General features: G+C 35.6%; 33 protein-coding genes and 5 pseudogenes (2 of these 38 cut by a window edge). 26 read left to right on the top strand and 12 right to left on the bottom strand.

The window, feature by feature from the left end; genetic code table 11:
• Positions 1 to 696 carry the beginning of a ribonuclease R gene (gene rnr / locus QWZ06_RS26830; RefSeq protein ID WP_290302201.1) on the bottom strand. It extends 1,455 nt beyond the left edge of the window, so only the first 696 of its 2,151 coding nucleotides appear in the window; it begins with the start codon at positions 694 to 696; its stop codon lies beyond the left edge, outside the window.
• A 537-nt stretch (positions 697 to 1,233) separates the two neighbouring features.
• A pseudogene (gene rpiB / locus QWZ06_RS26825) lies at positions 1,234 to 1,667 on the bottom strand (ribose 5-phosphate isomerase B).
• Between the two features lie 648 nt (positions 1,668 to 2,315).
• Between rpiB and QWZ06_RS26820 the strand changes: the two are divergent.
• On the top strand, positions 2,316 to 3,506 hold the full coding sequence (locus QWZ06_RS26820; protein WP_290302200.1) for a phosphoglycerate kinase: 1,191 nt from the start codon (positions 2,316 to 2,318) through the stop codon (positions 3,504 to 3,506).
• A gap of 1,795 nt (positions 3,507 to 5,301) precedes the next feature.
• On the opposite strand, the gene QWZ06_RS26815 is transcribed toward QWZ06_RS26820, so the two are convergent.
• From QWZ06_RS26815 to QWZ06_RS26790, 6 genes are all read right to left on the bottom strand, one after another.
• Positions 5,302 to 6,123 carry a class I SAM-dependent methyltransferase gene (locus QWZ06_RS26815; RefSeq protein ID WP_290302199.1) on the bottom strand — a complete coding sequence of 274 codons (822 nt, stop codon included), beginning with the start codon at positions 6,121 to 6,123 and terminating at the stop codon, positions 5,302 to 5,304.
• Positions 6,124 to 6,241: 118 nt separating this feature from the next.
• A complete protein-coding gene (gene mnmG, locus QWZ06_RS26810; protein ID WP_290302198.1) occupies positions 6,242 to 8,104 on the bottom strand; it encodes a tRNA uridine-5-carboxymethylaminomethyl(34) synthesis enzyme MnmG in 1,863 nt (620 codons plus the stop codon).
• A 145-nt stretch (positions 8,105 to 8,249) separates the two neighbouring features.
• Positions 8,250 to 8,669 carry an rRNA maturation RNase YbeY gene (gene ybeY, locus QWZ06_RS26805; protein ID WP_290302197.1) on the bottom strand — a complete coding sequence of 140 codons (420 nt, stop codon included), beginning with the start codon at positions 8,667 to 8,669 and terminating at the stop codon, positions 8,250 to 8,252.
• A 4-nt stretch (positions 8,670 to 8,673) separates the two neighbouring features.
• Entirely contained in the window at positions 8,674 to 10,830 is a 2,157-nt protein-coding gene (locus QWZ06_RS26800; protein WP_290302196.1) for a patatin-like phospholipase family protein, read from the bottom strand.
• Positions 10,831 to 10,832: 2 nt separating this feature from the next.
• Entirely contained in the window at positions 10,833 to 13,277 is a 2,445-nt protein-coding gene (locus QWZ06_RS26795; protein WP_290302195.1) for a bifunctional UDP-N-acetylmuramoyl-tripeptide:D-alanyl-D-alanine ligase/alanine racemase, read from the bottom strand.
• 175 nt (positions 13,278 to 13,452) lie between these two features.
• Positions 13,453 to 14,040 (bottom strand): thymidine kinase, encoded by a 588-nt coding sequence (locus tag QWZ06_RS26790; RefSeq protein WP_123858407.1) that lies wholly within the window; start codon positions 14,038 to 14,040, stop codon positions 13,453 to 13,455.
• A gap of 61 nt (positions 14,041 to 14,101) precedes the next feature.
• Between QWZ06_RS26790 and QWZ06_RS26785 the strand changes: the two genes are divergently transcribed.
• The 5 genes and pseudogenes from QWZ06_RS26785 to fabG all read left to right on the top strand — a co-directional run bounded on the left by QWZ06_RS26785 (position 14,102) and on the right by fabG (position 18,698).
• A complete protein-coding gene (locus tag QWZ06_RS26785) occupies positions 14,102 to 14,683 on the top strand; it encodes a hypothetical protein (RefSeq protein ID WP_290302194.1) in 582 nt (193 codons plus the stop codon).
• Between the two features lie 59 nt (positions 14,684 to 14,742).
• A complete protein-coding gene (locus tag QWZ06_RS26780; RefSeq protein ID WP_290302193.1) occupies positions 14,743 to 15,591 on the top strand; it encodes a DUF8457 domain-containing protein in 849 nt (282 codons plus the stop codon).
• Between the two features lie 2 nt (positions 15,592 to 15,593).
• The gene (rsmI, locus tag QWZ06_RS26775) at positions 15,594 to 16,268 is read left to right on the top strand and encodes a 16S rRNA (cytidine(1402)-2'-O)-methyltransferase (protein ID WP_290302192.1); all 675 of its coding nucleotides are present in this window, start codon (positions 15,594 to 15,596) and stop codon (positions 16,266 to 16,268) included.
• 7 nt (positions 16,269 to 16,275) lie between these two features.
• On the top strand, positions 16,276 to 17,787 hold the full coding sequence (locus QWZ06_RS26770; protein WP_290302191.1) for a WG repeat-containing protein: 1,512 nt from the start codon (positions 16,276 to 16,278) through the stop codon (positions 17,785 to 17,787).
• Between the two features lie 169 nt (positions 17,788 to 17,956).
• Positions 17,957 to 18,698, top strand: a pseudogene (gene fabG / locus QWZ06_RS26765) (3-oxoacyl-[acyl-carrier-protein] reductase).
• A gap of 77 nt (positions 18,699 to 18,775) precedes the next feature.
• Here fabG and QWZ06_RS26760 read toward each other — a convergent pair.
• Positions 18,776 to 19,813 carry a GMP reductase gene (locus tag QWZ06_RS26760; RefSeq protein WP_290302190.1) on the bottom strand — a complete coding sequence of 346 codons (1,038 nt, stop codon included), beginning with the start codon at positions 19,811 to 19,813 and terminating at the stop codon, positions 18,776 to 18,778.
• 37 nt (positions 19,814 to 19,850) lie between these two features.
• Here QWZ06_RS26760 and QWZ06_RS26755 point away from each other — a divergent pair, with 37 nt between their 5' ends.
• The 3 genes from QWZ06_RS26755 to QWZ06_RS26745 are packed head-to-tail and all read left to right on the top strand — an operon-like array spanning position 19,851 to position 22,273.
• Positions 19,851 to 20,627 carry a prolipoprotein diacylglyceryl transferase gene (locus QWZ06_RS26755; RefSeq protein WP_290302189.1) on the top strand — a complete coding sequence of 259 codons (777 nt, stop codon included), beginning with the start codon at positions 19,851 to 19,853 and terminating at the stop codon, positions 20,625 to 20,627.
• Positions 20,624 to 20,851: a hypothetical protein gene (locus tag QWZ06_RS26750; RefSeq protein WP_290302188.1), complete on the top strand. Its 228-nt coding sequence runs from the start codon at positions 20,624 to 20,626 to the stop codon at positions 20,849 to 20,851. The genes QWZ06_RS26755 and QWZ06_RS26750 overlap by 4 nt, the downstream gene beginning before the upstream one ends.
• 18 nt (positions 20,852 to 20,869) lie before the next feature.
• A complete protein-coding gene (locus QWZ06_RS26745; RefSeq protein ID WP_290302187.1) occupies positions 20,870 to 22,273 on the top strand; it encodes a radical SAM protein in 1,404 nt (467 codons plus the stop codon).
• 91 nt (positions 22,274 to 22,364) lie between these two features.
• On the opposite strand, the gene surE is transcribed toward QWZ06_RS26745, so the two are convergent.
• Positions 22,365 to 23,153, bottom strand: a complete 789-nt coding sequence (surE, locus tag QWZ06_RS26740; RefSeq protein ID WP_290302186.1) for a 5'/3'-nucleotidase SurE — start codon at positions 23,151 to 23,153, stop codon at positions 22,365 to 22,367.
• A gap of 314 nt (positions 23,154 to 23,467) precedes the next feature.
• A pseudogene (locus QWZ06_RS26735) lies at positions 23,468 to 23,637 on the bottom strand (lmo0937 family membrane protein).
• A 336-nt stretch (positions 23,638 to 23,973) separates the two neighbouring features.
• Between QWZ06_RS26735 and QWZ06_RS28270 the strand changes: the two are divergent.
• Positions 23,974 to 24,891: a hypothetical protein gene (locus QWZ06_RS28270; protein ID WP_435384145.1), complete on the top strand. Its 918-nt coding sequence runs from the start codon at positions 23,974 to 23,976 to the stop codon at positions 24,889 to 24,891.
• Complete coding sequence (locus tag QWZ06_RS28265; RefSeq protein ID WP_435384148.1) at positions 24,792 to 26,102, top strand: carboxy terminal-processing peptidase; 1,311 nt, start codon at positions 24,792 to 24,794, stop codon at positions 26,100 to 26,102. Before QWZ06_RS28270 ends, QWZ06_RS28265 begins: the two co-directional genes overlap by 100 nt.
• Before the next feature lie 55 nt (positions 26,103 to 26,157).
• Here the strand turns inward: QWZ06_RS28265 and QWZ06_RS26725 are convergent, their stop codons facing one another.
• Positions 26,158 to 26,661: a superoxide dismutase family protein gene (locus QWZ06_RS26725; RefSeq protein ID WP_290302185.1), complete on the bottom strand. Its 504-nt coding sequence runs from the start codon at positions 26,659 to 26,661 to the stop codon at positions 26,158 to 26,160.
• Between the two features lie 258 nt (positions 26,662 to 26,919).
• On the opposite strand from QWZ06_RS26725, the gene QWZ06_RS26720 reads away from it, so the two are divergent.
• From QWZ06_RS26720 to QWZ06_RS26655, 15 genes and pseudogenes are all read left to right on the top strand, one after another.
• Positions 26,920 to 27,558 (top strand): 4'-phosphopantetheinyl transferase family protein, encoded by a 639-nt coding sequence (locus QWZ06_RS26720; RefSeq protein WP_290302184.1) that lies wholly within the window; start codon positions 26,920 to 26,922, stop codon positions 27,556 to 27,558.
• Between the two features lie 184 nt (positions 27,559 to 27,742).
• The gene (locus QWZ06_RS26715) at positions 27,743 to 28,309 is read left to right on the top strand and encodes a phage tail-like protein (RefSeq protein WP_290302183.1); all 567 of its coding nucleotides are present in this window, start codon (positions 27,743 to 27,745) and stop codon (positions 28,307 to 28,309) included.
• Between the two features lie 285 nt (positions 28,310 to 28,594).
• Complete coding sequence (locus QWZ06_RS26710; protein WP_290302182.1) at positions 28,595 to 30,364, top strand: phage tail-like protein; 1,770 nt, start codon at positions 28,595 to 28,597, stop codon at positions 30,362 to 30,364.
• A 442-nt stretch (positions 30,365 to 30,806) separates the two neighbouring features.
• A complete protein-coding gene (locus QWZ06_RS26705) occupies positions 30,807 to 31,772 on the top strand; it encodes a condensation domain-containing protein (RefSeq protein ID WP_290302181.1) in 966 nt (321 codons plus the stop codon).
• A gap of 91 nt (positions 31,773 to 31,863) precedes the next feature.
• Positions 31,864 to 37,128 (top strand): annotated as a pseudogene (locus QWZ06_RS26700) (non-ribosomal peptide synthetase); the annotation flags it as partial.
• 8 nt (positions 37,129 to 37,136) lie between these two features.
• Positions 37,137 to 38,723, top strand: coding sequence for a condensation domain-containing protein (locus QWZ06_RS28090; RefSeq protein WP_353960048.1), 1,587 nt, complete (start codon positions 37,137 to 37,139; stop codon positions 38,721 to 38,723).
• Complete coding sequence (locus tag QWZ06_RS26690) at positions 38,717 to 41,752, top strand: non-ribosomal peptide synthetase (protein WP_290302178.1); 3,036 nt, start codon at positions 38,717 to 38,719, stop codon at positions 41,750 to 41,752. The genes QWZ06_RS28090 and QWZ06_RS26690 overlap by 7 nt, the downstream gene beginning before the upstream one ends.
• Positions 41,647 to 43,995 carry a condensation domain-containing protein gene (locus QWZ06_RS26685; RefSeq protein WP_290302177.1) on the top strand — a complete coding sequence of 783 codons (2,349 nt, stop codon included), beginning with the start codon at positions 41,647 to 41,649 and terminating at the stop codon, positions 43,993 to 43,995. The genes QWZ06_RS26690 and QWZ06_RS26685 overlap by 106 nt, the downstream gene beginning before the upstream one ends.
• A pseudogene (locus tag QWZ06_RS28085) lies at positions 43,962 to 44,051 on the top strand (hypothetical protein); the annotation flags it as partial. The gene QWZ06_RS26685 and the pseudogene QWZ06_RS28085, both read left to right, overlap by 34 nt.
• A 57-nt stretch (positions 44,052 to 44,108) precedes the next feature.
• Positions 44,109 to 44,729, top strand: coding sequence for a non-ribosomal peptide synthetase (locus QWZ06_RS26680; protein WP_353960042.1), 621 nt, complete (start codon positions 44,109 to 44,111; stop codon positions 44,727 to 44,729).
• Complete coding sequence (locus QWZ06_RS26675; protein ID WP_290302176.1) at positions 44,690 to 45,967, top strand: condensation domain-containing protein; 1,278 nt, start codon at positions 44,690 to 44,692, stop codon at positions 45,965 to 45,967. The genes QWZ06_RS26680 and QWZ06_RS26675 overlap by 40 nt, the downstream gene beginning before the upstream one ends.
• 8 nt (positions 45,968 to 45,975) lie before the next feature.
• Entirely contained in the window at positions 45,976 to 51,183 is a 5,208-nt protein-coding gene (locus QWZ06_RS26670) for a non-ribosomal peptide synthetase (RefSeq protein WP_290302175.1), read from the top strand.
• On the top strand, positions 51,159 to 52,571 hold the full coding sequence (locus tag QWZ06_RS26665) for a condensation domain-containing protein (protein WP_353960047.1): 1,413 nt from the start codon (positions 51,159 to 51,161) through the stop codon (positions 52,569 to 52,571). Before QWZ06_RS26670 ends, QWZ06_RS26665 begins: the two co-directional genes overlap by 25 nt.
• Positions 52,571 to 56,365, top strand: a complete 3,795-nt coding sequence (locus QWZ06_RS26660; RefSeq protein WP_290302174.1) for a non-ribosomal peptide synthetase — start codon at positions 52,571 to 52,573, stop codon at positions 56,363 to 56,365. Before QWZ06_RS26665 ends, QWZ06_RS26660 begins: the two co-directional genes overlap by 1 nt.
• Positions 56,317 to 57,671 carry the 5' portion of a non-ribosomal peptide synthetase gene (locus QWZ06_RS26655; protein ID WP_290302173.1) on the top strand. Its footprint extends 331 nt past the window's final position, so the window shows 1,355 of its 1,686 coding nt (coding positions 1-1,355); the start codon lies at positions 56,317 to 56,319; its stop codon lies off the right edge, out of view. The genes QWZ06_RS26660 and QWZ06_RS26655 overlap by 49 nt, the downstream gene beginning before the upstream one ends.

Here is a 57,671-nt window from a genome sequence, read left to right as displayed (position 1 = left end):
TTCAGCAAGAATAGAGTGGATCTCCGTTTCGTGTTCACCAGGAGCACCTAATACCTGGATGATTTCCCCTTCAGGATTTTTGTCACCAGGTCTCCATTCTGTCATCTTTACAATCACCTTATCACCATCCTCTACATTATTGAATTTAGCCTTTGGAATGAAGATGTCTGTATTGATTGATTTTTTATCACAAACTACAAATCCAAAATCCTTGTGTGCCACCTTCTGGAAGGTACCTACGAACTCTGTTCTGTTTCTCTCTAAAACCTCCAAAACGGAGCCTTCCAATTTCTTTCCTTTATAATGATAAGTTATAATAAGAACCTTATCTCCCTGCAAAGCATCCTTTACATTTTTAGCATGTATGAAGACATCATCTTCTATTCCTTCTACATTTACATAGGCATTACCGCTTTGGTTGAAATCGATAATTCCGGTTAGTGTTCCGGCAATTTTCAGGTTTACAATATATTTTCCTTTTTCTACTTCTTTGATCTTTTCAGATCCCTGAAGTTTATGCAGCGCCTGGATAACAAGTTCTCTTTGTCTTGGATTTTTATAATCTATTCCGTCAGCGATCTGCTTATAATTATATATTTTTGACGAATTTGCATTCATGAAACGAAGGATCAATCTTCCGATTTCCATCATTTTCAAATCATTTTTATGACTTATATATTTTCTTTTTTTTGGCATTTTAATTTTCTTTTTAATTACTTAAGTTGCTATCTTCTGAAAACAAAATTTCTTTCATTCAGAAATTCTTCAATTCAAAATAATAGTCTTTAATTATTTATCAAAAATCCTTTTATATTTTCATTCACTTTAATAGACAAAGCTATAAAATCTTTCTTAGGACTTTGAATCTCTTCTATATTATTATATATATTTTTTATAAAATTCTTTTAGTATTTTTTCAGGCATTATGATCTTTTGTTTCTGTTATTTTAAAACAGTTTATCATTAAAAAAATACTGCAGATACTTTTATTTTTATTAAACCTTAATGTTTAATTTAATCTTATTTTTCTAAAATCTACTTTATAACGGAAGCTTTAGTTTTGTATAAATTTAATACAAATTTGGAGAAGAAAAGAGAAAAACCTTTTATAAAATATCTTTTAAATATTATAAAGGTTCAGGAGAAGTATAGAATTTAATTTCTATTGAACACTGCAAATGTACAAATAAAAAATAAATAAGGCCTGCAATCAAATTACAGGCCTTAGTATATTTAGCAAACAGCAATCTTATCAACTCTGTTCTGGTGTCTCCCACCTTCAAAGTCTGTAGAAAGAATTTGTCTACAATTTCAATCGCCAGTTCCTTTGATATAAACCTTGCCGGCATAGAAATCATATTCGCATCATTATGTAGTCTTGCCAGTGTAGCAATCTCCGGCATCCAGCAAAGTGCACATCTGATTTTCTGATGCTTGTTCGCAGTAATCTGAACCCCATTTCCGCTTCCACAGATCAAAATTCCTAGCTCATTTTCTCCGTTTTCCACAGAGGTTGCAGCAGGGTGGACAAAGTCTGGATAATCCACACTGTTTGTGGAAAACGTTCCAAAATCCTGAACCTCAAACTTTTCTGAAAGGTAGTTCTTAACAATCTCCTTATATTCATAGCCTGCATGGTCCGCTGCGATAGCAATTTTTCTTTTCATAATACTCTTATTAAGCTTTTTTAGATTTTATTTCCTTACAAAGGTAAGAATAATAACAATTCGTGTTAGTAAACCGTGAGTTAATTGTGAAAAGGTATGTTAATAAGTGTGGAAAACTTTTTTCAACTTTCTATTTTCAAACATGAATTTATTTCGTAATAGAAAATCTTTCCTAAAGTTTTTCCCACAACTTTCCAGATCTTTTCTCAAGCTATCCCCAGGTTTCTCCATAATAAAATAACTAATAATGGAGTATTGACAAAGTTATCAACAATTGTGAATAAGTGTGTGAATATGCAGGTTTACAGAGATTTATATTGTGAATTATTTATGAATTGCCTACCAGTTGAGTATTATGAACTTTATGCCTAAAACTTATCCCCGTTACTAACAATACATAACAACAACAGCTTTATATTTTTTTAAAAGAGAGAAAGAAATGTTGATTATTGAGTGATTGGGTTCGGGGAAAGTTTTTGAAAACTTTTATTTCGATCAATCTGTTGAAAAAGTTTAAAACCTTACATTTGTGAAACGAAAAATCAAAGAAGTTGACGGAATTGTCCCTGCCGAAATTTGCTGCGATGTAACCTGGCCTGAAGAGGACAATTACCTGAAGCCCGAGAAAAAATAAATCTAAATATAAAAATGAAAACAATTAACGACTTCAATTTTAAAGATAAGAAAGCTCTTGTAAGAGTTGACTTCAATGTTCCACAAGATGATCAGTTGAATGTGACTGACAATACCAGAATTGTTGCGGTGAAACCAACCGTTGAAAAAATCCTTCAGGATGGTGGTTCTGTTATTTTGATGACACACCTTGGAAGACCAAAAGGAGAAGTGAAGGATGAATTTTCTCTAAAACATATTCTTGGTGAAGTTTCCAATGTTCTTGGACAGGAAGTGAAATTCGTTGATGAGTGTATTGGGGAGAAAGCTGAACAGGCTGCTGCTGATTTGAAGCCGGGAGAAATTCTATTATTGGAGAATGTTCGTTTTCACAATGAAGAAGAAAAGGGAGATGAAGCTTTCGCTGAAAAACTTTCTAAACTAGGAGATACTTATGTAAATGATGCTTTCGGAACAGCACACAGAGCTCATGCTTCTACAGCTGTTATTGCAAAATTCTTTTCAGAAACTAAATTTTTCGGTTTACTAATGGCTAAGGAGCTTCAGGCTATCGATAAAGTTTTGAAAAGTGGGGAAAAACCAATTACTGCAATTTTGGGTGGATCTAAAGTTTCAACTAAAATTACTATTATAGAAAATATTCTTCCTGCAATTGATAATTTGATTATCGGGGGTGGAATGGCTTTCACATTTATTAAAGCGTTAGGAGGGAAAATCGGAACTTCATTAGTTGAAGATGATAAGCTTCCTCTTGCTTTAGAAATTTTAGGAAAAGCTAAAGAGCATAAAGTAAAAGTATACCTTCCATCTGATGCAATCATCGCTGAAAGTTTTAGTAATGATGTGGAAAGAAAAGAGGTAGATATCTATGCTATTCCTGAAGGATGGATGGGATTAGATGCAGGTCATAAATCAAGGGATCAATTTAATGATGTATTATTAAACTCAAGAACAATTCTTTGGAATGGTCCTATTGGGGTTTTTGAAATGTCACATTTTGCTGGAGGAACTATTGCGCTTGGAGATAGTATTGCTGAAGCTACAAGATTGGGAGCTTTCTCTCTAGTAGGAGGTGGAGATAGTGTAGCATTCGTTAAGCAATTCGGATATGCTGATAAAGTAAGTTATGTTTCTACAGGAGGTGGTGCAATGCTTGAAAGCCTTGAAGGACTTGAGCTTCCCGGAGTAGCTGCTATCAATAATTAATAGAGAATAAATTTCAATATTTCAAAGCCTGCTAATATTATTAGCAGGCTTTTTTATGTCTGAATTTTCATTGAGAAATCCTGAATTGATGAAGGGTTTTATAACTTTTAGATATAACCTAAGGTTATATTTAAATAAGGTGTTTTGATTTAGTGAGAGTTACGTTTTTTTGCCGATAAATAAAGGAAAATATGATACAATAAATCTTAAAACAAAAGAGAATTATTAAGATTTAATCATGTGTTTTTATCCATCGATAATGAAGTATTTTGTTTGAATTTTATAATTTTGATATATCAATAAAGGATAGGTTTCAGTAGGTGAAAACTACTTTTTATCTTATTTTTTAGAACAGCTAAGGAAAGATTTTTGGTACAGATATATGGTTTATATTTCATTTTACGGACTGAAAATATAAGGAACAGGAGTTCTTCTTTTCTTACAATTTAAAAGAAACACTTGGTTACTTACAGAAGAAATATAAGTTTTGAAATTTCGGGTTAGAATACAATCGATATCATGTGGATAGAAGATCTATACTAATTTTTCTTTGATCATTGGTTTAGTGATTTTCTCAGATCATTATCTCGGAATTTATTTTAAGGAAAAATCTATAGAGTTTATTATTTCTATTAAATTTTTTGAATGAGCATAGAAAGAACAGTTGTTTAATATAGCCTAATTTTTTTAAAACTCATTTTGAGACTCAATTAATGATGAGTCTCTTATGTTACAAATAATTTTGCTTAGTCAATTTCTTTGAAGCAAATTGGAGTTAATAATCTGATTTATAATTGCTCATATTAACAACTATACGTTATGATCCATTATTTCTAGATTCCTGTTTTATGGATTTTCATGATTGATTATTGTCATTGTATTTATTTGTAAATGAGATGTTAAACGTAATTATATGTATCTATTTTATTCTTATTCTTTTATGATTTAGGCTAATTTTTGTTTTACAAGGATTCTATTTTATCATACTTATTATTATTGATTATAATATGTTGTAAATCAATATTTAAACATGTTTTATGTTGTTTTAATAGCGTAAAATAAGAATGTATCAGTCTAACAATGTAAAGGAATTGAAAGTTTTTACATTATATTTTTTTAGAAATTTGTAATTTTTATATTTCACGTGTTTTTACCCTGCTAGGAAATAAAAATTTGTTACCCTAAATTAATTTCTTTTGAAATGATTGAGGTTGCTGATTCAATTAAATTATTTTTTCAAATTTAAATAACCTGCAGCAAAGTCAATTTGAAAGATTTTCCCAACTACTTTTTTCCTTAGTAATAAATTTTTCATTTTACACGAGAGAGTAGGGGAGTCTACTTTGATTTTTTAAAATTTGAAATTATGAGCTCCATTAAAAAATTTAAATTGTATTACTCATGACCTTCAAGATAATTTCTATTATTTTTTTTGTAAAACGAGGAAAATTGACTTCCAGAAACGCTTAAAAAATCGAAAAACTATTATTTCTTGAGGATTTATATGTAAATTAAAAATAAGAGCTAAAACAATATGTTTTTGCGAGAATTAGTTTTCTGAAATTGAATATTTACTCTTCTTGAGGCTAATTTCGCTTCTTTTTCCAAGATGTTCATTTTTTCAGATTTTTTCAGAATTTTGTTAAAGCTCATTCCTTCATTTAAAAAATCTGTTTTGCTAAATGTGGAGTAGGGGAGTAAAAAAATAAAAACTCAGGATTTTTCCTGAGTTTTTATTTTTTTTAGGCTAGAATGCTGAAAATTGAACCTCATAAATGGTTCAAAAATCGATTTTCTATCTTTTTTCTATAATATATATCAAACTTGAAAATTCGTTCGAAAAAATAGCCTTTATGTTCGAAATCGTTCCGTAGATGGTCGCTTTTAGCCAGAATAGTGGTGATTTTTTATATTTTTCGCTCAACATAGAGATATAATACGAATCAAGCACCAAAGGTTTGATCTTTCTCATTTTCCAGTCTGTTTTTTTAGAAATCAAATTTTCCATACCATTTTTAGAAAAATGATAGATATGTCTTGGTACATCATAGGCTGCCCAGTATTCTTTATAATGTTTCGCATCATAAGAAGTAGGGTTGGGTACGGCGATAACAAGAATGCCTTTATCTTTTAATTTATTGTTGAAAATATTCAACATCTCATCCTGGTTTTCGATATGTTCAAATACATGCCATAAGGTAATTGCATCTAAACTTTTATCTTCAATTTTTTGAATATCATCCAAGATCTTCGCTTTGCTAATTTTGCCTTGTGCTGCTTTTCTTGCATCTGCATCCGGTTCAAAACCGAAAGTTTCAAAATCATTTTCTATATGTTTTACAAATTCTCCGGCACCACATCCATAATCTAATACTTTAGATCCTTTTTTAATTCTGTCTACCAGAATATTTTTCTTGTATTGCAGATTAAAAGACTGAAGAAATTTATATAATTTTTCTTTCAGGCTTCCTGAATCCTGGTGATGAGAAATGTAATCTTCACTTTCGTAATATGTAGAAATATTGGATGGAATAGGGGAGGTTTTGTATACTCCCTTTGTTTCTGTTTCTTTAATTTCAAATATTTCCTGTGAAAGAAAATGATCTTTTATTTTCATTGAAGTCGAAATCTGTTATATTTAAAAAATTAAGATACTCATAAGTTTTAAATGCTTATAAATACCTTAATTTTTGTTTTTTTATTGTAAGGAATGTTTCACGTGAAACATTTTATTTTTAACGTCCTAAATACACCAGTAAGACGTTAATATCAGCTGGAGAAACACCACTTATCCTTCCTGCCTGAGCAATCGTCTTAGGACGCACGTTAGACATCTTCTGTTTAGCTTCTGCAGAAAGGCTTGAAAGGTTCATATAATCAAATCCTTCTGGGATTTTAATGTTTTCCAGACGGTTTAGCTTAGCTACGTTCTCCTTTTCTTTTTCAATATATCCTTTGTACTTGATATTGATTTCAGCCTGTTCTCTTACTTCATCGTTGTATTGAGAAGAAGTTTCTTTAATAAAATCAATTGCCTCAAGTTTTTCTAAAGTAATATTGGGTCTTGTTAGAAACTGGGCAGCTCTGTAAGCCTGATCTACAGGATTACTTTCTATAGATTCAAGAATAGGGTTAATGACACCTGGTTTTAAAGAAGTTTCACGTAAAAACTCTTCAAGTTGTTGACTTTCAGCTATTTTCAATTCTACCTTTCTTAATCTTTCTTCTTTTGCTAATCCTAGTTGATAAGCTTTCTCAGTTAATCTGATATCTGCATTATCTTGTCTCAGTAGAAGTCTGTATTCTGCACGTGAAGTAAACATTCGATAAGGTTCTTCAGTTCCTTTTGTAATCAAATCATCAATTAGTACTCCAATATAAGCTTCGTCTCTGTTCAGAATAAAATCTCCTTTTTCGTGAACTTTATTATGTGCGTTGATTCCGGCAATCAGACCTTGTCCTGCTGCTTCTTCATATCCTGTAGTTCCGTTGATCTGTCCTGCGAAATATAAATTATCAATTAATTTTGTTTCCAGGGTATGCTTCAACTGGGTAGGAGGGAAGTAGTCGTATTCAATGGCGTATCCTGGACGGAAAACTTTTACATTTTCAAATCCTGGAATATGTTTCATTGCTTTGATCTGTACATCTTCTGGAAGAGAAGAACTGAATCCGTTTACATAAATCTCCACCGTTTTCCATCCTTCCGGTTCTACGAAAAGTTGGTGTCTGTTTCTTTCTGCAAAACGATTGATCTTATCTTCAATACTTGGACAATATCTTGGACCTAAACTTTGAATCGTTCCATTGAACATTGGACTTCTATCGAAACCTTCACGAAGAATATCGTGTACCGTTTCGTTAGTATATACAATATGACAACTTAATTGTTTCGTTAATTTTGGAGTGTCAAGATAACTGAACTTTTGCGGATTTTCATCTCCCTTCTGTTCTTCCATTTTTGAATAATCCAAACTTCTTCCATCAACTCTTGGTGGAGTACCTGTTTTCATTCTTCCGGCTTCAAAACCTAAAGTGACTAATTGTTCGGTAATACCAAATGCTCTTGGTTCACCCATTCTTCCACCACCTAATTGTTTATCGCCAACATGTATTAATCCATTCAAAAAAGTTCCGTTGGTAAGAACTACTGATTTTGCTTTAATCTCAATTCCTAAAGAAGTAATAACTCCGGTTACTTTATTATTTTCAACAACGAGTTGTTTCACCATATCCTGAAAGAAATCAAGATTAGGAGTATTCTCTAATGCTAATCGCCATTCTTCGGCAAAAAGCATTCTATCATTTTGGGTTCTTGGGGACCACATGGCAGGACCTTTTGAAAGATTCAGCATTTTAAATTGGATGGCAGATTTGTCTGCTATGATTCCGGAGTATCCACCCATCGCGTCAATCTCTCTTACGATTTGTCCTTTTGCGATTCCACCCATTGCCGGGTTGCAACTCATCTGTCCGATGGTCTGCATATTCATTGTAATCAGTAGTGTTTTTGAACCCAGGTTGGCTGCCGCTGCTGCGGCTTCACATCCTGCATGTCCTGCACCTACTACGATTACATCATATATTTCTGAAATCATTTTTATCTTGCTTGTTTAAGCTTAAACCTTAACTTTAATCACTAATGTTTCACGTGAAACATTTTTGAAGAATGCACTCTAGGTAAACTTATATTGTTACTAGAATTGAGTACTTTAGATATGGAACTTTAAGTGATTGTTTAATTTAATTCCTCAAATCCCTATACTTCGTTAAGTACACATCTTCCATTCTTCGCATCTCTTTTTCCTCTTCTTCCGTCTTGTCTTTATAGCCTATAAGGTGTAAAACTCCGTGGGCTAAAACCCTTCTTAATTCATCTTCATAATCTCGGGAAAGGGTAGAAGCATTATCAGAAATGCGTTGCAAAGATACGAAAATCTCAGCGCTTATTGTCTTGCCTTTTACATAATCAAAAGTGATAATATCAGTATAATAATCATGCTGTAAATAATCCTGATTGATCTTCAAGAGATATTCATCATCACAGAAAATGTAGTTGATTTCTCCTAGTTTTTTTCCTTCTGAAAGAATTAAATCTTCCAGCCATTGTTTGTAATCTGTATCTACCGACTCCGGTAAATTTTCGTAAAAGAATTGTATCATTGTATTAAAACCAGTGTCCTAAAATAACACTGAATATGCCTTTTTGATTGTTTTTTAATGAGTGGCTAAAGTTAACTTTAATCTGCCCAAAAGGAGATTTGTATCCAGCCGTAATGCCAAGCGAACTATAATTTACTTTAACTGCATCTTCAAATTTAATATCATTTGAAAGGTTGGCAAAGCTAAAGTTTCCGCTGATAAAATAGTTTTTATTAAACTTAAACTGGAGATCATTAGATGCCAATATTACGTTATTCGTATATAATTGGGCAAAATAAAATCCTCCAAAACGTTTAAAATTGAGAACATTTTGTTCAAAGATTCCGCCTAGTCTGAATTGATAATAGTCTGGAAGATGTTCTCCAAGAGTGATTCCGCCAAATAAATTAAGACGGTAAGTAAATTGTTTTCCTAGCGGAATATTGATCTTTAAATCTGCTTTTATCTGGACAATCCTTTTTTCAACTTCAGACTTTAAAAGGTCTATTACTTTTCCTTCGGCTGCAAAATAGATTCCTTTAGTTGGAAATTCTTTGTCATCCTGCGTATCGGTCTTTAAGAATATATAAGGATTTAAAAAGCGGGCATAACGTCTGTTATCACCGTTAATTTCAGCTTTAAAGTAATCATGGCTTATACCACCACCAATAGCGAATTTATCTTTCCAAACAGATTGTATATAGGCTTCGTTTCTTACCCATTCCCATTTATCAATAATATTATTATCTGTATTTTTCAGATCAAAGCTCATCCCTGAAGAATAAATACCAAACCCAGGAATATACCCATTGTCAATAAAGTAATTCAGATAATATCTCAATTTATCTCCCACAATTACGTCTACCGAAAGGTTGGAATTTTTAAATAAAAGCCTCTTTGCTGAGTAATTCAGAAGCAATCCTGTTTTAAATACTTCATCATAATGCAGCCCAAATCTTAAGAAATGTCTGGCATCATCTTCGGTAACATACAGCTTTAAATAATTAGCATCGTTTTCCTGAACAATGTCGTAATTAATAAATTTGTAGTTGTTGGTGGCAACCAATTTATCCACCATTTTATTGATATTCCCATAGGTTTGCAGAGAGGGAAGGCGCAGTCCCATTTTACCCAGGGTATAGTTTTTTCCGTAAATTTTACTGCCTTCTATGGAAATGCTATCTATTTTATATACATTGGAATATATTGGATTGACACGCTGTCTGAGACGGTCAAAGGGACGTTTGGGTAATTGATCCAGTACTTGAGTATATTTTAAACCTTCTACATAACCGCTATCAAGGATTTTTTTCTTCTCATCATAGCTTGTAGCAGACATTCCTTTAAGGTTAGGTTTAATGTTAATGTCGGTGTATTTATATTGTTTTCTGGTATCTCTTTTGATCCCGAAATCAATAACCTGGTTCAGAATCGATATAATGTTGTTTAAATCTTCTCTTTTAGAGAGATCCTGGTTAAGATCCACACCGATAACGATATCAATTCCACGGTCCTTTAAGGGCTTTGAGGGATAATTGACGGTCATAGCTCCATCAATATAAATACTGTCACCAATTTTAACAGGATCCATTAAAGACGGAAAGGCAGAACTGGCCATAATAGACTGTACTAAATCTCCTTTTTCAAAGATTTGCATATTGCCGCTTTCAAGATTGGTAGCAACACATAAAAAAGGAATAGGCATTTTAGAAAAGTCTTCAATATTGGCAACATTTTTTAAAAGTTCCTTTAAAAGATAGACATTTCTTTGTCCTGTACTGATGGAAGAGGGAAGGGTAATTTTCCCGTTTTTTAAGGGAATGGATAAAAGATATTTATCTACAGACTTATTAAAAAAGCTAGCTTCCTGTCTGGATTTAGGATCCATAATTAAAGAATAGAAATCCGTATCCATCACGATTTTCTCTATTTCTTTACCAGAATATCCTGAAGCGTATAGACCACCAACGATGGCTCCCATACTGGTTCCGGCAATATAATCTACTTTTACTCCTAATGAATCTAATACTTTAAGTACTCCTACATGTGAAAAACCTTTAGCACCACCACCGGCAAGCGATAGTCCAATTTTAGGGTTCTTAGGAATCACCAGGTCTTTTTTTACCTGCGATTGGATCCATAATAATGGGAATATGAAAAGAAGAATCAGGAGCTTTCTCATAGTTAATCTTTTATGTAGATCCGTTTCACCCGAGGGGAAATGGATGTTAATACTTCATAGGTTATCGTTTTGCAGTATCCTGCGAATTCTTTTAAACTTGGTTTGGCATTAAAGACGGTTACCATATCGCCTTCCTTTACGTTGGGAACATTTTCCACGTTAATCATCATCATATCCATACAGATATTTCCAACAATTGGAGCTAATGTTTTGTTTACCCCAAGGCTTCCAACCTGATTTCCGATCAGTCTTGGAATACCATCAGCATATCCAACAGGGATGGTAGCGATCTTTGTAAGGTGGTCAGCTTTAAACCTTCTGCTGTACCCAACAGATTCACCGTTTTCAACCATTGATATTTGTGAAATTACGGTTTTAAAACTTACCACAGACTGTAATTGTTTCTGAATTTCAGAATCAGGAGATTCTCCAAGCATTCCGATACCAATTCTTACCATATCATATTGATGATCCATATAGCTTGTGATTCCTGAAGAATTTAAAATATGTCGTAGAGGGGCATAGCCTAGTTTTTCGATCAGATAGCTGGAGTTTTTATCAAATACCTTGAATTGATTCATTGTAAATTCTCTTTCCTCAGGCATATCTGAAGAAGATAAATGACTGAACATACTCTGAACTTTGAGATTCTTTTCACTTAAAGTTTCACTCAGCTGATCCAATTCAAAATCTTTAAATCCAAGACGGTGCATTCCGGTTTCAAGTTTGATATGAATAGGATACTTTTTATCATATCCGGATTTTTGAACAGCTTCATAGAAAAGTTCCAAAACCCTGAAACTATAGATCTCAGGTTCCAGGTTATATTCTATGATGGTTTGATAACTGTGTTGTTCAGGGTTCATTACTATAATAGGAGTAGTGATTCCTTTTTTACGAAGTTCAACCCCTTCATCAGCAAATGCTACTCCCAGATAATCGATATGATGATGCTGTAAAAATTCAGATATTTCATAACTTCCCAAACCATATGCATTCGCTTTTACCATGGCCATCATTTTTGTGGTTGGCTTCAGAAGAGATTTATGGTAATTAATATTGTGTAGAATCGCATTCAGATTAATTTCTAAAACGGTATCATGTTTTCTGAGTTCCAGAATATCTTTTAGTTTTTCAATTTCAAATTTTCTGGCTCCTTTGAGAAGAATAATCTGATTTTCGATTTCAGAAAGATGCTTACTTTCTATCAGTTCTTTAGTATCAATGAAAGTAAATGTTTTAGATTTAAATAATTCACTAAACTTTGAAATTTCATCACCAATTAAAAAAACTGAATCAAAATTTTGTTCATTAACCAATTCGGAAACTTCTTCATACAATTCCTGAGAATTGGCATTCACTCCTACAATGTCAGTTAAGACCAACGATTTTTTTGGTTTGTTGTATTCCTTTAAAAATTGAAGAGCCGTTTTCAAAGAATCAAGATCCAAATTGAAAGAATCATTGATAACAATATTACCCTTAATTCCTTCAATGGCTTCAAGCCTCATTTCGACGGCCTTTAAAAGGTTGATTTTTTCGACGATCTTTTGATTTTCGATCTGTAATACCTTAAGGACGGAGATCAGTGCTATAGCATTGGTTAATGTTGATTCGTCTCTCTGATGAGCCGGAAAACTGATTTCTTCTCCAAAATAGTCAACAATGATGTTTTCATCTTTATTATTTTTTTTGATGAAAACCTGATTTTCTTTTTTTAATCCGTAAGAGATTAATTTTTTATCTGAATATAATTTTTTTATTTTTTGATCTACCAGAGAATGGTCGCCATTATAAATGATGATTTCAGAATCTTTAAAAAGTTTGATCTTTTCATCAATCAATTCTTCTTCAGAAGAAAAGTTGGCAGCATGAGCATTTCCAATATGAGTTAGCAATCCGATCTGGGGATGGAAAATATGTTCAAGTTTTTCCATTTCCTCCGGATGAGAAATTCCTACTTCAAAAATTCCCAACTGATGAGAATCATTAATTTGAAGAAGAGAAAGGGGGAGTCCAATTTGAGAATTAAAGCTCTTAGGGCTTTTTACAGTAGGGAATTCGTTCCATAAACATTGGTATAACCATTCCTTTACAATGGTTTTTCCATTACTTCCCGTGATACCAATGGATCGTAAATGAGAATTTTCGAAATGATACTTCGCTAATCGTTGTAGAAAATCCACGGAATTCTTAACGATGATCCAAGTTATATTTTCAAACTGTGGATACTGATGTTCAGAAATAATAATATTGATACCTCTGTCTATAGCGGCTTCAATGAACTTTTCACCAGAATTTTTATGGGTGTTAATAGCAATAAATGCCGTATTCCTAATAGAATAGATAATCCTGCTGTCATACGCTATATTTTTAACCACTAAATTTTTGTCTCCAATAACCTGTGCATTGGTGATCTCTGCAATTTGTTGTACTGTATAGTTCATTGGTACCCTTTCTGCTTTATTTTAATGTGAAATTGCAAAAAGGTAAAATTGCAAAGAGGTTAGAAGAGCTCAATGTTGGGTAAGCAGATCTCCTTTTGAAATTTTACAATATTGCTTTTTCGTTTTTCATTTATATTAATTGAATATATTTTATGGTTTCGAGCCTTTATCTTTATTACTTCCTTTTAGAAAGCACTTCATCAATAAAAACACGACGGCTTACGGCTTCATAGCTTTCAGTTTCTCCCAATTCTACCAGATTGTCCCCTTGAGAAGTTCTCATAGAATAGTTGGCAAGATTACCTGTTCTCTTGCAAATAGCATGCACTTTTGTGACATATTCTGCAGTCGCCATCAAATTGGGCATCGGCCCGAATGGACGTCCCAGGAAATCCATGTCTAATCCTGCAATAACGACTCTAATACCGCTGTTGGCCAGTTGATTCGATATCTCAACAATGCTTTCATCAAAAAACTGGGCTTCATCTATTCCTACTACATCACAATTGGATGCCAATAGAAGAATCTCATTCGGATTATCTACTGCGGTACTGCGGATTTTATTCTGATTATGAGAAACAACGTCCTCTTCAGAATACCGGATGTCCAGTTTCGGTTTAAAAATTTCCACATTCTGTCCTGCCATTTCTGCTCTACGTAATCTTCGGATCAACTCCTCGGTTTTACCCGAAAACATAGAGCCACAAATCACTTCCATCCAACCACTTTGTTTGGAATGATTAATTGTATTTTCTAAAAACATTTGTTAAATTAGCCGTATATTTTCAACATCAAAAGTAAGCAATTTTAATAAGAATCTTATCATGCAAAATATCCAAGATTTAAAGGAAAAGATTTTATTTGAGGCTAAGAATATCATCGATAATCTTGACAAAATAAATAACATAGACGAATTACTTTCCAAGCAAGATCTTGTAGATGAGCTTGCTAACAGGATTTCTTTTTTGAAATTACTGGAAAAAAATATCGAATATTTCATTGATGAAGAACCTGTTCTACATTCAGAAGGTCTTCCTATTTCTTTTGTTTCTGGTGAAGCAGATCACCATCATCATGATTCCGGAAATGAGGTAACAGAAGAAGAAGCTATTTTTAATAATGAGCTGAACGAGATTGATGAGCATGAAAATGATCATTTTATCAGTGGAATTGATGAAGAAGAAGAAATTTTTAACAATCAGGTTAATGAGATTGTGGAAAATGAATTTCATGAAAATATCATCAGTTTTGTGGCAGAAAATAATGAAGAAAGACCTTTAGAAAACCTTCAGACTCCTGTTGTTTCTGAAGAGGTGACGGAAGAAGAAGCGATTTTCAATAATCAATTAAATGAAATTGATGAAACGAACATTCTATTGCTCATGAAGCTGCTCTTAGCTTCGTAGATGAAGAGAAGATTCTTGCAGATGCTCATCCTGATTCTGATGAAGATATCAATGAAGATATGTTTGATAATGAAGTGACTGAGGAGGAAGCTATTTTCAATAACCAACTGAATGAAATAGATACTGAAGACGAAATTGAAGATAGAAAAGAAGTAGATTTTGCTGAAGTAATCGATACTCAAGAGAGTAATATCAGGGAAACAATACCAAGTATTTTCGATACAGAAATGCTTGATGATGAGATCCTGATTGAAGAGAATGAAGAGCAGTTTGTAGCTTCTACGGTCTCTCTAGAACAAGGAGAACTGGCTTCTGAAACTTCCAATGTTGAAAATATTGTGAATGACATCAAAAATGATCATTCAGACGAAAAAGAAGAGACGGAGAGGATTCTGGCTGAAGTATATGACAGAAGAAAAATTGTTGAAATAGATAAACCTCTTCCCGAAGAAACAGAAAGACATCCTTCTGATGAAAGTTTTGAAAATTTAGACGAATATCATCAGGAGAAAAAAATAAAATTATCCAATATCAAAGGATTGAAAGCTGTTCAGTCCCTATTTGATGATGATCCTCTGGAAAGAGAATTTCCAAAAGAAAATCATTCTGAGCCTGTAAAAGAAGATGCCGGAAGCATTCTGAAATCTAATATTCCTACGAACTTTATGGAAGCTGAAAAGCCTAAACCAGAGTTGAGATTAGATTTGAATGATAGAATCGCTTTTTCAAAAATGTTATTTGAAGGAAGCCAGGCAGATTTGAATGATACAGTTGCACAGTTAAACCATTTCAGAACACTAGAGCAAGCTAAGGAATACCTAAGCGACCTTTACTACGAAAGAAAATGGAATAAGGTAGATGAATATGCCCAGCGACTTTGGATATTGGTGGAAAATAAATTCTTATAATTTTGAGCGGAATCCTATATTTTGTTCCCACACCCGTTGGGAACCTGGAAGATATGACTTTCAGGGCAGTAAATGTCCTTAAAGATGTAGATTATATTTTATGTGAAGATACCAGAACTTCCGGAATACTTTTAAAACATTTTGAAATCTCTAAGCCTTTAAAATCTTATCATTTACACAATGAACATCAGGCAACAGAGAAAGTAATTGCAGACCTTAAAAACGGTCAGAATATCGCCATCATTACCGATGCGGGAACTCCCGGAATTTCAGATCCCGGATATTTATTGGCAAAAGCAGGAGCGGATAACGATATCGAAATGATATGCCTGCCCGGAGCAACAGCTTTGATTCCGGCTTTGGTGGTTTCTGGGCTTCCGAATAACGAATTTTTATTTGCAGGGTTTTTACCACAAAAGAAGGGAAGACAAACCAAGCTAAAACAACTTGCTGAAGAAAAGAAAACAATAGTATTGTACGAAAGTCCACACAAGATCAATACTACTTTAGAACAGATTAAGGAATTCTTCGGGGAGCATACCAAGGCAAGTTTAAGCCGTGAAATTTCAAAGAAATTTGAAGAAACTAAGCGCGGAACAATCAATGAATTAATTGAATTTTCCAAGAGTAAAACTTTAAAAGGAGAGATTGTTCTTATTGTCAATAATTCTATTTAATTTTTAATTGAAAAAACTAATTTTTGTATTGTGTTCTACAGTTTGTATGGCGCAAACGAACCAATACACTAAGGTTCTCCTTTCCAAAAAAACAGGGAAGGAGGTAAATTCGTATTCTGAAGGTTTCGGGATTGCGTATGATCCTGTTTCCAAAATGCAGGGAATTGTAGATGCTAAAGGAAATATTACTTTTGAATCTCCCTACAGAGGCGGAATTTCCCACATTTTTAAAAATAGGTTTATTCTTTATTCTGAAGAAGGAAACAGAAGAAAATCAGCAATTATTGACGAAAAAGGGAATGAATTGATTCCACTTGAAGATCAGGACTTCAATACACCTTGGTGGAGTAAAGAACGTATTATCGCTTCTAGGCAAGGAAAAGAAGTTGTTTATGATTATAACGGAAAACTTATTATTCCAGATTCAGACAAGATCCGATTTGCAGGAAAAGATAGCTTCTTTGTTTCAAAAGATAAAAAATGGTTTCTGTATGACTTTAAGGGAAACCAACTTAGTGGCAGAGAATTTAAAGACGACTACAATTTTGAAAATGACAGGGCTCTTATTATCAATGAAGAAAATCAATGCGAGATCATTGGAAAAAATGGACAAACCTTGCATAAATTTTCAAAGAATGTAGTAGATATGAATGCCTATCCTTATTTGATTACCCAAAACAAAGCAACCGGAAAGTATGGATTGATTGATGCTGAAGATAATATACTTGTGGATGAAATTTACAATGATATTACTCCGGAATATTTTGGAAAAAAAGAATATATCTATCTTAGAAAAAAGAATAAAACAACCGTTTTTTACAAGAAAGACCAGAAGCTTTATCCGAATAATTTTAATTATTTATATGCATTATCTAATAACCTTTTCAGGGTTTACAAGGATAAGTCTGATCAATCAGGAATTGTAGATCTGCAGGGAAATATTATTGTTCCTCAGGAATATGATTTTATTAAAAACTTTACAGTTTCCGGAAAGGATTTTATTTATCTTAAAAAAGGGAGTGAAGAAAAGCTCTTAGATAAAGATTTGAACAATATTCTAAATGAGGGTGACCAGATTGTAGGTTTTTATCCTGAAAATATGATTATCCGAAGACAAGATCAGTATTATTCTTTCTCGGTACATAATAAATCTATCGCTGAGCTTAAAGGGGTGAAACAAATCAAGGCTCAGAATGTGGAATACTTTAATATTTTAAATGAGTATTCAAAACCACTTGTCTGTATGAACAATGATCATCTATATGGTATTCTGGATGCAAAGGGAAAAGAAGTCGTTCCTTTTACCTATGAGGATATTATTGCTTTTGAAAACTTTGAAAATGAGATTGTTGTAAAGAAAGAAGGTAAATATGGTGTTTTGAATTTTCAAAATGAGCCGCTGACAGAAATTATTTATGATCAATATATCTGGATGAAGGAAGTCTTGAAATTGAATAAAAACAAAAAAACAGACTTAATATATTTCACCAGATTTAGAAATGAGATGGCTGAACTTTAATAAAATGATAGAAATTTTACAAAAAAGTTCAGTATTTTGATGTTTTCAATGTGTTGAATAACAATTTATAATATCTTTGCAAACCGTTTAATTCTGAAAAAGAATTATTGTACTAAGTGAGTCAGCTTTCACTAGCTGAATGAGTTATAAAAAATAATCGTCAAGAAATATGAAATTATTAGAAGGAAAGGTAGCACTAATTACCGGAGCTACAAGAGGAATCGGGAAGGGTATTGCTGAAATGTATGCTCAACAGGGAGCAAAGTAGCATTTACTTATGCCGGTTCTGTAGACAAAGCTAAAGAATTAGAAGCAGCTTTAAGTTCTGTAACCCAAATTAAAGGATATCAGTCTGACGCGTCAGATTATGATGCTGCTCAAAAATTGGTTGAAGAAGTAATGGCTGAGTTTGGGCAAATTGATATTTTGGTAAACAATGCAGGGATTACAAAAGATAACTTATTATTGAGAATGTCTAAAGAAGATTGGGATCAGGTTATCAGAGTAAACTTAGATTCAGTTTTCAACCTTACAAAGCGGTTATTAAACCGATGATGAAGGCAAGATCAGGATCTATCATTAATATGACTTCTGTAGTAGGAATTCAAGGGCATGCAGGCCAAGCAAACTATGCCGCTTCTAAAGCTGGTGTCATTGGATTTACAAAATCTGTTGCCTTAGAATTAGGATCCAGAAATATCAGATGTAACGCTATTGCTCCAGGATTCATTGAGACGGAAATGACGGCTATTTTAGATGAAAAAATAGTTAATGAGTGGAGAGAAGGAATTCCAATGAAAAAAGGAGGCCAGCCTGCTGATGTAGCCAATGCTTGTGTTTTCTTAGGAAGTGAAATGGCATCATACATTACCGGACAAACAATAAACGTTGACGGAGGAATGTTAACTTAAAAATATAAAGAGGCTGTACATTTTGTGCAGCCTCTTTTTTTATTTCTTTTTTGCAAATTAAATTGTGACAGAAAAGATCAGTTAAAAACCTGGTTTTCCTGTTCCTGAACCCTAATAAATGTGGTTCGCTTAGAAAGTTCTTTAAGCTTAGATGCTCCCACATAAGTGCAGGTAGAACGTACTCCTCCTAAAATATCCTTCACAGTGTCTGCAACCGGACCTTTATACGCTACTTTTACCGTTTTTCCTTCTGAGGCACGGTACTCAGCGACTCCTCCGGAATGCTTATCCATCGCTGTTTTCGAACTCATACCATAAAATGAACGGTATTTTTTACCATTCTCTTCAATCATTTCGCCTCCACTTTCATCGTGACCGGCAAACATTCCGCCTAGCATTACGAAATCAGCACCACCACCAAATGCTTTGGCAACATCTCCGGGAACTTTACAGCCTCCATCTGCAATGATATGACCTCCCAAACCATGCGCAGCATCAGAACATTCAATAATGGCAGATAATTGAGGGTAACCCACTCCTGTTTTTACACGGGTGGTACATACTGAACCAGGCCCAATGCCAACTTTAATAATATCTGCTCCTACCAAAAGAAGTTCTTCTACCATTTCTCCGGTTACTACATTTCCGGCAATGATGATCTTATCAGGAAAATTAGCCCTTGCCGTCTTCACAAATTCAACGAAATGCTCTGAATAACCATTGGCAACATCTATACAGAGAAACTCAATTTTTGGATGCTTTTCAAGGATCAGTCTGATTTTTTCTTCATCTGCCTTTCCTGTGCCAGTACTTAAAGCGATATACTGGTGAATACTTTCGGGCTGGCTTTGCAAAAACTCACTCCATTCTTCAGGAGTATAATGTTTATGAATGGCTGTAATGATCTTATCTTTAGCCAGTTCTACAGCCATTTCAAAAGTTCCCACAGTATCCATATTAGCAGCGATAACGGGAACGCCTTTCCATCTTTTTTTAGTATGTTTAAAAATAAACTCCCTTTCCAAATCTACTTCTGATCGGGACTTTAAGGTAGAACGTTTAGGGCGGAACATTACATCCTTAAACCCTAATTTTATGTCATATTCTATACGCATTTTGTAATTATTTGTCAGAATAAAGGTAGTAAATAATATGAAATGGATTATTTTTGGAACCATGGATTTTCCTGTAACTTTTCATATTTTCGGCCAAACGATTCTTGCACATCCTCTTTTTGAGGCGGTTGGAATGTTTCTGGGGATGCGGTATTATTTTTATCTTAAAAGAAAATCTCCGGAAAAGTTATCATTCAATATTTCTGCAGCTGTTTTAATTGGAGCTACAGCCGGAGCATTATTAGGATCCAAGCTCATTGGAAATCTGGAAAATCCCCATACTATGTTTGAGGGCTTCAGCTTTCAAAAATTCTGGTCAAGTAATACCATTGTGGGTGGATTGGCTTTTGGGTTATTGGGAGTAGAACTTGCTAAAAAGGTAGTGGGGCACAAAGAAAGTACGGGAGATCTGATTGTTTTTCCTTTAATGCTAGCTATAATTATCGGAAGAATCGGGTGTTTTCTTACTGGAATTTACGAGGAAACCTATGGAATTCCAACAGATTCTATTTTTGGGATGCATCTGGGTGATCAATACCTTAGACATCCGGTTGCCCTGTATGAAATAGGGTTTTTGATAGGACTTTGGGTTGTTTTGAAATATATTCAGAAACAGAAAGACTATCCTTCAGGGTTTCTCTTTCAGATCTTTATGTTGAGTTATTTTACATTCAGATTCTTTTTAGATTTTATTAAACCAAGGGTTGAAATTGCTGGAAATCTTGGAACTATCCAACTTGTATGTATTTGCGTAATTATTTACTACATTTATACTATCAAAAATACCCGAATCACTTTAAAATATTCAAGATGAAATCATTAACACTTTTGGAAGTTGGCGACCTTACGGGGTTGGTAATCATGATTGTTGGTATGATAATTATAGGCGCTTTATTTATTTCTATTATTGTTACTTTTATTGTGAAACTAATCTATGAAAGTAAGGATAGCAGAAAATTCAGCAGAAAACAATTTATACAGACTTTTGTTATTTGCCTGTTGGTCTGTGGTCTGATCAGCGGATACATCTGTGGATAAGCAATTAAAAATTAAACTATGCCAATAAGAAACTATACCTACTACGATTATACGATCAGTCTTTGCCCGGAATGCCTGAAAAGGGTAGGAGCGAAAATTATTATTGAGAATGAGGCTGTTTTTATGACCAAAAGATGTCCTGATCATGGCTTTTTTAAAACAAAAATAGCTTCAGACGTTCATTATTATAAAAACATAAGAAACTATAACAAAGCTTCAGAAATGCCACTTCACTTTGGAACAGATGTAGAATACGGATGCCCTTACGATTGTGGTCTTTGTGTAGATCATGAGCAGCATAGCTGTCTTTCCATTGTTGAAGTCACAGATCGTTGTAATCTGACCTGTCCTACGTGTTATGCAATGTCTTCACCACATTATGGAAGTCATAGAAGTCTGGAAGAAATTGAGGCTATGTTTGATGTTATTGTTAAAAATGAAGGCGAGCCGGATGTGGTTCAAATCAGTGGAGGCGAGCCTACCATTCATCCGGAGTTTTTTAAAATTATGGACATCGCGAAGTCAAAGCCTATTAAACATTTAATGTTGAATACCAATGGAATTAGGATTGCCAATGATCCTGGTTTTGCAGAAAAACTGGCTACCTATGCCCCAGAGTTTGAAGTTTATCTTCAATTTGATTCCTTTAAACCGGAAGTACTGGAAGACTTTAGAGGCAAAGATCTTACTTCGGTCAGAATGAAAGCCATGGAAAAGCTGAACGAACTTAACCTTTCCACTACTTTAGTGATTGTTCTTCAAAAAGATAAAAACATTGATGAAATTGGAAAGATCATTGAATTTGCTCTTAAACAGAAATGCGTAAGAGGTATTACCTTCCAACCGGTAGAAATTGCCGGTAGAAACAGAGAAGATTCTGCTCAGGAGAAAATCACCTTAACGGAAGTAAGACAGGAGATTCTGAATCAGTTTCCGCTTTTAAACACTGATGATATTATTCCCGTTCCGTGTAATCCGGATGCTTTGGCAATGGGATATATTCTAAAACTTCAGGGAGAAATTATTCCTCTAACCCGATATATTAACCCTGCCGACCTTCTGAATAATGAATCGAGGAATACCATTGTGTATGAACAGGATGCAGGACTTCATATGCAGTTATTGGATATCTTCAGTACAGGGATTTCTGTAGATAAAGTAAAACCTAAAGTTAATCAATTACTCTGCTGCCTTCCAGAGGTATGTGCTCCGAATCTTGATTATGATAATCTCTTTAGGATCATTATTATGAATTTCATGGATGCCCATGATTTTGATGTAAGGGCTGTGAAAAAATCGTGTGTTCATATCGTGAATAAAGATCTTAAGCTCATCCCATTTGAAACCATGAATCTTTTCTACAGAGATGATAAGAAAAGCTATCTGGAAGAACTGAGAAAAGAAGACAAAGTATTATTTTAAAATATCTGCGGTATCTGCTCAATCTGCGAGATTAAAAAAACAAAAAGCGTGAAATTTGATTTCACGCTTTTTCTATATCTCAATAATCGTATTATTTGGCTTCCTTTACAGAGTCAAAAACCATTACTTCTTCTAATGTTTTCATATACTCATACGCAGTAAGGTCAAACTTTACCGGTACGATAGAAATATATCCATTAGCCAAAGCTGTTTCATCAGCATCTTCAGAATCATCCATATTGTTGAAGTACCCTGTTAACCAGTAATACTTTTTCCCGTGTGGATTTACTCTTTCGTCAAAGCTCTCTTCCCATTTGGCATTCGCTTGTTTGCAAACTTTTACTCCTTTTATTTCCGATGCAGGAAGTTTCGGAATGTTCACATTTAAAACAATTCCTTTTGGCATTGGGTTTTCAAGAGTTCTTCTAACAATGTTTTGAATATACTCTTTAGCTTGAGTAAAATCTGCTTCCCAACTGAAATCCAGTAATGAGAATCCAATGGCAGGAATTCCTTCCACTCCAGCTTCTACAGCAGCAGACATTGTCCCAGAATAAATTACATTAATGGATGAATTAGCCCCATGATTAATCCCTGAAACTACAATATCAGGTCTTCTTTTCAGAATTTTATCAAGAGCCATTTTTACACAGTCTACAGGAGTTCCGCTACAAGAATAATCTGTTTGCGGGCCATCAAGGGTAACTTCTTCGTAGCTTAGTGTAGAATTAATGGTGATAGCGTGGCCTTTACCACTTTGAGGAGAGTTAGGGGCTACTACAATTACTTCTCCAATTTCGTTCATAAAACTGATCAAATTTCTGATACCGGGAGCTGTAATTCCATCATCATTAGTAACCAGAATAAGCGGTCTTTCCATATATTATCTTAATTTTTTATACAAATACAGTACAATTTGTTCATTTGAGAATGGAACAAAAAGAATTTTTCAACACATCAAATGTAGTTAAAAATAAGACGCCATAAAACAACAGATGTATCATTCATGGATTAAATTTCAATACTGAACAACCTGTCTTTTAATATGAAAAGTAAGCTGGATGCTTGAAAAGAAAAACTTCCTAAGGTTTTAATAATCATTAAATTTTAGCTCATAATAATTAACATTCAAAAATATCATGTATTGAAATTGGAAGACAGATTGTCGTGTTAATTATTATTTGTGAAATGCTATTATTCCAATGGTTTTCTTCCTGTAATAATGTTATAAAGAACAACAACAATGGCAATAACTAGCAAATATGAATTAAATAACCAGTACTGATTCCGGGTACGATTCCCAGCATTCCTAATAGCCATACAACGATACAAATGACTGCAATTAACCATAATAGACTTCTCATAATGTTACATTTTAAAGTTATACACTTAATTATCAACATATTTTATGCCTTTATGAGTTAAAAACAACTTTTGTGGTACTTATTTATGAATTTTTATGAAAAGTTTTCACTAAATAATATATTTATAAGCAAATAGAAAATTGCTTGTCTACTTTATATGTAATGATGAGAATGAGTCTAAAAAAATAACAGTTGTTATCACTTTTAATAAAAATCCTTAAAACTATACGATATTTGTAAATAAGGTATTAAATTTGATCCTTTGTAACATACCGCAAATTATTGCTACTTATTACAATACTTATTTTTCTAAAAATTAATAAATAAAGACAGTTTATGTGGAAAAATTTCAAACTGAATAAATTTTTACTACTGATTCCATTAACAAGTCTAATGTTTTGCTTCAACTCGCCGAAGAACGATGATGAAAAGATGCAGACGATAATGGTGAGCGTAAAAAACACTCTTTCTTATCTGCATTATAGCCCGAAGCCTATTAATGATGCCTACTCAAAAGATGTTTATAAGCATTATTTTGAGTTGGTGGATCCTGCCAAAAGATACTTCCTGCAGTCTGATATGGATGAATTTAGCAAGCATGAAACAAAGCTTGATGACTATATCAACCAAGGAGATCTTACTTTTTATAAACTTACCATCGACAGACTTTACCAAAGGGTAGATGAAATCGATAAGATTACACAGGATATTTTCAGTAAGCCTATTAACCTTCAGGAAGATGAAACACTTACCCTGGAGCCAAAGCTAAAAAAAGTACCGGCTAATAAGCAGGAACAGTATAACGAATGGAAAAAATTCATCAAATACAACATCCTTCAGGAAGTTGAATCTATGAATAGTAAAGAAGAAGCTCAAAAAGAGAAAAAAGACTCCATTCAGAAGTATAAATTAAAAGATACCATTAAGCTTAAAGCTCTTACTCAGGATGAGAAGATTAAAAAAGCTACTGATGAAGTAAAAGATCTTGTAAAAGATACCTTTACCCGATTCAAAAAGAGAAAGAAAATGGATTGGTTTACGGTGTATATGAATGCATATACCGAAGTTTTCGATCCACATACCAACTACTATTCTCCAAAAGATAAGGAAGATTTTGATACTCAGTTTACAGGAAAAGTAATCGGTATTGGAGCATTGATCCAGGAGAAAAAGGAAACCTTTATCTTGGTGCTCTTACTATTGGTGCTCCGGCATGGAAGTCCAAACAGCTTTCAGAAGGAGATAAGATCCTGAAAGTAAAATCCAAGCCAAAAGATGATGCAGTAAATGTGGTAGGAATGCTTTCCGATGAAGCCGTAAGGTTAATCAGAGGAGAAAAAGGAACTCCTGTTACCTTAACGGTTCAGAAAAAAGACGGTACCATCAAGGATGTAACTATGATTCGTGAGGAGGTTGCTATTGAAGATACCTTTGCAAGAAGTATTGTAGTGAATGCTCCTAATGGTAAGAAATACGGATTTATCAATCTGCCAAGTTTTAATGCTGATTTTGAAAACTCAAAAGGAAGAAATGCTTCTGATGATATCAAAAATGAGATCGTTAAACTTAAAGCTCAGAATATTGAAGGAATTGTTCTTGACCTTAGAAATAATGGTGGTGGTTCATTAACGGAAGTAGGGGACATTATGGGACTTTTCATGGATGCTGGGCCTTATGTACAGGTGAAGGATGGAAATGGAAAAATCCAGACTTTAAAGAATAAATACGAAGCTCCAATTTGGACAGGACCGCTTGTCATCATGCAAAATGAACTTTCCGCTTCTGCTTCAGAAATCCTTGCGGGAGTAATGCAGGATTATGGAAGAGCAATGATTATAGGATCACCACAGTCTTTCGGAAAAGGAACGGTTCAGACTTTTGTTGACCTGAACAGATTCTTGAATACTGAAGATGATTTTGGATCTTTGAAACTGACTATTCAGAAGTTTTATAGAATTACAGGAGAATCTACACAGAGAAAAGGAATTGTTTCTGATATTCAGATGAAAGATTTCTTTACTTATGCAGAAGTAGGAGAGCGTTATGACGATTTTGCTTTAGCTTGGGATAAAATTCCGGCTACAAAATTCGAGAAGCTCAACTACTTTAATATCCAGGTTCTTGAAAAAGCAAGTGCAGACAGAATGGCTAAAAATAAAAATTATCAGCTACTGTTAGAATCCGCTCTATGGAGAGAAAAACTAGATAAAGAAGAGAATATTACTTTGAATATTGATAAATTCAATGAAGTGATGAAGCATAGAAAATCTCAGATTGAAAAATTCAAAGTGCTGACTAAATTTGAGAACGGATTACAGTTTATTATGTATCCTAGTGAGATTGAAAGAGAGAAAAAAGATGAAGCTTTCAAAAAGAAATCTGAAATGTGGATCAAGAATCTGAAAAAAGATCTTTACCTGCAAGAGGCAATGAATATTGTATCAGAAATGGGAATAAAATCATAAACATAAAAAAACCGATAATGAAAATTATCGGTTTTTTTATTGAGTCAATGAATGGTTACTTAATTTCTACACATCCCACTCTTCCTCCTGCATTCCCAGTAGGCTGAGTATGGAAGTCGTCTGCTGCAGCGTGTACAATAAGACCTTTACCGATGATATTTTTAGATTCATCTGTACAACCAAGACACCATTTGTCAGTCTTGAAGGTTAATACTGCCGTTCCGTTCTGATCGGCTACCAAATTTCCTATATCTCCCATGTGGAAGTGTTCTGCACCCCATTTCCCGTGATCGTTCTTGGATGGGTTCCAATGGCCGCCTGTAGAAGTTCCGTCTGCTGCAGAGCAGTCTCCTTTTTCATGAATGTGTACTGCATGGATTCCGGGAGTAAGGTTTGTTACGTCCAGTTTCATGATTACGTCATTACCCTGTTGAGTAAACTTTGCCGTTCCTCCTGTTTGAGTTCCGCTTTTGGCATTTACAGCGTACGTTTTTGTCGTTCCACATGAAGCAGCCAAAAATGCACATCCTGCTAATAATGCTAGTGTTTGTACTTTCATTTTTAAATGATTTATAGTGATATTTATGTTAAAATTAAAAAAGATTTTCCAAAGCGCTTTATGATTTCAGTCTTTTTTTCTGAATAGATGTTTGATAGCTTGTTGTAATTTGATCCGTTTCGCCTCAGAATGTGTAGGTTCAACAACTTAATAATTTAAACTAAATAGACCGCTAAAATTGCTTATTTTTATCTTTTGATAGGGTAAACATCGTATCCTATTTTAATAGTAATACAACACATTTGAAGTACATCAGCAATGATTATTCTATATACATTTATCAATGAAGATAGGCATCCATATATTTTAGATCGGTACTTAAACTCTTTTCCGAAAGATTTTCAACAAGATATTCTGAAATACAGAAGATGGCAGGATGCTCAGCTTTCTCTTTTGGGAAGAGTGCTTTTACAACAGGGACTGAAATCCTATTATGATATTGATGATATTTACATTGAACGTTCACCAGATAATAAACCTTATTTAAAAAATCAGCCTCTTCATTTCAATATTTCTCATTCCAAAGAACTTGTTGTTTGTGTGATTGAAGAATTTCCTATAGGAATTGATGTTGAATTTATAAATGATAAAATCAATTATCTGGACTTTCAATTTCAGATGACAGAACATGAATTTGATAGAATTGATCGATCTGAGGATCAAATTAGGGATTTTTTTTCATACTGGACACAAAAGGAATCGGTGATGAAAGCCCATGGAGGAGGAATGATGATTCCTTTAGATTCTTTTGAAATTGTAAATGATGAATGTGAAATTGGTAGTAAAAAATTCTTTATAAAAGATATTTTTATTGATGAAAATTATCAGAGTTGCATAGCTTCGGAGTATGAAACTCTTAAGAATGTGGTACCACATTTTTTGTATTTTGAAATTTGAGTTAATTGTTTTTTATATTTAGAAATTCCTTTATTTAAGTGAATTTCAGTTGTTTAAATTTTAATATAAAATCATCATTTGGTGATAAATTTTACAATTTTTAATGGTTTTTTTTTTGAAAATTCATTTTTAACATATATATTTACTGGGAGAAAAATTATTTTAAACACTAAGACTTATACAAATGAAGAAAAATGTATTATTACTGATAACCTCCATTTTCGGGGTGCTTTCTTTTGCACAGGTAGGTATCAAAAAAGAAAATCCAAATCTCAGTGCTGATCTTGAGCTGGGCTCTAACAACAAGACCCTCCTTTTAAACAGAGTTGCTAATACTAACGCTGTTGCAAATCCGGTGAACGGTATGATGATCTACGATATGTCTGAAGAATGTGTAAAAGCATATCAGGCAGGTAAATGGTCTAAATGCCTGGGAAAAGGACTGAACGGAAAAAAAGCATTGATGAATCCTGTTTCCTTATCATGTACTTCAGCTACTGTTTCTCCCAGTCCTACTGCAGGACAGGTTTATAAAGGTGTGCTGACAATTCCCTATACTGGAGGAAATGGGGGTGTTTATGATGCAGCATCCATTCAAACGAATGGCTTAACTGCGAGTTTATCTGCCGGACAATTTGCTATTGGGAACGGAAGTTTACAGTATTCTATCACAGGAACACCTGATCGAACAGGAAGTATCACATTTAATGTAAATGTTGCAGGAAATACCTGCTCTGTTGCTTCAAAATAAAACAATAGGTACTTTCCGGTGATCAGCTCTGAACATTACAATGTACTTTAAGTAATTTCTGCGTACTTCTTGAGAAGTAATTATCATTGTTTTTGACCAAAATTGAAAACGATTGTAAAAGTTATGATTATTCCAAGTAGACACCAGAGTTTACCCATTTACCTTGTATCTATATGGCAATTACAGAATCTGTTTACGGGAATTTGCTGTTCTTTATTTTCATTGCAGCCTCATAGAAGGATATTAAAAAGACAAATTTTATTAAACTACAACAAAAAATTCAACATGAAGAAAAAGTTATTATTACCTATTTGCATTAGTATTAGCTCTCTTTCCATTGCACAGGTTGGGATTAATCAACCGAATCCTAATCTTAGTGCAGATTTAGAATTGGGATCTACCAATAAGAGTTTATTACTGAACAGAATTGCCAATACAGGAGTGATTAATGGTCCTGTAAACGGAATGCTCATCTATGACATATCAGAACAATGTGTGAAGGCTTTTCAGGGAGGAGCATGGTCACAATGTTTTTGGAAAGATAACCCTGTCTTTACTTTAAATTGCGGATCTGCTTTATTTGCACCTAGCCCTGCAAGACAGGGGGTATCTTATACCGGAACCTTGACAATTCCTTACACGGGTGGAAATGGAAGTGCCTACGGTGCCCAAACTTTCCAAGCAAACGGGCTTACTGCTACACTTGCTGCGGGTACTTTTGCCGTAGGAAATGGAACGTTACAGCTATCTGTAGCTGGTTTTCCCATAAATTCCGGAAATGCAACATTTAACATTACAATAAATGGAAGTTCATGCCCTGCTCTTACACTTCCGGTAGATCCGGGAAATCCTATAATCCCAACCAATATAACATTAGAAGGAAGGTATTTTATTGCGTCTATCTTTGATCAGGACTATTCTCCATTTACTGCCCCTACAGGCCCGGCAACTACAGCGAGACCTGTTGCCGCTGATGGAGTTCCTGATACATTAGTTGATCTTCAGGGAGTAATTCCTACTACAGGTCTTACTGTTTATATTCCAGCAACAGCTACGGGAAATGGAACTGTTGGGGCGTATAACCAAACCATTAATGTCCCTGCGAACCTTACAGAAGATGGAATTTCCAGAAATATTACTCTTTCATGGACTTCTCAATCCTATGATTCTAATACTAAGTCAATTACTGCAACATTGAAGTCTGAAGGCGGAACATTGAATGCCCGTAAACTGGATGTAAATGCCGGAATCGGAAATGATTATCTTGGTGTACTGTTGGGCAGATTCCTGATGCCTAATCAAGGAGCTCAAAAAGGATACGATGTTCGTATTATAGCTGCTATTCCGGATAGAATGTTTAATGAACCTGATGCTCAGGGGAGTTTCACTCATAACTTCCTTTATCTCCCAGTACAAGCTGAAGATAATAATGTATGGCTGAATCATAATTTAGGTGCAGATTATACTAACATTAATGACCCTAATTTTAATCTTGGAAAAAAACCAACCTCAGCAACTGATTTCCGTGCTTACGGTTCGTTATTCCAATGGGGAAGAAGACCGGATGGGCATGATCTTATTCGATGGACATCTTCTAGTTCAGGGTCAGGAGTGTACGGTACAACAAGCACCAGAGCAGATATTCCTGCCAACCCATTATTCATTACAGCAGGGGGAGATTGGAGAACAGATGCGGGTACAAGTGCAACATTATGGCAAAATAGTACGTCAACCAATAATCCTTGTCCTATTGGATTTAAAGTTCCATCGCAATCGCAAATTCAAAGCTATTTAAGTTCAGCAGGTATAAGTAATGGAATTACCGGTGCAGCAGCCAGTAGATTAGGACTTACGGCAGCTGGAACAAGAACTTCTTCATCAGGAAGCATATCACCTGTTACGACAGGAACTTCTGGACTTTATTGGACCAGTACGGCCGGAGCAATATCCAGTCCGTCAGCATTTGCATTGCAAATTGGGCAATTTGGTTCCCCTACAGCAACATTTGGAGCGAGCAAAGCACAAGGTGTATCTGTTCGTTGTATCAAAGAATAATAAAGATCATTGAAATGCAATTATTTAATAGCGACCAGTAATGCTGGTTGCTATTGGATAATTAATAACCTTTAAAAATAAACCCCGTCTTCTTAAAATATTATTTTCGAATAAGAAAATAGGCTTAATAGATAAAAAAATGCATCCTTTAATTAGTTTAGATTTTGCCTAAAGTGGTGGTGACCTTTGAAATATTGAACTCACTAATAGTAAGTTCTTTTCATTAACCAATGCTTGTGAAAAAGCAATCTATCCTAACATTCATCCTAAATATTATCTCTTATATACGAAGCTTGTTATCAACAGGCTCCAGTTATTCCCTTTTGTAAATCATAAGGGGTGGCTGCTTACTGAAATTTTTAAAAAGAATTCAAAGGTAATTGAGGGAATAAAAAACATACCTAAACCTAACCTAATCTACCGTCCTTCGGGATATATTGCTATGAAGCTAACACCTTATCAATCGACATTTTATAATGAATGGATATTAAACCCATTCAGAAGTGACTATAATATTATTTTTGATCAGTCTATGTCAGGATATGTAGATATCCAAAGACTGAACTCAAGTTTAGTCAGGTTCATAAACAATAATCTACTACTCAATAGTAATGTTGTAAGTGAATCAGAAAATTTGGTTTGGAAGCACAGACCTTTGCTATCTGAAGATTCACAAGTATTAACATTTATTACTGAAGAGCCTAGTTCTGATGAAATTTTACAGTTTGCCTTACAGCCTTTTGATCTTGAAAAAGAGCAGTTAGCAAGATTTTATGCCATTAAACTGAATAATGGAGGCTATAGAATTATACATATATTCTCCCATATTCTTGTTGATGGATTAAGTGCAAATAGTATTTATGCAGAGCTGAGTATTTTTTATAATGATCTTAATTATGTAAATCCTATTAGCCTTTCAGAGCAGGAAAAACAATATGAAAAACTGAGAAATCAGCTTGAAGATATCCTGGTAAAAGGAAAAACAGAAATGTCTGATTTCTGGAAATCCAGCTTGAAGGAAGTTGAGAATATTGGTTTTAAATTTTTACAAACTTCAGATTCACTTCTTCTTGACTCCCAGAAAAGAACAGAAGATCTGATTAACCCGGTAAGCGAATTACGATTTAATTTTTCTGAAGCTGTATTTCTTAAGGTAAGACAACTGATTTCAAAATATAAACTGACACCATACACCTATGGACAATTGGTTTTTGCAATTGTACTTCACCGAATTTCAAGAGTTAATAACCTGGTAATTAATTATCCTGTTGGGATTACTGAAGGTCAGGACTTTATATTTGGAGCTCATATTAATACAATTTTAAAGGAATATAGATTTGAAGCGAAATCTTCACTTCAGGATCTTATCCATCAAAATATAGAATACACCAATCAATTAAAGAACTAAAGCCAGATACCTGCCTATTGAAGAACTTATTAGCTATGCGCCCACTTCCAACATATTAGAATTTGGATTTGTTCAAACCAGCCTTAAAGATGTGGTTATTCATTATGAAGGAGCAGATAATGTGATCATTAATAGTGATTTGAATGTAGACCTGGTTGGAAAGTTATCATTTGAGCAAGAGGTAAGAGATGGACAGATTAATTATAAAGTTCGTTATGCGAATCAAAAGCTTGACAATGAATTGATAGGCAATTTTGTAGATATTTATAAAAGGTTGTTTATTGAAATATTGGAAGATTTACTGGAAGGAAATGCAGACAAATTCATCTCTCAATATAAGCTTTTAAATAAAGATTCTTATCAGTCCATAATAAGCAGTTGGGATACAATTGAACTGGATAATCAAAATACTAAAACAATTCATCAGTTATTTGAAGATTGCGCTTTAAAAATACCTGAGGCTTCTGCATTAGTCTATCAGAATATTAAAATAACTTACAGTGAGCTTAATGAGCGTTCAAACCGTTTGGCTCATTACTTAATCAATACCTTTGAGCTTAAACCCGATGAACTTGTTCCATTGTGTCTGGAAAGGTCAGAAAATATGTTGATTGCGATTCTTGCGGTACTAAAAGCTGGAGCAGCTTATGTTCCTATGGATCCTTCTTATCCTTTAGACAGAATAGAACATATTCTGAAGGATACCAGAGCCAGGGTAGTTCTTACAGAAGAAAAGACTGTTGATAGGGTGAATGGCTTTTCTGTACAACATTTATCTTTAAACAATCCCAATTTTAGTATCATAATAAATTCACAGGCATCAACAAATCCTGTGACTGAAGTTTCTGCAAGCAATTTAGCGTATGTGATTTATACGAGTGGAACAACAGGGGCTCCAAAAGGAGTTATGGTAGAACATCAAAGTGTAATCAATGTTGTAGATAAAATAAGAGAAGCTTACGGTTTTGCTGTAGGCGAAAAAATAACGGCATATACGTCTTATGTTTTTGATGTTTCCGTATCTGAATTTTTCAATGGTTTACTCTACGGAAATGAAGTGCATCTACTGGATGAATTGACGAAGAAAGATGCAGATCGAATCAGTAAATATTTATTAGAGAATGCAATTTCTTATGCTTATTTACCACCGGTAATGTTGTCTGTTTTACCTCGTGTGGATTATCCTTCTTTGAAAGGACTCCTTTATGCAGGTGAGCCATGTGATTACGAAACAGGAAAATACTGGTCAGAGAAAAAGATACTTTATAACTTATATGGACCTACAGAAGCAACTATTTATGCGAGCTATAAACAAATAAAATATGGAGATGTTCATATCATCGGTAAGCCTGTAGAAAATAGTTCTGCCTATATATTGGATATGTCCGAACAATTGGCACCTATAGGAGCCGTTGGAGAATTATATTTAGGAGGCGTAGGAATAGCAAGAGGATATTTAAACCAGACTAAACTTACAGAAGAAAGATTTATAGAAAATCCTTTTCAAACGAAAAAGCAAAAGGAAAGAGGGATAAACGGAAGATTATATAAGACAGGAGATCTCGTAAGATGGCTTCCCGATGGAAATATAGAATATATTGGAAGAAATGATTTTCAGGTAAAAATTCGAGGGTATAGGATAGAACTTGGTGAAATCGAGGAAAGACTTTCTCATCATTCTGGTATAAAGCAGGCTGTAGTTTTAGCTAAAGAGAATAATACGGGAATGAAATATCTGGCAGGTTATTATGTATCTGAAGGAGAATTGGATGCCGAAAGTCTTACAGAATATTTATCAGAAACATTACCTGAATACATGGTACCAAGTGTTTTTGTTCATTTAACAACCTTACCATTAACAATCAATGGAAAATTAGACAGAAAACAGTTACCTGAGCCTGAGTTCAGTGGTGAAAGAGAATATATTGGCCCAGAAAACGAGTTGCAGGAAAAACTATGCAAGATTTATAGTCAAATTTTAGGGCTTGAATCTACAAGTATAGGTATCCATGATGACTTCTTCCGTCTTGGTGGAAACAGTATTATGGCGATCAAGCTCATCAGTAAGATAAAACAAGAACTAGAAGTTTCTGTAAATGTATCGATGGTATTTGGGCATAAAACAGTGGCCTCATTGTCTCATATACTCGATAAAAGCAATAATGACTCTGAACAAATAATAATCACTACAGTACCTGTTTCTCAGCCTGAAGAGCAGCGTTTGTCTTTTGCTCAGGAGAGACTTTGGTTTATAGAATCTTATGAAGGGAGTAGTAGTGTTTATAATGTTCCAATGGTTTTTAAACTAGGGGGAGAAATTTATCAAGAGCTTCTTCAAAACACTTTTGACCTCTTGATGCAACGCCACGAAGTACTGCGAAGTATAATCCTTACAACAGAAGACGGACTAGGATACCAGAAAGTAACAGATCAAAGACTCCAGATTCATTTTGGGATCGTAGATAACAGATCAGAGCTTGATCAGGCTATGGACTATGCAGCCAATAAAATTTTTCATTTGGATCGTGAACTTCCTATAACTGCTTCTGTTTTCAGTTGGGAAGAAAATTATTACGTATCAGTGGTGATTCATCATATCGCTTTTGACGGATGGTCTACAGAAATCTTTATTAATGAGTTTAATACTATTTATCAGGCTCTTATTGAAGAAAAAGAACCTCAACTTCCGGTATTATCTATCCAATATAAAGACTATGCTTTATGGCAGAGAAATTATCTTTCGGGGGAAATACTTGAGAATCAGACCTTTTATTGGAAAAATAAACTGGAAGGATTCCAGACCCTGAATCTTCCCTTAGACTTTAAGAGACCTGCTCATGTTTCATATACAGGAGCTACAACTTATTTTGATATCCCGGAACAACTTGCTTCCAGTCTACAACAACTTTCAAAAGATCTTGGAGTAAGTTTATATAGTGTTATGCTGAGTGGCTATTATCTGATGCTATCGGCTTATTCGGGACAGGATGATATAATCGTAGGAAGCCCTGTTGCCAACAGGCATCATGCAGGTCTTGAGAATATCATCGGGTTCTTTGTCAATACCTTTGTTCTAAGAGAAAAAATAAACCCTGATCAGCATATAAAAGATTTTATTATACAGGTTTCACAAGCAATCTCTGAGGCTCAATCTCATCAGGATCTTCCTTTTGAAAAGCTGGTAGAAGAATTGGGCGTAGAACAGGATAATTCGAGAAACCCAATTTTCCAGGTGATGTTTGGAATTCAAAGCTTTGAAGAAGAAGTTTCTCAAGGAAATGATTCGGCAATACTGCTTCCTTTTGATGGAGATATAGATTATAAATCCGCCAAATTTGATTTAACCATGATGATTGATGTTCATGGAGATAGTATCCGAGGAATATTCAATTATGCAGTAGCTCTTTTTAAACATGAGACAATTATCCGCATGAAAGAGACCTATATGCTCATTCTTATGCAATTGGTTGAAGTTGGAAATGTTGTTTCAAGAAATAATATAATTAAAAATCTTCATCTTTTGACTGATGAGGAGTATAAAAGCATTACAAAGACTTGGTATGAAACTGAATCTGCTTACCCGGAAGGGTTTACCATTCACCGATTATTTGAAGATCAGGTAGCAAAAACACCAAATGCTACGGCACTGGTGTATCGGGATATCAGATTATCTTATCAAGAATTGAATGAAAGAGCCAATCGACTGGCCAATCATCTTATTGATACCTATGATGTGAAACCTGATGATCTGATTCCGATATGTTTAGAACGTTCAGAACATATGCTTATAGCGATTTTGGGTGTTCTAAAAGCAGGTGCAGCCTATGTACCTATGGATCCTCAATATCCTGCAGAAAGAATTCAACATATTCTTGATGATACAAAAGCAAAAATAGTTCTTACAGAAGAGACTTTAAAAAGTCAGATAGAAGCAGGACATATACCTATTGTTTCCTTAAACAATCCTAGATTTCAAGAAATTCTGGATACAATATCTCTTCATAATCCGGTAACAAGAGTTTCTCCTGAAAATCTTTCATATGTCATTTATACCAGTGGTACTACCGGTATGCCAAAGGAGTAATGATAGAACATCAGAATGTAGTTAATGTGGTCTCACAGATCAGAGATGCTTATGGATTCAGTGAGGGGGAAAAGATAACTGCTTATACGTCTTATGTTTTTGATGTATCGGTATCAGAATTTTTTAATGCTTTGTTATATGGAAATGAGTTGCATTTGTTGGATGAAAGCCTTAAAAAAGATGCAGATTTAATAAGCCGCTATCTTTTAGATCATGAGATAGCATACGCTTATTTGCCGCCAGTAATGCTTTCTGTATTGCCAAGAATACAATATCCTTCTCTGAAAGGAATGCTATATGCAGGAGAGCCATGTGATTATGAAACAGGTAAGTATTGGTCAGAATATACCGAACTTTATAACCTTTATGGACCTACAGAAGCAACTATTTATGCAACTTATAAAAAGGTAGAACATGGAGATGTACATCTCATTGGACGCCCGGTTAATAATACTTCAGCATATATATTGGACGCTTATTATCGCCCCATTCCGATAGGAGCGGTTGGTGAACTTTATCTTGGAGGAAACGGGATCGCTAGAGGATATCTGAACAGACCGGAACTCACTTCCGAACGTTTTGTTTTGAACCCTTTTCAGAGTCAAATCCAGAAAATAAGAGGAAAAAATGAAAAAATTTATAAGACCGGAGATTTAGTACGCCTTCTTCCGAATGGAAATATTGAGTATATCGGAAGAAATGACTTTCAGGTAAAAATCCGTGGTTACAGAATAGAATTAGGCGAAATCGAAGCTAAGCTTCAGGAATATTCTGGTATAAAACAGACCGTGGTTCTGGCTAAAGAAAATAAGACAGGAATGAAGTTTCTTGTTGGATATTATGTGGCTGATGAAGTCGTGGATGAGCGTAACCTTTCAGCGTTTTTATCGGAAACATTACCAGAGTACATGATTCCTGCTGTGTATTTGCATCTTGAAGCCCTTCCTTTAACGATCAATGGAAAATTAGACAGAAGAGCCTTGCCGGAACCTGAATTTACTGGCATTAAAAAATATATAGCTCCACAAACAGAGCTGCAGGAAAAACTTTGTCATATTTATGCAGAAGTATTAGGACTTGATGCTGACGGAATCAGTATTCATGATGATTTCTTCCGCTTAGGAGGAAACAGTATCATGGCGATAAAACTGATTAGTAGGATTAAAAATTATCTTGATCTTCCTATTCAGGTAACTTCCGTATTCAATCATAAAACGATAGCTTCTCTTGCCTCTTTTCTGGAAACGGAAGTTCCGGAAGAAAATATACTTATAGAGCCTGTGAGCGTTTTTTCACCTGAAGAACAGCGTTTGTCTTTTGCACAGGAAAGACTTTGGTTTATTGAAGCGTATGAAGGAGGAAGTAGCGCTTACAATATTCCAATGGTACTTACTTTGAGTCCGGATGTACAGTTGGAAAAGCTTCAACAATCTCTGGAAATAGTTATTATGCGTCATGAAGTCCTTCGTTCTGTGATTAAAATGACAAACGAAGGAAGAGGGTATCAAGTCGCTACAGACTCTATGCCTGAATTTAAACTGGTAGAAATAGAGACTGAAGAAGAATTAAAGGCGGCTATTAATTCTGCAGCAAATAAAGTATTTCACCTAGAAGGAGACCTCCCATTGGATATAACGTTGTTCAGGCTGAAGGAGAAATATTATTTATCTCTAGTTGTGCATCATATCGCATTTGATGGTTGGTCGGTAGATATTTTACTGAAGGAAATGCAGGTTGTATATGAAGCATTATCTAAGGAGGAGACCTATAAACTTTCTGATCTTGCTATTCAATATAAAGATTTTGCTCTTTGGCAGCGAAATTATCTGCAGGGAGAAGTCTTGAATAAACAAATTAATTATTGGAAGGAGATATTAGTGGGGTTTGAGTCTCTTAATTTACCTCTTGATTTCAAGCGTCCGGCACATATCTCTTATGAAGGAGCTGCCATCTATTTTGATCTTTCTCCAGACGTAGCGTTGGGATTGAGAAAGATTTCGAGAGATCTCGGAGTAAGTTTATACAGTGTAATGTTAGGTGGATATTACCTGATGCTTTCTGCTTATTCAGGACAGGAAGATATTATGGTGGGAAGCCCAATTTCCAATCGTCATCATGCAGGTCTTGAAGATATCATTGGATTCTTTGTCAATACCCTAGCGTTAAGAGGGAACGTTGATTCCAATCAAAATTTAAAAAACTATATTCTTGAAATTGCTAAATCTATAGCAGAAGCTCAGTCCCATCAGGATCTTCCATTTGAAAAATTAGTTGAAGAGCTTGAAGTAGAGCAAGATATGTCACGTCATCCTATATTCCAGGTAATGTTCGGAGTTCAGAGTTTTGGAAAAGACATTGGAAAAGATGCTGTATTCTCTCTTTTTGACGGTGAAATAGATTATCAGGCTGCAAAATTTGATTTGACAACGATGATTGATGATGGTGATGAGAAAATAAAAGGCATGTTTAATTATGCCGTTTCTCTTTTCAGTAAGGATACGATCGTAAGGATGAAAGATACTTACATTCTGCTTCTAGAGCAGATTGCATCAATGGGTGCTGAAAATGCCGAGAATATCAAGATTAAAGATTTTCACTTCTTTACTGACACGGATCATCAAAAAGTGATAGAAGACTGGAATAGTACAAATTCTGAATACCCATCCGATAAAACGATCCAGCAACTTTTTGAAGACCAGGTAATAAGAACCCCAAATCATATTGCTTTGGTGTATCAGGAGATTAAACTTTCCTATAAAGAAGTAAACGAAAGATCTAATCGGCTTGCTAATTATCTAATTGGAAGATACAATATCCAGCCCGATGAAATTATTCCTTTATGTTTGGAACGCTCTGAAATATGCTGATTGCGATATTGGGAGTTCTAAAATCAGGAGCAGCTTATGTGCCGATTGACCCATCATATCCTTCAGACAGAATTAGCCATATTCTGAAGGATACCTACGCTAGAATAATCATTGGACAAGAATCTACAGCTAAGAAATTAAAGGATCATGAGATGGAATTTATTTCTTTAGATGAGGTTCAATGTAAAGCGCAACTGGAAATATCAGATTCAAATAACCCCATAACCCAAGCAAAGGCTCAAAATTTAGCTTATGTCATCTATACCAGTGGAACAACAGGACTTCCGAAAGGAGTAATGGTAGAACATAGGGGAGTTGCAAACCTTGTGACTCAGTTTGCTGAAAAATTAGAGCTAAACTCTATAGGAGACTCTTGGAAAAACGGTCTGTGGTATGCGAATTATGTCTTTGATGCCCATATTGCAGAGCTTTTCCCATTCATTACACATGGCCATAGTATTTATTTGCTGGATAAAGAAAAGCAAACTGATATTGTAGGATTACAGCAATACATCAGTGAAAATGATATCCATATTGCAACAATCCCTCCCGTACTGCTTACCAAAGATTACATCTTACCCTTGAAAAAACTTATCGTAGCAGGGGATGTCACCAATCCGCAGCTGATGACTCTTTATCAGTCAGAAGGAATAGATATTATTAATGCTTATGGCCCTACAGAAGGTACAGTATGTGCCAGTCTTCATTACTATAAAGAAGATCACAATCCACTGAACATAGGTGGGCCTATTGGAAATATGACCTGTTATGTATTAGATGAACATTTTCGTGCAGTACCCATAGGTGGGATAGGTGAACTCTATATTGGGGGAGCAGGCATTGCCAGAGGCTATTTAAATAAGCCTGAGCTTACAGAAGAGCGGTTCATTATAAATCCATTTCAGACTAAAGATCAAAAATCCAAGAGTCAAAATAGACGTTTATACAAAACTGGAGATTTAGTACGCTGGTTATCCAATGGTGAATTAGAATATATTGGACGAAATGACTTCCAGGTAAAGATCCGTGGCTACAGAATTGAACTGGGCGAAATTGAAAATACATTACTTCATTATTCGGGAATCCGTCAGACTGCTGTTTTAGCCAAAGAAAATAAATCAGGATTAAAATACCTTGCCGCTTACTATGTTTCAGATTCTGAGATGGATTCTCGTAAGCTTTCGGAATATCTATCAGCAGTTTTACCAGACTATATGGTACCCGCTGCTTTTATTCATTTAACAAGCTTGCCATTAACGATCAATGGTAAATTAGATAAGAAAAAGCTTCCTGAACCTGGCTTTACAGCAAACAAAAATTATATTGCTCCTGAAACGGAGCTTCAGTCCAAATTATGTCAAATTTATGGCGATGTTTTAGGGTTATCTCCAGAAAATATCAGTATTGAAGACGACTTCTTCAGATTAGGAGGAGACAGTATTATCAGTATTCAGCTAGTAGGAAGAATCAGACAACAATTTGATATAAGGTTAAGCGTTAAAGAAGTTTTTACCGCAAGAACGGTTTCTGCCTTGTCTCTATTAATTGAAGATAAAAAAGGATCAGAAGCCGGCCATATTCTTTCAGAACAAGGAGTATTAGAAGGAAAAGTATCATTGCTTCCTATTCAGGAATGGTTCTTCAGCCAGAAAGAGCAGGGATATTTATTGAACTTCAATCATTGGAATCAGGCTTTTTTGATCCATGTTCCTGAGCTTGATAAAGAGTTGTTAGAATCCGCTGTACAACAATTACTAATAAGACACGATGCATTCAGATTACATTACCCAAAAGTAGATGAGGTTTATAGCCAAATGTATGGCATTCCGGATATTGCAACATTAAATCCTTCGATTCGTTACTTGAATGCTTCAGGATTAAGCTCTGAAGACTTGACGAAAACCTTTACCGATTGGCAGTCTGGGTTTGATATCGAGAAAGGGCCTTTGTATGAGATTGGCTATATCAATGGGTATAAAGATGGCAGTGCAAGGCTCTATTTTGCTCTTCATCATTTGATTATTGATGCCGTAAGCTGGAGGATTATTACCGAAGATCTAAAAAATATTTATCAGTCACTTGAGAAAGGACAAGAAACGAGTAGTTACCATACAAAAGGCAGTAGTTACCGTCAATGGGTTGAAGCTGTAAGAAGCTATCAGACATCAGATACTGAATCCAGAGCGCAAGAATTACTATATTGGAACGCTACTGCAGATATTATATCAGAAAACAATGAGACCTTGAGTCGTTTAACTGGAACAGGATATCATCATGGGCATCTTATTTTAAGCAAAGAAATGACTGGTTTGCTGATTAGAAATACCCATCATGCATACCATACCGAGATCAATGATCTTCTTATCTCTGCTTTATCTCTTACTCTTTATGATCTGACTGGAGAGGAAAATCATTCCGTCTTGCTAGAGAGCCATGGGCGTGAAGAGATCTTTGATAACCTTGATATTACAGAAACCGTTGGCTGGTTTACTACCATGTATCCATTATTGTTGAAGAAAGGGAAAGATCTGTTTGATACTGTTGTCCTGACGAAAGAATCTTTACGAAGAATTCCTAACAAAGGAATTGGGTATGGAAGCCTGATTGGTTATACTGAAAAAGCTCTTCCGAAAGTCAGCTTCAATTATCTGGGGCAATTAGATCAGGAAGATACTTCAGATGATAAGAGTTGGTTTATCACTGCTGAAGACAGTGGATCAGGTATAGGAACAGGAAATCAAGACAGTCAGTATATCAGCATCAATGGTGCTGTAGTGGACGGGCAGTTGCGTTTTGAAGTATCTGGCTGTCTTTCAGAAGATCAGATTAATTTAGTCTCTTCTCAATTTAAAAACCATCTTGAATCTATAATAACCTGTCTTTCAGAAGAAGATAAAAGTTATCTTACACCGTCTGATGTAAATTGTATTATAGATCGGGAACAGCTTTTGAGTATTCAGGAGAAAGGAGAAATAGAAGGGGTGTATCTCGCAAACAGTCTACAGGAAGGTTTGTTTATCATGCTTTGAATCAGGGTGATAAGGATGATGCCTACAGAGTGCAGTTGATCTGGGATTACCATTCCGGCATAGATATAGACCATTTAAAACATTCCTGGAAGCTTATTCAAAAGTCTTATCCAACGCTGAGGGTTAGATTTGACTGGAATGGAGAAATTGTTCAGGTGATCGATAAAGAAGGAGAGCTGGATTGGCGTTATTACGACATTAGTAATTTAGATAACGAATCTCAGGAAATATTCATACAGGAACTTACTCATAAAGATCGCTTTGAGGTTTATGACCTCTCAAAAGGAAGTTTATTCAGGGTATATCTTTTCAAAAGAGGCGAAAAGTATTATAGCTGTTTGTTCAGCAATCACCATGCTATTTTAGATGGCTGGAGTATGCCTGTTATCCTGAATAGTGTACACAATGCCTATATGAGTTTGGCTAATGATGATATTCCCGTTGTATCTGTTGATCATGCTTATGCATTAACCCAGCAATATCTTCAGTCCTATAAAGCGGGAAGTACTTCATTCTGGAATAATTATATGAACTTACTGGAAGATCATGAAGATCTCAGTAGCCTGGTAAAAGAAGAAAAACGTCATATTGACTTAGCAAACCATCGTCATATACTGAATCATCAGCATATCACAATGCTGATAGAGGGAGAAAGGTATCGTAGTTTGAAAGAATTTACTAAAGAACAGGGGTTTACCGTAAATGCAGTGCTTCAATACCTGTGGCATAAACAATTGAGCATATATAGTGGATTGAAAACCAGTGTTGTAGGAACAACGGTATCGGGAAGAAGCTTGCCGGTAGATGGAATTGAAACCTCAGCCGGTTTATATATCAATACTTTGCCATTGATTGTGAACCATAGAGAAGGAAAGGTTACAGATCATATTATGGAGGTTCAGGATAGGATTAGCGACCTCAATACACATAGTGATGTTAATCTCGCGGAGCTTAACCATGATGGACGTAGGATTTTTAGCAGTTTATTTGTGTATGAGAATTATCCAATTCCTAAAGGAGGTGAGAGAAATGAATTAGGATTTGAATTTAGGGACTCAGTAGAGAAGCTTGATTATCCATTGGGTGTTGTGGCCTATGAACGCGAAGGTAAGGTATCATTAATCCTCAATTATGATGGTCATTTATTTGAAAAGGAAATGATGGCACAACTGATTCTGGGGATGGAGACCATTCTTTCTCAGATTTTAAACTCTCCCGATATCATTTCAGAGGCTATTTCTTATCTTACAGAAGATACATTACAAAAAATAACAGAAGATTGGAATGATACATGGTACGAATTTCCGTCTGACAAAACTATCCATGAGCTTTTTGAAAAACAGGTTGTAAAAACTCCGGATCATGTTGCACTAATATATCAAGATACTAAGCTTTTATATAGTGAGTTGAATGAGCGTTCCAACCGCTTAGCTCATTATCTTATCAATACATACAATCTTCAGCCGGATGAATTAGTCCCATTATGTCTTGAGCGTTCGGAAAATATGATCATTGCTATTTTGGCGGTATGGAAGGCAGGAGCAGCTTATGTTCCTATGGATCCTTCATATCCTGCTGATAGAATAAAACATATTTTGACAGATACAGGAGCCAGAGTAGTACTTGCTCAGGAAAGTACAGCAGATCAGGTACAAATAATAGAAAATGGAAACGTTGTATCTCTTGACAGTACAATATTTAAGAATGCTTTTGAAGAGATGTCACCAGTAAATCCGGGAGCCAATATAAATTCTCACAATCTTGCATATGTGATTTATACAAGTGGAACTACAGGGCTTCCTAAAGGAGTCATGGTAGAGCATAAAAATGTAGTAAATCTCATCTCTGATTTATATTCACGGTATGGACTGGATGATAAAGATGTTATTCTTCAATTTGCTAACTATGTATTTGACCCGTCTGTAGAGCAAATATTACTGGCTATTTTAAATGGAAACAGCTTGCTTCTTACTGAAGATAAAAGTTATTTAAACGAAGAAACGTTCCTAAAAACCCTCAATGATCATAATGTTTCTTATATAAATCTTACCCCTTCTGTGCTGCAGAATATTGATATTACACAGGTTAAAACAATGCGTAAACTAGCCTCAGGAGGAGAAGCATTAACTATTGATCTGTATAATAAATTGAAGGGAGAGCATTTCAATTTCTTAACTGCTATGGGCCTACTGAAGTTACTGTTACCTCTATTGTTAATAATAATAGAAGAGCTAACAGTATAGGACGTCCTATCGGAAATACAAGTGTATACGTATTAGATGCTCAGTTTCGTCCTGTACCTATTGGAGCAGTAGGTGAGCTTTATATTGGGGGATCAGGGGTCTCCAGAGGTTACTTGAACAGGACTGATCTTACTGATGAACGTTTTATTTTGAATCCTTTTCAGACAACAGAACAACAGAATAAAAACGAAAGATTATATAAAACAGGAGACCTTGTTCGCTGGCTTTCAGATGGAAATATAGAATATATAGGCAGAAACGACTTCCAGGTAAAGATCCGAGGATATCGTATTGAGCTGGAAGAAATAGAAAACAGGTTACTCCAACATCCTGAAGTCCGTCAGGTAGCAGTTCTTGCCAAAGAAAATACTGCAGGAATGAAATATCTTGCAGGATATTATGTGGCTGACTCGGCAGTTGATTCACGCCTGCTTTCAGAGTTTTTATCCGAAACTTTGCCTGAATACATGGTACCTGCGGCATTTATACACCTTACTGAACTTCCCATTTCGATTAATGGTAAGCTTGATCGAAAAAGGCTTCCTGAGCCTGGATTTACAGGAATGGATGCATATACGGCACCGGAAAATGAGCTTCAACAGAAGCTTGCAGAGATCTATGCGGAAGTAGTAGGGCTAGAGGCCAGTCGTATCAGTATCCATGATGATTTCTTCAGATTAGGGGGAACAGTATTATGGCGATCAAGCTTATCAGTAAGATTAAGCAGAGACTAGATATAAGGGTGGAAGTGGCTACAATTTTCAGTCATAAAACAATTGCTTCTTTATCTTATGTTTTAAAGAATGAAAATCATTTTGAGGATCAGCCTGTTCTTAGCCCAGTACGTGTAAATTTCCCTGAAGAACAAAGATTATCGTTTGCTCAGGAAAGACTTTGGTTTATTGAAACCTATGAAGGCGGAAGCAGCGCTTATAATATTCCAATGACAGCAATTCTGGATGAAAAAACAGATATTTTAATTCTCCAGAAGGCTTTCGAACAAGTCATTAAACATCATGAAGTCCTTCGTTCTGTAATTAAAACTACTGAAGACGGGGTTGGTTATCAAGTTGTTACTGACCTTGTGCCTGAATGGAAAATTACAGAGGTAAATGATAGAGAATATTTAGATGAAATAATAAAAAGATTTGCCAATAAAATCTTCCGACTCGAGATTGAAATTCCAATTGAAATTAACATCCTTAGATTCGAAAACAAGCATTATTTATCAGTAGTAATTCACCATATCGCTTTTGACGGATGGTCTACTGACATATTCCTCAAAGAAATTCAAGGAATCTATAAAGCTCTTATCGAGAATCAAAGTGTACCTGAACTTTTTGATAAGGAGGTTCAGTACAAAGATTATGCCCTGTGGCAACGTGATTATCTTTCGGGACAACGTCTTGATAGACAGGTTGATTATTGGAAGAATCAGCTTGACGATTTCCAAAATCTGGAGCTTCCAACAGACTTTAGAAGACCTTCTAAAATTTCTTACGAAGGAGAAAATATATATTTCAGCTTAAATGGAGAGCAAAGTGATAAATTAAGACTTTTATCTAAAAATCTTGGAGTAAGCTTGTATTCTGTAATGTTGGGCGGGTATTATTTGATGCTTTCCGCTTATTCCGGTCAGGATGATATTGTAGTAGGAAGCCCCATTGCAAACCGTCATCATGCAGACCTTGAAGAGATCATCGGGTTCTTTGTGAACACATTGGCTTTAAGGGAAAAGCTGGATCCTAAACAAAATCTTAAAAACTTCCTTCTGCAAGTTTCAAAATCAGTTACAGAAGCACAGTCTCATCAGGATCTTCCCTTCGAGAAGTTGGTAGAAGAACTAGGAGTAGAGAAGGATACCTCAAGACACCCTGTTTTCCAGGTGATGTTTGGACTTCAGAACTTTGGTGGTGATTCTTCTTATCAGAATAGCCAGGATAAACTGTTTTACCCTTTGACGGAGAAATAGACTATCAGGTGGCTAAATTCGATCTGACAACCATGATCGATGACGGTGAAGATTGCATTAAAGGAATGTTCAACTATGCTAAAGCCATTTTCTCCAAAGAAACAGTTCATAATATGATCCTTTCATATGAATTTGTATTGGAACAAATGACTGAAGACGGCAATCAGAATGAAATTGTACTTTCTGACTTGAACCTTATCTCTCACAATCAATATAAACAATTAACGGAAGATTGGAATGCTACTTACAAAGTATATCCATCAGAAATTACGATACACCAACTTTTTGAAAACCAGGTGAACAATACACCTAATCAAACAGCTTTGGTTTATCAGAATATCAGATATTCTTATCAGGAACTCAATCAGAAAGCCAATCAGCTGGCACATTACCTGATGGATAATTATGCTCTTCAACCTGATGATTTAGTGCCAATCTGTTTAGAACGGTCTGAAAATATACTGATTACTATTCTTGCTATATTAAAATCCGGAGCAGCCTATGTTCCGATGGATCCTTCCTATCCTGCAGACAGAATCCAGCACATTCTTCAGGATACTCAGGCAAAACTGGTTATAGGAGAGGAAAGTACGGTGAAAAAATTAAATCATGCATCTGTTGAGGTTCTTTCTTTAAATGACATCAGTCTTAAAGCAAAACTTGAAATAATATCTATTGAAAATCCTGTTACACAGACTAGTGCAGATAACCTTGCTTATGTGATCTACACCAGTGGAACAACAGGTTTACCAAAAGGTGTAATGATTGAGCATTCGGGAGTTATAAATCTCATTGAATCAATGATAAAAGCTCACCGACTTCAAGAATACCAAGAAGTGGGATGTTACTCAAACTATGTATTTGATGCCTTTGTATATGAGGTGTTCCCTGTATTATGTAATGGAAATACTTTGTGGTTGTATAGTAATGATCTCAGAACATCAGTAGGAGAACTTAATGATTATATTAAAAACAATACTATTGAAGTTTCATTTATTCCACCTGTTCTGTTAAGAGAAGTTGTAGAGAATGGAACGAATCTTAAGCTCGTATTTGCAGGTGGAGAAAGCTTTCCTGTTTTAGATAAAAATATAGGCAATATCATTTTTGTGAATGAATATGGGCCTACAGAAGGAACAGTCTGTTCTACATTTCATTACTATAAAGAAGATAGAAATCCATTGAATATAGGTAGGCCAATTGCCAATACCTATGCTTATGTTCTTGATCAGCAAAATCGCCTGGTGCCTGTAGGGGCTATAGGAGAATTGTATATCGGAGGGGCCGGCATCGCAAGAGGATATCTGAACCGCCCTGAATTAACAGAAGAGCGCTTTATTTCGAATCCTTTCCAGACAATAGCTCAGAAAAAGAGGCGAGAAAACTCACGTTTATACAAAACTGGAGATTTGGTACGTTGGTTACCGAATGGAGAGCTTGAATATGTAGGAAGAAATGATTTCCAGGTGAAAATCCGCGGGTATCGCATCGAATTGGGAGAGATTGAGAATACCCTGCTAAGTTATTCTGAAATTCGTCAGGTAGCCGTATTAGCCAAAGAAAATAAATACGGGATGAAATATCTGGCTGCTTATTATGTCTCTGATTCTGCTATAGATTCAGAATTGCTTTCAGAACATCTATCAGCCTCTCTTCCTGAATATATGGTTCCTGGTGCTTTTGTCCATTTAACAGCTTTACCGATAACCATCAACGGAAAATTAGACAGAAAAGGATTACCTGACCCTGATTTTAAAGGAGGTAAAGAATACACCGCTCCAACGACAGCTCTTCAGAAACATCTCTGTCAGATTTATGGGGAAATATTAGGATTGGATGCAGAGACAATCAGTATTCATGACGACTTCTTCAGATTGGGCGGAAACAGCATCATGGCCATCAAACTTATTAGTAAAATTAAAAAGGTTTTACAGATACAGGTAGAAGTTTCCAAAATATTCAATCATAAGACGATTGCTTTATTATCCTATATTTTGTCAGATGAGACCCATGATCAGGAGCAGGTCGTTATTACTGCTGTAGAAATAAATTCGCCCGAAGAACAGAGTCTATCCTTTGCTCAGGAAAGATTATGGTTTATTGAAAATTATGAAGGGGGAACCAGCGCTTATAATATTCCAATGGTTTTCCTTCTGGATGAAAAAACAGATATTGAGATCCTTTGTAAAGCTTTGGATGCTGTTGTAATGCGTCACGAAGTACTTCGTTCAGTCATTCGCACTACGGATGAAGGAAAAGGGTGGCAATTAGTCATTAATGACATTCCTGCTATCCATCAGTGTGAGGTAAGAACGATGTCAGAGCTGGAAGAGAAAGTAAGCCGTGTAGCTAATAAAATCTTCCGTTTAGAAGAAGAACTGCCAATAGATATCAACATTTTTAAGCTTAAAGAAAATAATTACCTATCAGTAGTTATCCATCACATTGCGTTTGATGGATGGTCAACGGATATTTTCTTAAAAGAATTAATCAGTATCTATCACACCATTAAAAAAGGCAAAAATCATGAATTACCCGCCTTAAAAATTCAGTACAAGGATTTTGCATTATGGCAGCGCAATTACCTTACGGGAGAAAAACTTGAACACCAGATTGGTTACTGGAAAAACAAACTTTCTGGTTTTCAGAATCTTGATCTGGCAACAGATTTCAAACGACCTGCCCAGATATCATACGAAGGAGAGAATATCTATTTCAGCCTTGATGCAGAACAAACACAAAAATTGAAAAATCTGTCAAAAGATCTTGGAGTAAGCTTGTATAGTATTTTATTGAGTGGATATTATTTAATGCTTTCTGCTTATTCCGGGCAAGATGATATTATTGTAGGAAGTCCTATTGCTAACCGCCATCATGCAGGCCTTGAAGATATAATTGGATTCTTTGTCAATACACTTGCGCTTAGAGAAAATATAGATTCAAATCAAAAGGTAAAAGACTTTATTTCGCAGGTTGCCCAATCGGTTACGGAGGCACAGTCCTATCAGGATCTTCCTTTTGAAAAGCTAGTGGAAGAACTTGGTGTAGAGAAAGATACTTCCCGACATCCTGTATTCCAGGTGATGTTCGGGCTTCAGAATTTTGGGGAAGAAATTTCGCAATCAGAGAATGAAAGCACATTGCTATATCCTTTTAACGGAAATGTAGATTATCAGGTTGCTAAGTTTGACCTTACTACAATGATTAACGATATTGGTCATAGTTTACAAGGAATGTTCAATTATGCAAAATCTGTTTTCTCAAAAGAAACGGTTCAGAATATGTTGAGCACATACCTGTTTCTGCTTCATCAGATAGCTGAAATCACAGACAAGCAAGAGCTTATCATATCTGAATTGGATCTTATTCCTGAAGAGCAGCATACAGAAATTTCCAACTTATGGTCTTCCGGAGTTCACTATCCGAGCGATACTACGATTCATGAGCTGTTTGAGGCTCAGGTTGAAAGAACACCGAATCATACGGCAATAGTGTATCAGGATGTAAGACTATCTTATCGCGAACTTAATGAACGTTCCAATCGTTTGGCAAATTACCTTATTGAAAAATATGATATTCAGCCTGATGATCTCATTCCTTTATGCGTTGAACGTTCAGAAGAGATGCTTGTCGCTATTTTGGGAGTTTTAAAATCCGGCGGAGCTTATGTACCAATGGATCCATCATATCCTGCAGACAGAATCAAACATATTCTAAGTGATACAGGAGCAAAAATAGTCATTACACAGAAAGGCTCTGAAGCTAATGTCCTTGAAGCTTGTGGAGAAATGACCTCCATGCTTATGCTGAACGATGCTGAGATGGAAACTGTTCTTAAAAAAACAGCAGTATTGAAAACCCCTGTTACTTCAGTAAACTCTTCTCATCTGGCCTACGTAATCTATACCAGTGGAACGACAGGAATGCCAAAAGGAGTACTACAGGAGCACCGTAATGTAGCGCGCTTGTTCAGTGCAACCGAACATTGGTATCAGTTTAATGACAAAGACGTTTGGAGTTTATTCCATTCTTATGTATTTGACTTCAGTGTATGGGAAATCTGGGGGGCTTTATTCTATGGCGGAAAACTCTTATTACCCTCTTCAGAGCAGACCAAAGACACAAATTTATTCTTCAGCTTATGTTTGGAGGAGGGCTTAACGGTACTGAACCAGACGCCAACTGCATTCTATCAGTTTATAGATGTGGCGCTTCAGAGAGAAGAGCATCTAACGAGTCTTCGTTATGTTATTTTCGGTGGTGAGGCTTTAAATCTTGCTTCCTTAAAACCTTGGTATGAGCGGTATCATTCATCTCCAACATTGATCAATATGTATGGAATTACCGAAACCACAGTGCATGTTACCTACAAGAAACTAAGTGCTGCAGACTTGGATAAAGCATCGTTGATAGGAGAGAATATTCCAGATCAGGGCATGTATATTCTTGATAAACATCTTCGGGCAGTTCCTGTAGGTGCTGTAGGAGAACTGTATGTAGGAGGAGCGGGAATTGCCAGAGGCTATCTGAACCGTGAAGAACTTACAGCCGAACGTTTTATCCGCAATCCTTTCCAGACATTGGAAGAGAAGACTCAGGGAACTCATGGGATTTTGTACAAAACGGGAGATTTGGTACGCTATCTTGCTGATGGAGAGTTAGAATACATAGGAAGAAATGATTTCCAGGTAAAGATCCGCGGATATAGAATTGAATTGGGAGAGATTGAAAATCAACTTCAAGAGTATCCTGAGGTGAAGCAAGCCGTTGTTTTAGCGAAAGAGAACAAATCGGGACTGAAATACCTTGTTGGGTATTATGTATCAGAAAAAGCCTATGCATCAAGTGATCTTACCGCATTTTTATCTGAGGTATTACCAGAATACATGGTTCCGGCTGCTTTTGTTCATTTAACTTCTCTACCATTGACAATCAATGGTAAACTAGACAGAAAAGCCTTACCAGAGCCTGAATTCACTGGAGGTAAGGAATACACAGCACCAGAAACGGAATTACAGGAGAAACTATGTCAGATTTATGGTGAAGTTTTAGGGCTGGATGCTTCAGGAATTGGTATTCATGATGATTTCTTCAGATTAGGAGGGGATAGTATTATCAGTATTCAGCTTGTCAGCAGAATCAGACAAAGACTTGATATCAGAGTAAGTGTTAAAGATATTTTTATCTCCAAATCAGTTATAAACTTTCCGAATTAATAGAAAGCAAGGCTAAAGAAGAGCAAACTCAGATTCTTACGGAACAAGGGCAGCTTACCGGAGGTGTATCATTCCTTCCTATTCAGGAATGGTTCTTCAAATTGGTTGAAGACGGCTATGTAGGAGATCTTAATCATTGGAATCAATCATTCTTGATTAGAGTTCCTGAACTTGATACAGGATTACTGGAACAAAGTATAAGATTGCTTATTGAGAAGCATGATGCCTTCAGAATGTACTATCCAAAAGAAAATAATACATATACCCAGCAGTATGGAATAGAATATACAACGAAAATTAAAGATCTTGATATTTCAGGGGTACCATCTGAAGATCTTTCCGGAATCTTTACAGAATGGCAGTCTCGGTTTGATATAGAAAATGGACCTTTATTCCAGATTGCATATGTTCATGGATTTAAAGATAGAAGTGCAAGAATATTTTTTGCATTGCATCACCTGATCATTGATGCTGTAAGCTGGAGAATTATCACAGAAGACTTGAAAAACATATATCAGACTCTTGAAAAAGGAAATCATCCTGAAGTATATTTAAAGGGAAGTAGTTACCGCCAATGGACTGATGCTGTAAAAGGATATCTTTTGGATAACCCGGAAGCTAGAAACAAAGAGTTGGTGTACTGGAATAATACAACCGAAAACGTTATCAGAAGTAACGATGTTTTGACTGAATTATCTTCTTCAGGCTATCATTTTGCCAATCTTAGTCTGGAAGAAAACTATACAGAAAAACTAATCCGGGAGGTTCACCATATATATCATACACAGATTAATGACATCTTATTGTCTGCACTTGCTTCTGCTCTTTCAGACCTTACCGGAGAATCAGGACATACCGTTCTTTTGGAAGGCCATGGTCGTGAAGATTTGTTCAATAATTTGGATATTACAGAAACAGTGGGATGGTTTACTTCAATGTATCCACTGTTATTGAAGACCGGAAAAAATATACAAGATACTATTGTTATAACCAAAGAATCTTTGAGAAGCATTCCAAATAATGGAATTGGCTATGGCAGTCTTGTAGGATATATCCAACAGGCACTTCCAAAAATCAGTTTCAATTATCTAGGACAGCTTGACCAGGAGGAGAATACAGGTGAAAAAACCTGGTATATCTCAGGAGAAAACAGTGGGAATTCTATGGGAGATAAAAACCGTGACAGCTATATTATTAGCGTAAACGGAGCAATCGCTGATGGACAACTTCGCTTTGGGATTTCAGGGTATCTTTCTCAGGATCAGGTAAACCGGCTGACTCAAAAATTTGGAGATTATATAAAACAGGCTGTTGATGAATTAACCGTAGAGGAGAGAACCTGGCTGACTCCGTCAGATACTGAAAATATTGTTGGAAAGATCAGTTGATGCGTATTCAGGAATCTGGAGCAATAGAAGGAGTGTATCTTGCCAATAGCTTACAAGAAGGATTTGTATATCATGCATTAAATCAGGGAGATAAAGATGATGCGTATCGCGTACAACTAGTATGGGACTATCTTTCAGAAATGAATCTTGATCAATTGAAAAAGGCATGGCTATATACTCAAAAACAGCTTCCTACATTAAGATTGAGATTTGACTGGAGTGAAGAAATTGTCCAGATTATCGATAAAAAAGGAATTCTTGACTGGCGTTATCATGATCTGAGTGAAATGAAAAAAGATCAGCAGGAGGATTGGATTGCAGAAATAACTCATAAAGATCGTTTCGAAGTATATGACCTTGCAAAAGGAAGTCTTTTCAGGGTATATCTATTCAAACGCTCAGAGCAGCATTATGCCTGCCTTTTCAGTAATCACCATGCGATTCTTGATGGATGGAGTATGCCAATATTCCTGACCCTTATTCATGAAGCCTATTTAAAATTAATTAAAAATCAGGAGCTTTCTCCAGCACCGGATGCAGCCTATGCGGAAGCCCAAAAGTACCTTCAGAATAATAAAGATTCTAATATTGATTTCTGGAAAGGGTATATGGAACTTCTTGAAGACCGTGAAGATATAAGCGGATGGATCAAAGAATCGCAAAAACATATTGATCTTTCTGAATACAAACAGATTGTAGATCATCGCTCAATAAAGATGTCTATTGTTGGAGAACAATACCAGAAATTGAAGAATTTTACCGCAAAGAATGGACTTACTATCAACGCGGTGCTTCAATATCTATGGCATAAACAATTGGCTATTTATAGTGGAACATTTTCTACAGTCGTAGGAACTACCGTTTCCGGAAGAAGTATTCCAGTAGATGGTATTGAATCTTCAGTTGGTCTTTATATCAATACTTTACCCTTGATTGTAAGCCATACAGAAGGTAAAGTAGCAGATATTATTTCAGAAATTCAGCACAGAATTAGTGAGCTTAATAGCCATAGTAGTGTAAATCTTGCAAGCCTTCAGCATGATGGGCGTCGTATTTTCAGTAGCTTATTCGTCTATGAAAACTATCCGGCTCCAAAAGGAGATGATGATAATGAATTGTCATTTGTTTTCAAAGGCTCAGTAGAGCGCCTGGATTATCCATTAGGTATTGTAGCTTATGAAGCAGGAGATGAAGTATGGTTAAATATTAGCTATGAAGGGTATCTGTTTGAGGAGACCATGATACGCCAATTGATCAATGGAATGAACACTGTTTTGAATCAGATTCTCGAAAACTCAGAGGTTTCATCTGATCAGCTGTCTTATTTGACACAGGAAGAACATAACATGGTTTCCAACTTATGGTCTTCCGGAGTTCACTATCCGAGCGATACTACGATTCATGAGCTGTTTGAGGCTCAGGTTGAAAGAACACCGGATCATACGGCAATAGTGTATCAGGATGTGAGACTATCTTATCGCGAACTTAATGAACGTTCCAATCGTTTGGCAAATTACCTTATTGAAAAGTATGATATTCAGCCTGATGATCTCATTCCTTTATGCGTTGAACGTTCAGAAGAGATGCTTGTCGCTATTTTGGGAGTTTTAAAATCCGGCGGAGCTTATGTACCAATGGATCCATCATATCCTGCAGACAGAATCAAACATATTCTAAGTGATACAGGAGCAAAAATAGTCATTACACAGAAAGGCTCTGAAGCTAATGTGCTTGAAGCTTGTGGAGAAATGACCTCCATGCTTATGCTGAACGATGCTGAGATGGAAACTGTTCTTAAAAACAGCAGTATTGAAACCCCTGTTACTTCAGTAAACTCTTCTCATCTGGCCTACGTAATCTATACCAGTGGAACGACAGGAATGCCAAAAGGAGTACTACAGGAGCACCGTAATGTAGCGCGCTTGTTCAGTGCAACCGAACATTGGTATCAGTTTAATGACAAAGACGTTTGGAGTTTATTCCATTCTTATGTATTTGACTTCAGTGTATGGGAAATCTGGGGGGCTTTATTCTATGGCGGAAAACTCTTGTTACCCTCTTCAGAGCAGACCAAAGACACAAATTTATTCTTCAGCTTATGTTTGGAGGAGGGCTTAACGGTACTGAACCAGACGCCAACTGCATTCTATCAGTTTATAGATGTGGCGCTTCAGAGAGAAGAGCATCTAACGAGTCTTCGTTATGTTATTTTCGGTGGTGAGGCTTTAAACCTTGCTTCCTTAAAACCTTGGTATGAGCGGTATCATTCATCTCCAACATTGATCAATATGTATGGAATTACCGAAACCACAGTGCATGTTACCTACAAGAAACTAAGTGCTGCAGATTTGGATAAAGCATCGTTGATAGGAGAGAATATTCCAGATCAGGGCATGTATATTCTTGATAAACATCTTCGGGCAGTTCCTGTAGGTGCTGTAGGAGAACTGTATGTAGGAGGAGCGGGAATTGCCAGAGGCTATCTGAACCGTGAAGAACTTACAGCCGAACGTTTTATCCGCAATCCTTTCCAGACATTGGAAGAGAAGACTCAGGGAACTCATGGGATTTTGTACAAAACGGGAGACTTGGTACGCTATCTTGCTGATGGAGAGTTAGAATACATAGGTAGAAATGATTTCCAGGTAAAGATCCGCGGATATAGAATTGAATTGGGAGAGATTGAAAACCAACTTCAGGAGTATCCTGAGGTGAAGCAAGCCGTTGTTTTAGCGAAAGAGAACAAATCGGGACTGAAATACCTTGTTGGGTATTATGTATCAGAAAAAGCCTATGCATCAAGTGATCTTACCGCATTTTTATCTGAGGTATTACCAGAATACATGGTTCCGGCTGCTTTTGTTCATTTAACATCCCTACCATTGACAATCAATGGTAAACTAGACAGAAAAGCCTTACCAGAGCCTGAATTCACTGGAGGTAAGGAATACACAGCACCAGAAACGGAATTACAGGAGAAACTATGTCAGATTTATGGTGAAGTTTTATGGCTGGATGCTTCAGGAATTGGTATTTATGATGATTTCTTCAGCCTTGGAGGAAACAGTATTATGGCCATTAAACTAATTAGCACCATCAAACGCACTTTGGATATGCAAGTAGGAGTGGCTGTGATATTTGGACATAAAACAGTAGCCTCACTTTCAGAAGCATTAAATGATCAAAATAATATTGATGAACAGGTTACAATTATTCCCGTAAAAATAAGGACTCCTGAAGAGCAAAAATTATCATTTGCTCAGGAAAGACTTTGGTTTATTGAAACTTATGAAGGAGGAAGCAGTGCTTATAACATTCCTATGATTGTCCGTCTGAATGAAAAAACAGACCTTTCGGTCATTGGTAAGGCGCTTGAAACAATAGTAATACGACATGAAGTATTACGAACTATTATCCGTTCAACAGACGAAGGAAAAGGATATCAATTGATTCTTAACCAGATTCCTACGACTCATTTTTATGATGTACATACAAAAGAGGAATTAGATGAAGAAATCAATAGAGTTTCTAATAAAATTTTCCGTCTGGATGAAGAACTTCCTATAGAAATTAGCATTTTTAGGTTAGGAGACCACCATCATTTGTCAGTGGTGATTCATCATATTGCATTTGATGGTTGGTCAACGGATATTTTCTTAAAAGAAATACAAACAATTTACAATGCTCTTATTAAAGGGAAGAACCTCAGCTTTCAGAAGTTAAGGTGCAATATAAAGACTTTGCATTGTGGCAAAGACATTACCTTTCCGGAGAGAGACTTGAGCGTCAGGTAGACTATTGGAAAACAAAACTGGATGATTTTCAGACCTTGAATTTACCTACCGATCATAAAAGGCCAAATCAGGTTTCTTATGAAGGAGAAACCATTCATTTTGTATTATCTTCAAATGTAGCCCAGGGACTGAGAAAAACATCTAAAGACTTGGGTGTGAGTTTATACAGTGTAATGCTTGGAGGATATTATCTGATGTTAGCGGCCTATTCCGGTCAGGATGATATTGTAGTAGGAAGCCCTATTGCCAACAGACATCATGCAGGTCTTGAAGAGATGATCGGATTCTTTGTGAATACACTGGCATTAAGAGAAAAGATAGATACTGAGCAAAGCCTTAAAGATTTTATTCTTCAGATATCTCAATCAGTAATAGAAGCGCAGTCTCATCAGGATCTTCCGTTCGAGAAACTGGTAGAAGAATTGGGTGTAGAGCAGGATATGTCCCGCCATCCAGTATTTCAGGTAATGTTTGGGCTTCAGAGTTTCGGAAGAAATACAGATAATACAGAGGCTTTATTCCATCCTTATGAAGGAGAAGCAAACTATCAGGTTGCTAAATTTGATCTGACCACTATGATCGACGATGGGGAAGAAACGATTCAAGGGATGTTCAATTATGCTCATGCCGTTTTTGCAAGAGAAACAGTGAATGCTATGATTGATTCTTATTTGTACCTTCTTGAACAGGCCTTCGGTAATGAGATCAGACTGGAAGAAACCAAATTGTGTGATCTTCGCTTAATATCTGAAGAAGTCAGTGAAAAAATAACAGAAGAATGGAACGCAACAGATGTATTTTATCCTTCCGATACAACCATTCACAGGTTATTCGAAAAACAGGTTGCGAAAACTCCGAATCAGATCGCTGTAGGATATAGGGAGGCAAGATTGTCTTACCGTGAACTTAATGAGCGTGCTAATCGCTTGGCTAACCATCTTATTGAAACTTATAGCCTTCAACCCGATAGTATTGTTCCGTTATGTCTGAACCGCTCTGAACAAATGCTTATTGCGATTTTGGCAGTATTAAAATCCGGTGCAGCCTATGTACCGATGGATCCTTCATATCCGGCAGAAAGAATAGAGCACATTCTTCAAGATACCGAAGCCAAAATAATATTGGCAGAAGAAGAAACAATAGGAAAGCTAAAAGAGGTCTCATCAGAAGTAATTTCCATCGATGCCATTGCATTTCAGGCTATGCTGGAAACCCTGTCTTCTGAAAATCCGGTAACAAAAGTACAACCGGAAAATCTGGCTTATGTAATTTATACTAGTGGAACTACAGGACTTCCAAAAGGAGT

Source organism: Chryseobacterium tructae, assembly GCF_030409875.1.
Lineage (GTDB): Bacteria > Bacteroidota > Bacteroidia > Flavobacteriales > Weeksellaceae > Chryseobacterium > Chryseobacterium tructae.
The sequence above is the reverse complement of the archived record's forward strand: the minus strand, read 5'-3'. Positions and strand labels throughout refer to the sequence as shown.

Excerpts from the sequence above, each read along its gene's own strand:
- QWZ06_RS26750 (WP_290302188.1), top strand. The coding sequence starts at position 20,624 with ATGAAATCATTAACACTTTTGGAAGTTGGCGACCTTACGGGGTTGGTA.
- QWZ06_RS26795 (WP_290302195.1), bottom strand. The coding sequence starts at position 13,277 with ATGAACTATACAGTACAACAAATTGCAGAGATCACCAATGCACAGGTT.
- mnmG (WP_290302198.1), bottom strand. The coding sequence starts at position 8,104 with ATGATTTCAGAAATATATGATGTAATCGTAGTAGGTGCAGGACATGCA.
- QWZ06_RS26725 (WP_290302185.1), bottom strand. The coding sequence starts at position 26,661 with ATGAAAGTACAAACACTAGCATTATTAGCAGGATGTGCATTTTTGGCT.
- QWZ06_RS26675 (WP_290302176.1), top strand. The coding sequence starts at position 44,690 with ATGGCGATCAAGCTTATCAGTAAGATTAAGCAGAGACTAGATATAAGG.
- QWZ06_RS26710 (WP_290302182.1), top strand. The coding sequence starts at position 28,595 with ATGAAGAAAAAGTTATTATTACCTATTTGCATTAGTATTAGCTCTCTT.
- QWZ06_RS26755 (WP_290302189.1), top strand. The coding sequence starts at position 19,851 with ATGAAATGGATTATTTTTGGAACCATGGATTTTCCTGTAACTTTTCAT.
- QWZ06_RS26760 (WP_290302190.1), bottom strand. The coding sequence starts at position 19,813 with ATGCGTATAGAATATGACATAAAATTAGGGTTTAAGGATGTAATGTTC.
- QWZ06_RS26800 (WP_290302196.1), bottom strand. The coding sequence starts at position 10,830 with ATGAGAAAGCTCCTGATTCTTCTTTTCATATTCCCATTATTATGGATC.
- QWZ06_RS26705 (WP_290302181.1), top strand. The coding sequence starts at position 30,807 with ATGAAGCTAACACCTTATCAATCGACATTTTATAATGAATGGATATTA.
- QWZ06_RS26690 (WP_290302178.1), top strand. The coding sequence starts at position 38,717 with ATGCTGATTGCGATATTGGGAGTTCTAAAATCAGGAGCAGCTTATGTG.
- QWZ06_RS26790 (WP_123858407.1), bottom strand. The coding sequence starts at position 14,040 with ATGTTTTTAGAAAATACAATTAATCATTCCAAACAAAGTGGTTGGATG.
- QWZ06_RS26715 (WP_290302183.1), top strand. The coding sequence starts at position 27,743 with ATGAAGAAAAATGTATTATTACTGATAACCTCCATTTTCGGGGTGCTT.
- QWZ06_RS26660 (WP_290302174.1), top strand. The coding sequence starts at position 52,571 with ATGCGTATTCAGGAATCTGGAGCAATAGAAGGAGTGTATCTTGCCAAT.
- QWZ06_RS26820 (WP_290302200.1), top strand. The coding sequence starts at position 2,316 with ATGAAAACAATTAACGACTTCAATTTTAAAGATAAGAAAGCTCTTGTA.
- surE (WP_290302186.1), bottom strand. The coding sequence starts at position 23,153 with ATGGAAAGACCGCTTATTCTGGTTACTAATGATGATGGAATTACAGCT.
- QWZ06_RS26720 (WP_290302184.1), top strand. The coding sequence starts at position 26,920 with ATGATTATTCTATATACATTTATCAATGAAGATAGGCATCCATATATT.
- QWZ06_RS28270 (WP_435384145.1), top strand. The coding sequence starts at position 23,974 with ATGTGGAAAAATTTCAAACTGAATAAATTTTTACTACTGATTCCATTA.
- QWZ06_RS26780 (WP_290302193.1), top strand. The coding sequence starts at position 14,743 with ATGTTTGATAATGAAGTGACTGAGGAGGAAGCTATTTTCAATAACCAA.
- QWZ06_RS26785 (WP_290302194.1), top strand. The coding sequence starts at position 14,102 with ATGCAAAATATCCAAGATTTAAAGGAAAAGATTTTATTTGAGGCTAAG.
- QWZ06_RS26745 (WP_290302187.1), top strand. The coding sequence starts at position 20,870 with ATGCCAATAAGAAACTATACCTACTACGATTATACGATCAGTCTTTGC.
- ybeY (WP_290302197.1), bottom strand. The coding sequence starts at position 8,669 with ATGATACAATTCTTTTACGAAAATTTACCGGAGTCGGTAGATACAGAT.
- QWZ06_RS26815 (WP_290302199.1), bottom strand. The coding sequence starts at position 6,123 with ATGAAAATAAAAGATCATTTTCTTTCACAGGAAATATTTGAAATTAAA.